This window comes from Nocardia sp. NPDC049707 (assembly GCF_040674855.1).
Taxonomy (GTDB): Bacteria; Actinomycetota; Actinomycetes; order Mycobacteriales; family Mycobacteriaceae; genus Nocardia.
Map to the genome: position 1 here is coordinate 1 of NZ_JBFANN010000058.1, position 41,050 is coordinate 41,050.

General features: G+C 65.4%; 22 protein-coding genes, 1 tRNA gene and 1 pseudogene. 17 read left to right on the top strand and 7 right to left on the bottom strand.

The genetic code is table 11. The features are described 5' to 3' along the window. Together AB0J29_RS33110 and AB0J29_RS33115 are read left to right on the top strand one after the other, a co-directional pair. Positions 1 to 178, top strand: a pseudogene (locus AB0J29_RS33110) (pirin family protein); the annotation flags it as partial. Positions 179 to 502: 324 nt separating this feature from the next. Then, complete coding sequence (locus AB0J29_RS33115; protein WP_364794554.1) at positions 503 to 1,360, top strand: bile acid:sodium symporter; 858 nt, start codon at positions 503 to 505, stop codon at positions 1,358 to 1,360. A gap of 242 nt (positions 1,361 to 1,602) precedes the next feature. On the opposite strand, the gene AB0J29_RS33120 is transcribed toward AB0J29_RS33115, so the two are convergent. Then, entirely contained in the window at positions 1,603 to 1,977 is a 375-nt protein-coding gene (locus AB0J29_RS33120; protein ID WP_364794556.1) for a cupin domain-containing protein, read from the bottom strand. Positions 1,978 to 2,053: 76 nt separating this feature from the next. On the opposite strand from AB0J29_RS33120, the gene AB0J29_RS33125 reads away from it, so the two are divergent. The 3 genes from AB0J29_RS33125 to AB0J29_RS33135 all read left to right on the top strand — a co-directional run bounded on the left by AB0J29_RS33125 (position 2,054) and on the right by AB0J29_RS33135 (position 4,122). Beyond that, positions 2,054 to 2,524 (top strand): MarR family winged helix-turn-helix transcriptional regulator, encoded by a 471-nt coding sequence (locus AB0J29_RS33125; protein ID WP_364794558.1) that lies wholly within the window; start codon positions 2,054 to 2,056, stop codon positions 2,522 to 2,524. Positions 2,525 to 3,062: 538 nt separating this feature from the next. Next, complete coding sequence (locus AB0J29_RS33130) at positions 3,063 to 3,716, top strand: transglycosylase SLT domain-containing protein (RefSeq protein WP_364794559.1); 654 nt, start codon at positions 3,063 to 3,065, stop codon at positions 3,714 to 3,716. Positions 3,717 to 3,810: 94 nt separating this feature from the next. Beyond that, a complete protein-coding gene (locus AB0J29_RS33135) occupies positions 3,811 to 4,122 on the top strand; it encodes a hypothetical protein (RefSeq protein WP_364794561.1) in 312 nt (103 codons plus the stop codon). A 1-nt stretch (position 4,123) separates the two neighbouring features. Here AB0J29_RS33135 and AB0J29_RS33140 read toward each other — a convergent pair whose 3' ends face one another. Then, entirely contained in the window at positions 4,124 to 4,588 is a 465-nt protein-coding gene (locus AB0J29_RS33140) for a MarR family transcriptional regulator (RefSeq protein WP_364794563.1), read from the bottom strand. 58 nt (positions 4,589 to 4,646) lie between these two features. Here AB0J29_RS33140 and AB0J29_RS33145 point away from each other — a divergent pair, with 58 nt between their 5' ends. Continuing rightward, positions 4,647 to 5,624 carry a pirin family protein gene (locus AB0J29_RS33145; RefSeq protein ID WP_364794565.1) on the top strand — a complete coding sequence of 326 codons (978 nt, stop codon included), beginning with the start codon at positions 4,647 to 4,649 and terminating at the stop codon, positions 5,622 to 5,624. Between the two features lie 134 nt (positions 5,625 to 5,758). Further along, positions 5,759 to 6,052: an excalibur calcium-binding domain-containing protein gene (locus AB0J29_RS33150; protein WP_364794567.1), complete on the top strand. Its 294-nt coding sequence runs from the start codon at positions 5,759 to 5,761 to the stop codon at positions 6,050 to 6,052. A gap of 63 nt (positions 6,053 to 6,115) precedes the next feature. Here the strand turns inward: AB0J29_RS33150 and AB0J29_RS33155 are convergent, their stop codons facing one another. Continuing rightward, a complete protein-coding gene (locus tag AB0J29_RS33155; protein WP_364794569.1) occupies positions 6,116 to 6,337 on the bottom strand; it encodes a DUF3618 domain-containing protein in 222 nt (73 codons plus the stop codon). 187 nt (positions 6,338 to 6,524) lie between these two features. Between AB0J29_RS33155 and bcp the strand changes: the two genes are divergently transcribed. Further along, complete coding sequence (bcp, locus tag AB0J29_RS33160; protein ID WP_364794571.1) at positions 6,525 to 6,998, top strand: thioredoxin-dependent thiol peroxidase; 474 nt, start codon at positions 6,525 to 6,527, stop codon at positions 6,996 to 6,998. Positions 6,999 to 7,148: 150 nt separating this feature from the next. On the opposite strand, the gene AB0J29_RS33165 is transcribed toward bcp, so the two are convergent. Further along, the gene (locus tag AB0J29_RS33165) at positions 7,149 to 8,423 is read right to left on the bottom strand and encodes a hypothetical protein (protein ID WP_364794573.1); all 1,275 of its coding nucleotides are present in this window, start codon (positions 8,421 to 8,423) and stop codon (positions 7,149 to 7,151) included. A 272-nt stretch (positions 8,424 to 8,695) separates the two neighbouring features. On the opposite strand from AB0J29_RS33165, the gene AB0J29_RS33170 reads away from it, so the two are divergent. Further along, entirely contained in the window at positions 8,696 to 9,340 is a 645-nt protein-coding gene (locus AB0J29_RS33170; RefSeq protein WP_364507220.1) for a TetR/AcrR family transcriptional regulator, read from the top strand. 75 nt (positions 9,341 to 9,415) lie between these two features. Here AB0J29_RS33170 and AB0J29_RS33175 read toward each other — a convergent pair whose 3' ends face one another. Next, entirely contained in the window at positions 9,416 to 9,850 is a 435-nt protein-coding gene (locus AB0J29_RS33175) for a holo-ACP synthase (RefSeq protein WP_364794574.1), read from the bottom strand. A 104-nt stretch (positions 9,851 to 9,954) separates the two neighbouring features. Then, the gene (locus AB0J29_RS33180; RefSeq protein WP_364794576.1) at positions 9,955 to 19,308 is read right to left on the bottom strand and encodes a fatty acid synthase subunit beta domain-containing protein; all 9,354 of its coding nucleotides are present in this window, start codon (positions 19,306 to 19,308) and stop codon (positions 9,955 to 9,957) included. 385 nt (positions 19,309 to 19,693) lie between these two features. Between AB0J29_RS33180 and AB0J29_RS33185 the strand changes: the two genes are divergently transcribed. The 6 genes from AB0J29_RS33185 (at position 19,694) to AB0J29_RS33210 (ending at position 38,951) form a co-directional block, all read left to right on the top strand. Next, a tRNA-Leu gene (locus tag AB0J29_RS33185) sits at positions 19,694 to 19,775 on the top strand. A gap of 367 nt (positions 19,776 to 20,142) precedes the next feature. After that, the gene (locus AB0J29_RS33190) at positions 20,143 to 21,273 is read left to right on the top strand and encodes a serine/threonine-protein kinase (protein WP_364794578.1); all 1,131 of its coding nucleotides are present in this window, start codon (positions 20,143 to 20,145) and stop codon (positions 21,271 to 21,273) included. A gap of 65 nt (positions 21,274 to 21,338) precedes the next feature. Further along, positions 21,339 to 24,374: a DEAD/DEAH box helicase gene (locus AB0J29_RS33195; RefSeq protein ID WP_364794579.1), complete on the top strand. Its 3,036-nt coding sequence runs from the start codon at positions 21,339 to 21,341 to the stop codon at positions 24,372 to 24,374. After that, the gene (locus AB0J29_RS33200) at positions 24,371 to 29,875 is read left to right on the top strand and encodes a hypothetical protein (protein WP_364794580.1); all 5,505 of its coding nucleotides are present in this window, start codon (positions 24,371 to 24,373) and stop codon (positions 29,873 to 29,875) included. Before AB0J29_RS33195 ends, AB0J29_RS33200 begins: the two co-directional genes overlap by 4 nt. Further along, complete coding sequence (locus AB0J29_RS33205) at positions 29,872 to 36,648, top strand: DEAD/DEAH box helicase (protein ID WP_364794581.1); 6,777 nt, start codon at positions 29,872 to 29,874, stop codon at positions 36,646 to 36,648. Before AB0J29_RS33200 ends, AB0J29_RS33205 begins: the two co-directional genes overlap by 4 nt. Further along, a complete protein-coding gene (locus AB0J29_RS33210; RefSeq protein WP_364794583.1) occupies positions 36,645 to 38,951 on the top strand; it encodes a UvrD-helicase domain-containing protein in 2,307 nt (768 codons plus the stop codon). Before AB0J29_RS33205 ends, AB0J29_RS33210 begins: the two co-directional genes overlap by 4 nt. 33 nt (positions 38,952 to 38,984) lie before the next feature. Here AB0J29_RS33210 and AB0J29_RS33215 read toward each other — a convergent pair whose 3' ends face one another. After that, positions 38,985 to 40,064 carry a restriction endonuclease gene (locus AB0J29_RS33215; RefSeq protein ID WP_364794585.1) on the bottom strand — a complete coding sequence of 360 codons (1,080 nt, stop codon included), beginning with the start codon at positions 40,062 to 40,064 and terminating at the stop codon, positions 38,985 to 38,987. 403 nt (positions 40,065 to 40,467) lie between these two features. Here AB0J29_RS33215 and AB0J29_RS33220 point away from each other — a divergent pair, with 403 nt between their 5' ends. Continuing rightward, complete coding sequence (locus tag AB0J29_RS33220) at positions 40,468 to 40,806, top strand: ESX-1 secretion-associated protein (protein WP_364794586.1); 339 nt, start codon at positions 40,468 to 40,470, stop codon at positions 40,804 to 40,806. Then, on the top strand, positions 40,803 to 41,050 hold a 248-nt coding region (locus tag AB0J29_RS33225), incomplete at its 3' end, for a WXG100 family type VII secretion target (RefSeq protein WP_364794588.1). The genes AB0J29_RS33220 and AB0J29_RS33225, both read left to right, overlap by 4 nt.

A 41,050-nucleotide genomic window follows, 5' to 3' on the forward strand; every position in this document is an offset into this window, starting at 1 on the left:
GCCCGACGCGCCGTTCCTGCACCTGTTCGTGGCCCGCGGCGCGGTGACACTGGAGGGCGCCGGCCCGCTGCACACCGGCGACGCGGTGCGCTTCACCGCTACCGGCGGCCAGCAGGTCACCGCGAGCGAGCCCGCCGAGATCCTGGTCTGGGAAATGCACGCCAGCGTCCAGTTCTGACCCTCGGTGCCCATCCACCGTCAGGGGACCGTTCCGCGCACTACACCATCGGAGCCCGAGACGACAGACTCATCTACCGACGCAACCGCTGCCACCGCAGCTCCGCCAGGCCTACCTCCGCCTCACCGGGCCAGCGTCAGCGGGTGGTTGCCCTGCCCGTCGAGCGGCCAATCGGTTTTGCCGTCGAGTCGATCGTGGCTGGCCAGATATGCGCCGAGATAGTTTGGTCGCAGGCGGTATTCCGCCCTCGTCGCTGTAGCGGTCGCGCACGTCGAGATCGCGGGCGAAGCACCCGATCGGCCCGACGGAAGCGAGGTCAGTGCCATGATGGCAGTACTGCAACACGCCGTCCCGATCGCCACCCTGATCTTCGTGGTGTCGAGCATGGTAGCGATGGGCCTGGGGCTCACGATCAGCGAGATCACCGCCCCGCTGCGTAATCTGCGCTTGGTGGCGATGTCGCTCCTCGCCAATTTCGTATTGATGCCCGCCGCGGCGGTGCTGCTGGCCAAGATCCTGGACCTCGATGAACCCTTCGGCGTGGGCCTGCTGCTGCTCGGCGCCGCCGCCGGTGCGCCCTTCTTGCCCAAGCTGGCTCAGATCGCCAAGGGAGATCTCGCGTTCGCGGTGGCGTTGATGGTCGTGCTGATGGTCATCACCGTGGGCTACCTACCGCTGGTGCTGCCCCTGCTGCTGCCGGGGGTCTCGGTCGACCCGGGCCAGATCGCCCGCTCCCTGGTCGTGCTGATGCTCGTCCCGCTGGGCATCGCACTCGCGGTCAATGCCAAACTGCCCCGTGCTGCCGCGGCCGTCAAGCCTTGGTGTGACCGGCTGTCCAGTCTCAGCCTCGTGGCCGTGATGCTGCTGTTGGTGGTGGTCAACTTCCACAACGTGCTGTCGGTGTTCGGAACCCGCGCCATCTTGGCCGGACTGCTGTTCATCGCGATCGGCTATGGGTTGGGTTGGGTCCTGGGCGGCCCCGCTACAGGCACTCGGCCGGTGCTCGGTTTAGGCACCGCCCAGCGCAACATTGCTGCAGCGCTGGTGGTCGGCGGCCAAAGCTTCACCGATCCCAGCGTGGCAGTCATGGTGGTCGTGGTGGCCATCGTCAGCCTGCTGATTCTGCTGCCGCTGTCGCGGCGACTGGCCCGCACCACCGCCGACGGCGGTGACACGGGCTAGGAGGGCAATCCGACAACACGCGCCACTGTGCCCACATTTCCTCCCGAGCAGCCATGGGAATTCCGGCCGGGTTGTCCGGGGCCTGCAGCATGAACGGCGACGGCGAGAAGACCAGTGCGCTGGCGACCGGTCCCGAACCGTATCGTGCGGGGTAACGCACCTCGACGATCAGGACGTCGCCGGGCTGCAACTCCCCAGGGCGATCCGCAAGCATCGAACGACTCACCCTGGGTAATGCGGCTTCAGTTGACCCAGGGCGGGTTGATGACGGTGCCGTCCGACAGCTCACCGCGGAATCCGACCGGGACCGTCACAACGAGCACGGCCGGCTCGGCGGCCGAATTCGTCAGGGCGATCATCGAATTCGCGGGCGCCACGGCGGCGTCACCGGCCATCAGCGCCTCCGCTCGGCCATCGATCGTGATCGTCACCGCCCCCTGGATGACCATGAACGCCTCCTCCCGTAGCACCTTGTGCGGCACACCTTCCGTTCCGGCCGCCACCTGGATCTGCCAGACGCACAGTTCGGCGCTGCCGGTGCCGGGGCGGATGTAGGAGGTGAATCGGGTGCCGTGCATTTCGTGGACTTCAGCATCGGCGGCGCGGGTTACCGGCATGTCTTACTCCTTCATTTGGTCAAGTTGCTTGACTATATAGTCAAGCAACTTGCCTATCTGTGTCAAGATGTCAGTCATGTCGGATTCGAAACCCGCTTCGCCAGTGCGGCCCGGCCAGGATCTCGCGCTGTTGTTGCTGGCAGCGGGGGCGGCCGCCACGGATGCCATTCACGCCGGGGTGGTCGCCGCCGGGTTCGCCGACGTAAGGCCGACGCACGGGTTCGCGTTTGTGCGGCTGGCGCCGAACGGAGCAACGGTCGGCGAATTGGCCGAGCACCTGGGTGTGACCAAACAAGCCGCCAGTCAACTGGTGGACGAAATCGTGCACAAGGGCTACGCCGAACGCAACACACATCCCGACGATGCCCGCGCGCGACTGATCACCCTCACCGATAAGGGGTGGGCCTGCACGCGCGCGGCGGATGCCGCGGCGGCGAACTTCGCCGCCCAGTGGGCGTCCATTTTGGGCGATTCTGCGGTGACCGAATTGCGTAACGCTTTGGTTCGCGTAGCGGCCCCCGGACGCGTCCGTCCCGCCTCATGGTGACCGAATTGAGACAAAGTGACCTGCATTACCGGGATTTTTAAGTGACCTACATCACATGACGTTTAGGGGCAAACTCCCCGCATAGACAGCGTTTCAGGAAGTGCGACCAGGGCTTTCCAAGATCGGCAACCCCGTCCATTAACTATTCGTTCACCCCGCATTAACCCCTCGTGACCAAGCTGAGACCAGGTCAGGAAACAGACCTGCAGTTTGGTTACACCGAGGAGCAATCCACACACAGTCGGAAAACGACCGCAAACGGCAGATGGGTTTCACCCGCCGCGGTCGCCGGAGATATCAGCGGCACCACAGTCCGCGACCGCATTCTCCCCCGCTCGACAGCGGCACCCGCAGGGAACCGACCCCGGGTGGCTCATACCGCGTCGTGCGCCAGGGCTCGCCTGGCCTTCACAACAAAACCGAAAACAGCATACGAACCGATTCAGGCGGGCTTCCCACCGGGTGCCCGTCGGAGATCCGCGCTGCTCGAACCGGGCCGGATCGCCTCTCTGGACACGATCAAGGAACTGATTTCGAAATGCTCGACAAACGCCTCTCCTCTTTCCGCCGCCTGTCGCTGCGTGACAGTGTCACCCTCGCAGTGGCCGCGGCCGGTGTCATCGCCGTCGGCACCTCCTCCATCATCGCGCTGGCCGACGACAGCGTTCCGTCGCGCATTGCCATGGTCTCCGACCAGCAGTCCGCCCCCGCTCCCGCGGCCGAACCGGTGGCCGAACCCGTGGCCGCGGCCGCGCCGGTCGATGCCCCGATCATTCCCGCTCTGCCCGCGCTGCCGGAACTGCCGCCGATTCCGGCCCCGACCCCGGCGCCGGCCCACGTCGCAGCCCCGATCGCGGCCGCGGTCTACTACGAGGACAACCTCGACGGCTGGATCCGCCAGGCCCTGGACATCATGGCCGCGCACGGCATCCCGGGTAGCTACGATGGCATCCACCGCAACATCATGCGCGAATCCAGCGGCAATCCCCGGGCCATCAACCTCTGGGACTCCAACGCCGCCGCCGGCATCCCGTCCAAGGGCCTGCTCCAGGTGATCGATCCGACCTTCAACGCCTACCACGTCGACGGCACCTCCTGGGACATCTGGGATCCGGTAGCCAACATCACCGCCGCCTGCAACTACGCGGCGCACCGCTACGGCTCGATGGACAACGTCAGCTCGGCGTACTGATCCGCGACGTCTCGACAACGCCTCCCCGCCCAACCGCGGGGAGGCGTTGTCGTAGGGTCATCGCAGACCAACCACCATCGATGTGGACTGCGCCATGACCGATTACGCCCACTCCGACCACGCGTCGAAGAGTCGCGCCGAGAAGGCGCGCCGCCTCGCGGCCTATATCTGGGATCGCGGCATCACCGGGGCCGAACTGCTGGACATGCCCGCGGCGACCCTGCGGAAGCTGGCGCGCGCCGCCGCGACGAATCCGCCGAGCACCGGCGAGACCTGGACGAATGTGGCCCAGCTGCTCGACGAGAAGGACACCTGGGCCGCTCGTCATCCGAATCATCCTGCGGCACAACGCAATCACGCCGATGAGAAGCTGTTGTGGGTGAAGCCGCCGATCACACCGTGGTGATTCAGTAGCCGAGCTCCGTGCCGCTTTCCGCCTCGGCGACCACCTTGTCGGCCAGCGACCGCAGTGCCCGCGCCTCCGCGGGTGTCATGGGATCGACGAAGATCCGGCGCACCAGTTCGACATGGTTCGGGGCCGCCGTCTCGAGCACCTTGCGCCCCTCTGCGGTGAGTTCGACCAGAATCCCCCTGGCGTCATCCTCGGCCGGGCGGCGGTCGACGAGTCCACGAGAAGCCATGCGCGCCAGGTGTTTCGAGAGCCTGCTCTTCTCCCAGCAGACCTCGGCGGCCAATTCCTTGGCGCGCAGGCAACCGCCGGGGGCCGTCGACAGCGGCACCAGCAGTTCATAGTCGGCGGCGGAGAGGCCGTCTCGGGTCAGCCCCGCCGAGAGCGCCGCGTCCAGCCGCTGGCGCAGCCGGATAAAGGCCTGCCAGGTCTCCTGCTCGTCATCGTTCAGCCATCGGACCACGGGAATGATCCTAGCCACTGTTTGGTTGACATGGACACCAACCATTGAGGAGGTGCCCATGCCAGCCATCACTGTCGCCGACATCATGGTGCTGCCGCGACTGCCCCGCCCTACCGACGCCACGCGCGAGCGGAAGGTCGGCAGTATCACCACGGCGCACAAGCAGCGCGAAGGCGCGGGCTTCGAGGTGAGCCGCCCGTTCCCGAGCATGGATCTGCGCTCGGCCGATCCGTTCATCCTGCTGGACCAGATGGGCCCGGTCGCCTATGAGCCGTATGAGGCCAAGGGCGCGCCGTGGCATCCGCATCGCGGCTTCGAGACCGTCACCTACGTCATGGACGGCACCATGGTGCACCACGATTCCAACGGCGGCGGTGGCGTCATCAGCGAGGGCGACACTCAATGGATGACGGCCGGTTCCGGCATTCTGCACGATGAACTGCCCGCCGAGGAATTGGTCATCGCGGGCGGCTGGTTTCACGGCATCCAACTGTGGGTCAATCTGCCGCGCGCGCAGAAGATGGCCGCGCCGCGCTATCAGGATCTGCGCGGCAGTGAATTGACGCTGGTCAGTTCGCACGACGGTGGCGCACTGGTGCGCATTATCGCGGGCGAGATGGGCGGCTTCGCGGGTCCGGGTTCGACCTACACCCCGATCGCCTACGCGCACGCCTCCATCACCCCGGGCGGTCAACTGGAAACCCCATGGCCGCAACGGTTTACCGCGATGGCATACGTACTGTCCGGCAGCGGAACCGTGGGTGCCGAGCGCCAACCGATCAGTGCAGGCCAACTCGCGGTATTCGGCCCCGGCGACTCGATCACCCTCGCCGCGGATGCCTTGCAACACAACAGAACCGGCGATCTGGAGGTGCTGCTGCTCGGCGGCTTGCCGATCAAAGAGCCTATGGTGCAATATGGCCCGTTCGTCATGAACACCCAAGCCGAAATCATCCAGGCGATGGACGATTACCAGGCCGGACGCATGGGCAATATCCCGGCCGAACATCTGACGGGTAGGCGGTTGGGCGAATAACGGAGGACGGGGCGTTGGCGCCTAATGCCCCCAATTGTTTCCTGCGCGGTTGACAAGTACGCGGCCCGTCACAACAGTGGATGCGGCGTCTCCCCTGGACGCTACTTCACCGCAGCACACAAACAGAGGAATATATGAACGTTCGCCGGCTCACCGTCAGTATTGCCGCCGCGGGACTGTCCTTCCTAGCGGCACCCGCAGCCCTAGCCATGCCCACCGGTTCTTCGGGAACGGGCTCATCCGCCGTCGATACCGGATCGGCCGCGACCGGTTCGGCGGGCCTATCCCAGACCGGGTCGGCTGGTGGCGCATTCGCCAACTGCGATGAGGCCCGTGCGGCCGGTCGGGCACCGCTGTTCCGCGGGGAACCGGGCTACGCCCCGCATTTGGATCCGGACGGCGACGGCTTCGCCTGCCCCACGGTCTGATATATCCCTGAAACGTAGAACACCCGGTGTGGCCGATCACACCGGGTGTTCTACGTTTTCGGCTCAGCGGAAGATCTTGACCAGTGCCAACCCGACGACCACCGCGGCCGCGCCGATCAGGCTGTACTTCACCTTCGGCTGGTTCAGCTTCGCCAGCACCATGTGCTTGGTGTCATCGGCAATGCGCTGTGGATCGGCCCGTACGGCGATTTCGTCGAGCGTGCTCGCGAGCCGTGTCCGCGCGACCTCGATCTCCCGCTCGATTCGCTCGGTATCCCTAGCCACGTATATCCTCCTGTGTTCAATTTGCGGTACTCGCGGGTCTGTCCGTGGTTATGCAGCTGCCGCCTGGCGAGCCCGTCGCTCACACCACCAGTTCATTGTGCCGCGAAGCGCGCTCGCCGACGAGTCTAGCCAGCCGAGTTGTGTCGGTGCGGCCGTGTTGTCGAGGCGTTCGATTACCGTGCAAGACGTGACCGACAACCAACGACTCTCCCCCGGCGATCCCGCCCCCGATTTCACCCTGCCCGATGCGGACGGCAAGAACGTATCGCTGTCCGATTACCGCGACCGCAAGGTGATCGTCTACTTCTACCCCGCCGCGAGCACCCCCGGCTGCACCAAACAGGCCTGCGATTTCCGCGATAACCTCGCCGACCTCGCGGGCGCGGGCATCGAAGTCATCGGCATCTCACCCGATAAACCGGCCAAATTGGCCAAATTCCGCGACAACGAAAAGCTCACCTTCCCGCTGCTCTCGGATCCGGACAAATCCGTCCTCACCGCATGGGGTGCGTTCGGCGAGAAGACCATGTACGGCAAGACCGTCACCGGTGTTATCCGCTCCACATTCCTGGTCGACGAAAAAGGCAAAATCGAAGTGGCGCAGTACAACGTCCGTGCGACCGGCCACGTCGCAAAACTTCGTCGCGACCTGTCGGTGTAGGCCTGCTGCTCGAACCAGCGCACGACCGGTTCGCAGCCGATCCGGACCAAACCAGATCGATTTGCGCCCAACGGGTTTCGTCCAAGTCGAATGCGCATAAAACGAAAGGTCCGGAGCCGCGGGGGCACCGGACCTCTCGAAGGTTTTCGCCTAAGTGGGCTGCAACTGCTGAGCCGCCCACTGCATGAGCATGCGGAAGTGGTTGTCCCACCAGTGGTAGAACTCGGGACTGAAGGCCGGCGGCGGCGGAGCCTCACCCGGGAAGAGCATGGCGGCGTTCGGAGCACCAACCTTGGTGGTCGGCCCCGGGATTCCGGTGCCGGGGAACTGCTGAGGCGATCCGGCCGCGTCATTTCCGTGCTCGAGTGCATCCGGAGCGAACAATACGGGTGGCAGCGCACCCCAGTGTTCGTTGTACTGGGGAAGGTTGTCCAGATCGAGGTCGGCCACCGACCAGTCGGAGGTGGATCCAGCAGGCGTGGGCTGTCGTGCCTCCGGACGATCGAACGGGTTGATATCCGGATGTACCGAGGAGCCCGCGGTGGAGCCACTCGCCGATCCGGTGCCACCGTCGACCACGCGGGTATCCGCGGTGACCCGCGCGTCCGCGATGACCGCGCCTGTACCCCGCACCGTCACGTATGTGCCACCAGCGACCAGTCCGCCCGCCAATACGCTGGCCGCGGCGAACAGCGCCGTGTGGCCGCGCGTGCTCCGCACCCGCTCGACCGGCTCGCGTACACCCGTCACATCGCTCATGGCGAACAGCGCGGCACCGACCGCCGAGGCGAAGGTGGCGATCTTGCACGGCAGCACCGGCGCGCCGAAGCCATCCATCGCCGTGGCCACCACCGGGCCGCCCGCGGCCGAGCCGATCAGTACCACCGCATCCGGCCGGACCATGGCCGCCTCGAATTGATCCCAGGCCTTCGACACCGCCTCGTCGAGTGCCTCGGCGGTCGCGACGCCGGTCTGGCTCGTCGCAGCCAGCACCCGGCTGCGCTTGCCGTCGATCAGGGTGAACGCCTGATGCCCCGCGACGACCTCGCAGATGAGCAGGTCGTCGAATTCATCGAGCCAGGTCATGCCCCCTGCCACACTCAGATGTGCCGCCTTGGCCGACACCAGCGAGGCGGTATGCCACGGACCGGATGCCAATTTGGTGACGATGGCGCGCCGCTCGGCGGCATCGCGGTAGGTAACCGCCGCGCCCACGATCTCCCGCTTCGACTCCAACTCCGCGGCCAGTGTGTCCATCGCCGTCTGGACCGCGACCGCCAGGTCTGCCTTCGAGTCACCACGAGCTTTTACCACCCGCTGCAGCAGCACCCGCTCAGGTAGCTTCTCGCCGTCGGCGAGGGCCACCGCGTGAACGGCGCCGCGTTCGGTGGAAACGCCAAGTGTTACCGCAGATCGAGCTCCCACTGATCACGCCTTCCCAGTGCAATTGCCGTGCTCACGAGCTTGCCGAAACCCCTGAGCCCCTTGGATTCCCCGGCTCGAAACGTGCGCCGAGATGCACGCACGCTCGGTTATGTGTTCGGTGCCGATTCCGCCTTGGATGGGTGATGAAATGTGACCGTTCTTAACACGCAGATACCGTGCGCGTATCGCACCTGTGCTGATACCGCTAGCCTTGATACGTGGATGTACGCACGGAGGCCAGGTCGAAGCGACGACCGGACCCTGCGTTGGACATGCAGGACGACCCGCAGGAGCTCATGCCGCGGCGCAGGCCCACTCAGGAACGCAGTAAACGCAAGTTCGATGCCCTCTTGCAGGCGTCCCGGGAATTGCTCGTCGAGGTCGGGTTCGAATCGTTCACCTGTGAAGAGGTGGCGACACGGGCCGAGGTGCCGATCGGCACGCTGTATCAGTTCTTCGCCAATAAATACGTCATCGTCTGCGAGCTGAATCGCCAAGACCTGGTTGCGGTTTCCCAGGAACTCGCCGATTTCCACGGTGAAATCCCGTCATTGGACTGGTTGCGGCATATGAACCAGTTCGTCGACCACCTGGCGAATCTGTGGATGACCGATCCGTCCCGGCGCGAAGTATGGCTGGCGATGCAGTCGACCCCGTCCACCCGAGCCACCGGCGCGATCCATGAAAAGGAATTCGCCGAGCTCGTCTCGCAAATGCTGCGCCCGCTAACTCCCCGCACCCCTCGCGCGCGCCGCACCATGATGGCCGAAGTTCTGGTGCACGTCGTCTACTCGATGCTGAATTTCTCCGTCCAAGACGACCAGTCCAACACCGAAGCCGTCTCCGAACTCAAGCGCCTGATGGTCGCGTACCTCATGGTCGCCGAAAAGGAATCCCGAACCGCCAGCCAGCGCTAACCCTCGGCAACCCGTATTCGAGCCGGGCACCCTGTGTCCGAGGTGCCCGCCTCGAATAGAGGATGCCCGGTTCGGCTACTGCGCTTCGCGACCTTCGATCAGGTCGGCGAGTTCACCCGGATCCTCGAGGACGACCATGGCGGCGGCGGTGTCGCCGTCATGGGTCAGAGACAGGTGAACCCTTACGCGGGGCAGGAATTCGGCCGCGAGGCCGTGCAATTTGATGCTCGGGCGGCCCCAGGCGTCGTTGACCACCTCGATGAGGGGGTACGGGTTGTCGCCGATCTGCGGGCGGCGCGCGAAACGCGAAGACGCCCAGGCCTTCAGCACCGCCTCTTTGGCCGCCCAGCGCGCCGCGTAACTGCGGGCAGGGTCGGTGCCCTTGCTCTGGCAGTACCGCCGCTCACCGGCGGTGAAACTCTCCCGGAGCATGGTGGTTCCGGACCGTTGCAACTGTTCGGCGAACTCGGAGATGGTCACCAAGTCCAAGCCGATACCCAGGATGGTCAATGCGTCGCCGCTCCTCAGCCTTCGAGCCCAATGAAACTCCCGAACAAAAAGTGAGAGTGCGGCCGCCGCAGCGACCGCACTCTGCACGGTAGTGGCCGAAGCCGCTATGCCATAGAGCCACCGGCGTCGAGTCGCCCGAGAATCACTGCCCCGGTGCCGCAACCCGCGCCGTCGGCCCGGTAGGTGCCGTTACCGGACAAGCGAGCCTCCGTCGAGAGCAGCACGTCGGCCTCCAGCTGCCGCTTCTGCTCCGACGGCGTGCCATCGGCGCCCAGGCGCCGATCCGCGGGCCGCTCGTACAGCGGGGCACCGCCGCACATGGCCTCGGTGAACCGCTGCCGTCCGGCGAGCTGACGCTCCTGCGCCCGGCGCTGGTACTCCTCGCGCCGTCCCGGCTCGATCGCCTGGATGAACGCCTCCGAATGCACCACCGCGAGCAGACCCGAGACGTGGCCGAAGCCCAGCGAGGTCAGCAGACCAGCCTTGAGCGGGAACCGCTCACCGAAACGCAGCGGTTCGCGCGCCCAGACCAGATGCGGGTAGGCCTGCATCTTGTCGTCGACGCAGTCCAGACTCCGATTCGGCGGCACGACACCGTTTTCCAGCACCTGGCACAGACCGATGAGCTGGAAGGCGGCCGCACCGCCCTTGGCATGTCCGGTCAGGCTCTTCTGCGAAACCACGAACAGCGGGGCGCCTTCGGAGCGTCCGATGGCCGTTGCCAACCGTTCGTGCAGTTCGGACTCGTTCGGATCATTGGCCGCGGTCGAGGTGTCGTGCTTGGAGATGACCGCGATATCGTCCGGCGCCACACCGAGTTTGCTCAGTTCGGCGACGAACTTGGATTCGCGACCGCCTCGGCCCGCACCGAGCGCGCCGAGGCCGGGCGCCGGGATGGAGGTGTGCACGCCGTCGGCGAAGGACTGCGCGAAGGCGACCACACCGAGCACCGGCAGGCCCATCTCCACCGCCACGTCGCCCCGGGCGAGCAGTACGGTGCCGCCACCCTGCGATTCCACGAAGCCGCCGCGACGGCGGTCGTTGGCGCGGGAGAAGTAGCGGTCGCTGATGCCCTTGGCGCTCATGGCCGCCGAATCCGCGGTGGCCGACATATCACCGAAGCCGACGATGCCCTCGATACCGAGATCGTCGAAGCCACCGGCGACCACCAATTCGGCCTTGCCCAAACGGATCTTGTCGACCCCCTCCTCGACCGACACCGCGGCCGTCGCACAGGCCGCCACCGGATGCACCATCGCGCCGTAGCTGCCGACGTAGGACTGCACCACATGCGCGAGCGCGACGTTCGGCAGCGCCTCCTGCAGGATGTCGTTCGGGCGCGACTCGCCGAGCAGGTTGTCGATGTAGAGCGAGCGCATCGCGGACATACCGCCCATACCGGTGCCCTGGGTGTTGGCGACCAGACTCGGGTGCACCCAGCTCATCAGCTCGGCCGGGCTGAACCCGGAGCTGATGAACGCGTCGACGGTGCAGACGATATTCCACAGCGCGACCCGGTCCACCGAGGCCACCATATCGGCGGAGATGCCCCAGATGGTGGGATCCCAGCCGGTCGGGATCTGACCGCCGACGATGCGCGACAGCTTGGCCTTGCGCGGCACCCGGATCTCGGTGCCCGCCTTGCGGATCACCTGCCAGTCACCGGAATCGGCGACCGGCATGATCACCGTGTGCTCCGGATCCGAGGCGTAGAAGGCACGCGCCTCCGCCTCGCCGCCGACCGTGAAGGTCAGATCCTGGTCCAGGAAGACCGAGGTCATCAGCGGTGCGGCATTGTCGATCATGGCGCCGTCGTCCTCGTAGCGGCGCACACCGCAGCGCGCGACGACCGCGTCATGGTACTTCTCGGCCAGCTCGTGTTCGGGGACGTAGTCACCGGATTCGCTGTCATACCAGCCGGGCTTGGGATCGTTCTCCCAGGCCACCATGCCGGTGGTCCAGGCGAGTTCGAGCACGCCAGCGGCCGAGAGTTCGTCGGAGACCTCCATCTCGAACCGGGTGCGCGCCGAACCGTACGGGCCGAGCTCGCCGGCACCGACAATGACGACCATGTCGGCGAGATCGGCGGTGACCGAACCCCATTCGGGCACCGGCAGTACCGAGCTCATGGTCGGCGGTGCGGGCAGGGCCGAAATCGTCGCCACCGCAACGGGTTCCTCGGTCTCGGGCGACGCCTCCTCCTGAGCCTGCTTGGCCAGTGCGGGCAGATCTAGCTTGACCCTGGCGAGTCCGCCGGTCAGGTCGATCTGCTGCGGTCCGGTCGCGGTCACCTGACGGGCCCGCGAGGTGCACCACTTGAGCAGCTCATCGGCCATCTCGGCGGTGGACCAGGTGTGCACACCGGCCTTCTCGACCGCACTCACCATCGGATCGTTGTGGCCCATGAGCCCGGTGCCGCGCACCCAGCCGATCAAGGCGTGTACCAGGGTGACCCGACTAGACCACGACTTCTCGGCCCGCCATTTGCCGACCACCGCGTCGAGTGCGGCCTTGGACTCACCGTAGGCGCCGTCGCCGCCGAACATGCCGCGGTTGGGCGAACCCGGAAGCACCACATGCAGTTTCGCGTCGACATCATGATCGGCGCCGATCCTGGACAGCCCGCCGATGAGCCGCTCGACCGACCAGAGCAGCACCCGCATCTCCATTTCGGCACGGGCGCCGGCGTCGGCGAGATCACCGGCGACCCGCGGCGCCGCGAACGGCAGCAGCAGGGTCGGGGTCATCGCGTCCTTGATCTTGACCTTGGCACCGCCCGCATTGTCGACCTGCTCGCTGCCAACCCAGTCGATCAGCGCGTCGACATCCTGATAGGACGCCATATTCGCGGACACGACCCAGAGCGCGGCGCCGTGGCGCGCGTTCTCGCGGTAGAGCTTGCGGTAGAAGCCGAGCCGCTCGTCGTTGAGGCTCGACGTGGTGACCACGACCGTGGCACCGCCGCCGAGCAGACGACCGGCGGCCGCCGCCGCGATGGAACCCTTACTGGCACCGGTGATCACGGCGATATCCGAGGACCACAGGCCGATCTCTTCGGTGTCGAGCGCCGCATCGGCGATGCGCTCGTACCGTCCGGCGAGCACCGAGCGGGCCTCGTGCTTGGCCTTCTCGCGCCACCAGTTGGCCTGTGCCGCAACGGCCGCACCGGCACCGCGGAAGCCCTCCACCGACTCCTCGTCGGAGCCGATGTCATCGAGCAGCCAGAGCTTGGCCAGATCCTCGCGTGCGGTCGCCCAGCGGTCGTCGATCAGCACCGCCTTGCGGGCATCGAAGGCGGGCGCGACCAAACGCGGCCAGTCCGAACCCAATTCGGTCGAGACCAGATCGACCAGGCTGTCGTCGGTGGCCTCCGGCGCGGAGGCCTGCTCGGTCAGGCCGAGTTGTTCGAGCACCACACGGGCGGCCGTGGCGAGCACGCCGTCGCGACCGGTGATCTGTTCGGTGAACTCACCCAGCGCCGCGGCGTCCACGGTGGCACCACCACCGCCGCCCGTGCTCGGCAGCGATACCGCGATACCGCGACGGGCCGCGACGGCCTGCACGGCTGCGTCGATGGCCGCATCGACCGACGCGGCGTCGCTCACACCGGCGACCAGCCCGCCGAGGTCGCCACCGCGCACGCTGACGCCTTCGCGGGTGCCGAGCGAAACCTCGGCGGTGACGTGGTGGGCCCAGCCGTCGCCCAGCTCCCAGACCTTCTTGACCCGCTCCGCGATCGCGGCGGGCCGCTTACCGGACGGGCCGAAGACCTTGCGCAGGTGATCGCCGATGGCATCGGAGAGCACCGAACCAAAAGGCTTGTAGGTGCGGGCAAGTCGCTCGACCGTGGCCGAGAGCGCACCCATATCGGCGTCGGCCGCACCGTCGATCGCGCCGAGCGACAGCTCGGCGCCGAGGTCGACGAGCAGCTGATTGCGCCGCGACGAGACACCGTCGCAGAGTCCCTCGATGGTGTCGACCGGGCCGATCTGATCCAGCCGCAGCTTGGTCCACAGCGCGATGAGTACCCGGGTGGCGTCGGCGGCGGTGAACGCGATGTCCTCCGGGCGCGGACCACCCGAGCTCGCGACCGGGGCCGCTACTGGCGTCGCCGCTACCGGCGTCGCCGCCGAAGCGGTTTCGACCGGCTCGTCGGCGGGTTCGTCGACCGGCGCGGGATCGGTATCGGTCGAGTAGACGATGGCGGCCTCGCGCTCGATATTCAGCACCTCGACGGTGACCGTGCCGAAGGCGGGCAGCTTCAGCGTCTGGCTGGCCATATTCGCCACGGTCGGCGTCACACCCAAACCGATTTCGACGAAACGCTCCACCCCGAGTCCGCCGTTGGCGGCATCGGTGAACAGCAGGTCCTGGGTCTCGATCCAGCGCACCGGGCTGGCGAACTGCCAGGCCAGCAGCTCGATCAGCACCACACGGCACAGCTCGGCCGGGCGTGCGGTCCAGTCGTCGAAGTCAGCGAGCACGGCGGCCAGCGGCTCCGAGGGCACCAGATCGGCGATCTCCTGGATGAAGGCGCGCTCCAGCGAGAACGGCTTGGGCACCAAGTTCGGGATGTAGCGTCCGAGCAGGATTTCCGGGTGCAGGTCCACTGGCAGCAGCTGTTCGAGCTTGCCCCGGAACTCCGGCACACCCGCGCGCAGCACGGTGGAGTGGAACGGCACATCGATGCCGGGGACCAGGATGAACGCCCGCTTACCGCCGAATTCCGAACGGCGGCGGTCGATTTCGGTCTCCAGCGCCTCGAGGCCCTTGACCGTGCCCGCGATCGCGTACTGCGAACCGCGCAGGTTCAGGTTGACGACCTCGAGGAATTCCCCGACGCTCGCGCCGACACCGGAGACGAAGTCGATGACCTCGTCATCGGGCAGCCCGATCTGCGACGGCCGGATGGCGGCCATCCGATAATCGCTGCGGCCCTCCGCATCCCGGGGCACCAGCTCGTGCATGGCGGAGCCGCGCTGGAAGACGACCTCCAGCACCGCCTCCAGCGGCAGCACACCGGCAACAGCCGCGAGCGCGTTGTATTCACCGACCGAATGTCCGGCCAGCATGGCGCCCTCGACGTAAGCACCGGCCTCGCGCAGCTCGGCGACCTGGGCCACACCGAGCACCGCCATGGCGACCTGGGTGAACTGGGTCAGGTGCAGCACACCGTCCGGGTGCCGGTGTTCGACACCGCGCGCCTTGAGGTAGGTCGGGTTGTCCCGGACCACGGCCAGGATCGAAAAGCCCAGGGCCGCACGAGTGTGCTTATCGGCGCGCTCCCAGATCTCCTTGGCCGCCTTGGAGCGGGCGCGGGCGTCCAGACCCATACCCTTGCGCTGAATGCCCTGGCCCGGGAACGCGTAGACGGTCTTCGGGGCGGCGGTACGACCGGTCGCGGTCATCACCAGATCCCCGTCGGTGCGGCAGGAGACCTCCACGATCTCGCTGCCCGCGTCGACCGCGATCCGCTCGACGCGCACGTCGATCTGCGCACCCGGACGAACCATGCCCAGGAAGCGGGTCGTCCAGGCCGTCAAAGTCCGCGCCGGAGCGGAGCTTTCGGGATCCACCGCGGACACCGCGTGCTGCGCGGCGGCCGAAAGCCACATGCCGTGCACGATCGGGCTGCCGAGTCCGGCCAACTTGGCGGCCGAATCGCTGGTGTGGATGGGGTTGTAGTCGCCGGATACCGCGGCGAAGGCACGCATGGTGCGCGGCGCCAGGATGGTGACATCACGACGGCGCCGACGCGGGGTGTCGGTGGCCGCATCGGAGACCACACCGGCCGCGCGCGGCGGATCGGTCAGCTCACCCGCGCCGTTGCGGCCGCGGATGGCGAAGCGTTCGGTCAGCGTCGCCAGCGGGACAACGTCGAGCCCCTGATCGCGCATCTCACCGACGGTCACCCGCACCTCGACCACGCGTCCGAGGTCGGTGTCGACAACCTCACCCGATTCGGCGCGGACCACGAGAATGCTGGTGTCCTGCGGCAGATCGCGCTCGAGCGCGATCTGGTGATCGAGATGGACCAGATCCAGCATGCCCTCGATGACACTGTCGCCATCGGCGCTGCGCGCGGCGCCGAGCACCGCGAAGACGGCGGGCCAGCACGCGCCGACCAGCACATCGGGCACGGTGCGCCCGAGCGTGCTCAGGGAACCGGGCAGGCCCGAACCGGTGACGCCCGCGTGGTCGGCGATGAGGTCCGGGGTCCAGGCGAGGTTGAGGTGTGCGACGGTGCCCTTCACCTCCGGCAGCGCCTGGCCCGCGGCGACCGCGAGCAGTGCGGACATGGCGGTGTCGGCATCGGTTTCGGTGATGACCGGCGCGCCGCCGTTGTACAGGGAGGTCGGCACGGTGATGCGCAAGCGGATGCGCACTGCGTCACCGCCGAACAGCGGCACCGTGAGCTCGACGTAGGCGTGATCGGTGTCCGGGCCGGTGGTTTCGGTGATCGTCGCACCGGTCGGCGGATGTACGGCACCCTTGTCGTCGACGGTCCATTCGGCGACGTCGCCGAGGCGGTGGATCGGGTTGACCGTGGTGCGGCCGGACCATTCGACATCCGGCGCGGCCAGCACCGTATCGATCGGTCCCTCGGTGACACCGGCGCCGCGGCGCGCGTCGACCGCGACCGGTGCCACGCCGGCTCGGACGAGCGAGTGGGCCGTGTCCTGTTCGAAGCGATCGAGCAATTCGCCGACCGGCTCGTCGACGCGGGTGATACCGGCGACCGCGACCGTTCCTGGAATGATGCAGACCTGATCGGCCGAGTAGCGCGGATCATGCGCCTGCCACAGCGAATCCGAACGCCACCAGCGGCGTACATCGCCGTCCACCACGGGCACGAAGTTGACCGGCTTACCCGGGGTCTTGCACAGGCTGACGAAGAATGGCACATCCGCCGGGTGCAGCAGGGTCTGCTCGGCCGCGGGGTACTGCCGCTTCAGCGTGCACAGCGCGTCGACCGGGTTCTCGAAGGCTTCGTCGGATTCGAACAGCGTCGGGATCTCGCCGCGGTCGGCCGGATGCAGCCGAGATTCGGTACGGCGCATCATCTCCGCGAACCGCTCACGCCAAGTGATGTCGAGCCAGACCGAGCGGGTGGCATCCAGGATGGCGTCGCCGAGGTCGCTGCCGCAGTCGAAGTCCTTGCGGCGGTCCAAGCCGACGGCCAGCTCGACATAGCGTTCCAGCCACTCGAGGTAGGTCATGGTGGCGACATCGCCGAAATACGGCTTGGCCGTGATATTCAGCGCAGCGATGATCTCGTCGCGCCGCTCGGCGACCGCGCCGGCGTCACCGGCGACCTCGTCGAGCAGACGGCCGGTGCGCGAGGCCGCATTGTCGATCTCGTGGATATCGGCACCCAATTGGCTACGGCCGGAAGCCATTCCGCCGGTCGCGGTGCCCGCACCGACCCAGTCCGGAGTGCCAGGGGTGTCGACGAGCAGCTGTTTGACCTCGGGTGCGGTGGTGGCCTCGAGTGTCGCCATGGCGGCGGTGCCGACCAGCACGCCATCCAACGGCATCACCGGATAGCCGTGCGGCACAGCCCATTCACCGGTCAAGTATTCGGTCGCGCGCTCCGGGGTGCCGATGCCGCCGCCGACGCAGACCACCACATTGGCGCGGTTGCGCAGCTCGGCGTAGGTCTCCAGCAGCAGGTCGTCCAGGTCCTCCCAGGAGTGGTGCCCACCGGCCCGGCCGCCCTCGATATGCATGATCACCGGGTAGTTCGGCACCTCGTCGGCGATACGCAGCACCGCGCGGATCTGGGCGACGGTACCCGGCTTGAACGCCACATGTGTGATGCCGACCTCGGTCAGCTCCGCGATCAGCGCGACGGCCTCTTCCAGCTCCGGGATGCCCGCGGTGACGACGACACCGTCGAACGGCGCGCCCGCCACACGGGCCTTCTGCACCAGACGCTTACCGCCGAGTTGCAGCTTCCACAGGTACGGATCGAGGAACAGCGAGTTGAACTGCACCGCGCGGCCCGGATGCAGCAGCGTCTTCAGCTCGGCCACCCGGTCGGCGAAGATCTGCTCGGTAACCTGACCACCACCGGCCAGCTCCGCCCAGTGGCCCGCATTTGCCGCCGCGGCAACGATCTTCGCGTCGACGGTGGTCGGGGTCATCCCGGCAAGCAGGATCGGCGAGCGCCCCGTGAGCTTGGTGAACGCGGTCTCGACCACGACGCGTCCGCTCGGCAGGCGCACCGGGCGCGGCGCGAAGGCCGACCACGGCTTGGCCACCTCGGGCGCGGCACCTGGGGTCAGCAGGCTGCGCTGGCCCGCACGGGTCGCGGCCGCCAGGATGCCGACGCCGGTGCCCTTGAGCGAGCCGCTGGTGAGCCGGCTGAGCAGATCGCCCGGGCCCAGATCGAGAATCCACTGCGCGCCGGCGGCGACGACGCCGTCGACCTCCTCCACCCAGTCGATCGGGTCGACGAGGATCTCCTTCGCCAGCGAACCCGCAAGCTCCGCATCCAGACCGCACTGGGACGCCCAACCGCTGACGATGTCGACCGTGTCGGCGAGCGCGGGGTGATGGAAGGCGACATCGACGGCCAGATCCTCGAAGACCGGCGCGAACACCGCACCACCGCGCGACTTCGCATCGCGCTCGCGGGTCTGCGCGTCATGGATCTGGGCGCAACGCTGACGCACCCGCTCCAGCTGGGTCGGCGTGCCGGAAAGCACCACGCGCCGACGACCGTTGCGAATCGAAACCACCGCGGCCGCGGCCGGGTCGACGCCCGCGGACACCTCGGCCACCACCGTGCGCAGCTGCTCGGGGTCGATGTTGGACACCGCAACCATCGACGAATGCTCGCCCACCGGCATCAGACCGCGTCGGCGGGCGACCAAACCGGCTGCGGCACCGATCATTTGGGCGATGGCGAGCAATTCGGCGTCGCGCTGTCCACCGGCCTGCACCGAGGTCGCGGCGAGGCGACCCTGCGAATGCCCGACGACCGCGACCGGCGCGTGCTCGTTCGCGTCCAGACCCTGCAACCGCAGTGCGCGCACGGCGGCCACCTGCGTCAGGAATACGCCGGGCATCGAGACCGCGGCCGACCGGAGCACCTGCTCCGACGGCGCTGCGGAAACCTCTGCCTCGTCACCGTCGGCGAGTTCGTTCTCGAGCATCCAGCCGATCGGGTCGAAGCCGACCGGGCGCACGACAAGCAGTTGTGCCGCAACAGGTTCCAGCAGTGTCGCCGCTTCATTGACCAATGCGGTCAGCTCGGGCTCCAGCGCGGCATCGCGCCCGATCTCCTCCAACTCACCGAGCCAACGCGCACCCTGCCCACCGAAGGCCAGCGCGTAGGGCGTTTCGCCCAGCAGTCGATCCAGCAGCGGCGCCCTCGAATCCCCCTGCTGTGGCGCCCCAACCACTTTCGGGCTCTGTCCGGTTCCGGCCGCAGTGCTCTCATTGATCGTCAAGACGCTTCGACTTCCTTCTCCTGGCGACATGCCGTCGAGACACGCCGCTCCCTCGGTGCGCAGGTGTTCCTCACCAATGAGCCCTGATGACCGCAAGGATTCCAGAAAATCATGAGGAAATCCTCACGTTTGCTCCCCCACCGTCGGCTTACCGCCGAGTATTTCCGTACATCCGTACCAGAATGCTCAGAAACATGACTCGCCCTCATGTTTAAACCCGCTGGTCTGCCGGGTTACCAATGCGTACGAAACATGAGAACTCCTCATGTTGACCGTTATATAATTGTTATAATCCCAGGTGGGGTTACCGGTGAGTACGACATGCCCGGGGTGCGCTTCGCGATCTCGGTCAGGCCCGGTAGAGTTTGGACGGTCGTACCATCAAGCGCGAGTGGCGAAATTGGCAGACGCGCCAGATTTAGGTTCTGGTGTCCACGGACGTAGGGGTTCAAGTCCCCTCTCGCGCACTACTCGAGCACGTATTTGCATCAAATTTGATGCAAATACGTGCTCGATCACCTCCTCGCACACGTTCCTCCTCTCTCGAGCCGTCGGACCTGGCCCAGATGCGACAGCAACGCCGCTCGCGGCACACAGTTCCGTCACCGGTGACTCATCTGCGTGCGCGAGTAGAAGTTCGCTCGCCCCTCCGACACACGGCAACGGCACAACTGAGACGGACGCGTGTGCGAGCGATCCCTCGCACACCCGGCGGGACACGTGTCTTCGAGGGATTGACAGTCCGTTTGGCGACTACGCTTGTTGAGCGCCTGTTCGTCTCGGCCGGCGCCGCAGAGACGTGTCGCAGGAGGGTTGGGGCGTTAGATGACGGGGATGCCCGCAAAGATCGACCGATACACCGTGGACCGGGAACTGGGGTCGGGAGGGATGGGCGAGGTCTATCTCGCGCATTCACCGGGCGGTGATCAGGTGGCGGTGAAACTGATTCGCAGCGACAAACACGACCCCGAGACCCGCGCGCGTTTCGAGCGCGAGGCCCTGATCGCGCGGACGGTGATCGGCACCGGCAGGGTCGCGCGGTTCTTGAACGCGGATCCTTTCGCGGAGCGCCCGTGGATGGCCATGGAATACGTTCCCGGTCGGACGCTGCTGACATGTATCGATGCCGATGGTGTGCTGCCCTCGCTGTTCGTCGCGAGTCTCGGTGTGTTGCTCGCCGAAGGTTTGGAGGCTGTGCACGCGGCCAAGTTGCTGCATCGCGATCTGAAACCACAGAACGTGATCATGGGCCGGGACGGCCCCATGATCATCGATTTCGGGCTGGGAGCGTTTCTGGACGGGGACTCCGAATCGTTGTCACGCAGCGGAATGGTGGTCGGCACGATTCGCTGTATGCCACCGGAGCAGGCCCGCGGCAGCTCCGAGCTGACGACTGCCGCTGACGTGTATGCACTGGGCGCGGTGCTGTTATATGCGGCGGCCCGGAAGTTCCCCTACGACGGAATCGGGTGGAACGCTGTTCTCGCGCAGGTCACCAATCCCGATATCGGACCGGACCTGCACGGCGTCCCCGAAGACCTGGTTCCGTTGATCGCTTCCATGCTCGCCTTCGAGCCGCGGGATCGGCCGACGCTCAACGATATCGCGGGCAGCTGTATCTCTCTGATGGAATCCGCAGGCCGGACTCCGGTCGGCATGCGGCACGCGTTGATTGCCAGGACCACCTCGGGCGGGACATCGGAAGCCGCTGAGGAGCCGCCACCGGCGCTGATCGAAAGCCGGGACGAGATCGGGAACCACGAGCGCTCACCACTGGACGAAGGACCGGAGGATGCCGAATCCGATGAGTCGGCACCGGCCGAGTTGCCGACCCCGGACACCGGCAAGAAAGAGCGCCGTGAGGTCACTGGACCGCGAGGCCAACGGCCGGCCTCCAGCATCTCCGAGGCGAAGCTGGTAGCGGACGAACTACGTGCGCAATACGCGATGAGCGCGGTGCTGTAGGACAGTGGATGGTTGGCGTGCTGCCCTCGAACCCGGGTAGGCGCCCGATTGGGTCAGGATCTGGTGTGGCGGACGGAGAGTCGGAGCAGATGGTGGGCGTCGAAGCGGGAGCGGCGGATGGGCAGCGTGCAGTCGTCGAGAGTAGAGCCGCTGCCGGAGTCCCGAGTCAGGAAGCCCTTCAGGGTGGTTATGCTCCGGGCGCTCAGGTCTTGATTCGCGATGAGCTGTGGCTGGTCCGCAAGTGCACCGCCACCGCCCACGATGGCTGGATGCTGGAAGTCAGCGGTATGTCCCCGTTCGTTCGTGACACCGATGCGATCTTCTACGACGGCATCGACACAGTGCGGAAGCTGGACCCCCGGAAAACCGAACTGGTAGCCGATGATTCCCCGAATCACCGCCGGGGCCGGTTGTTCCTGGAGGCCATACTACGCAAAACGCATCTGCCGCAAACCGAGCACGGGCTCGCGCTGGTCGGGAACTTCCTGATGGACGATCAGGTTCATCAGCTGCGTCCGGCCGAGCTGGCGTTGTCGATGAAGAATCCGCAGCCGCGCCTGCTGATTGCCGATGTGGTGGGTCTGGGTAAGACGCTCGAGATCGGTGTGCTGCTCGGGGAGCTGATCCGGCGGGGCCGGGGTGAGCGGATCCTGGTGGTCACCCCGCAGCATGTGCTCGAACAGTTCCAGCGGGAGCTGTGGACGCGGTTCGGGATTCCGTTGGTGCGCCTGGATTCGACCGGTATTCAGCGAGTGCAGCAGGAGATTCCGGCCGGCCGAAATCCGTTCGCCTACTTCAAGCGCGTGATCATCTCCGTGGACACCCTAAAAAGCGATGTCTACGTGCATCATCTGGAACACACCGACTGGGATGCGGTTGTCATCGACGAATCGCATAATCTGATGAACCGGGGCACAAAGAACAATGCGCTGGCCCGCCTGTTGTCCCGCCGAACCGATGCCCTGATCCTGGCGTCGGCCACCCCGCACAACGGTGACATGGCGTCATTCGCGGAGCTGGTCCGGATGCTGGACGAAGCGGCAATCGCCGACCCGAACCACTACGACGTAGCCGATCTCACGCACCTGTATATCCGGCGCACGAAAACTTCCCGCGAGGTGCGCGAATCCATCAAGGACGAGAAGTGGCGCGACCGTGGCCCATCGAAACCGATCGAGGCGGGGGCCACCGAGAAAGAGCTGGCGGTATTCGCCGAGCTGGCCACCTGTTGGATTCCCGCGGATCCGGACACGCCCTCGGTCAGCCGGCATCAGCTTGTTCCGTGGCGATTGTTCAAGTCGTTCTTGTCCTCGCACAAGGCATTGCTTGCAACGATCAAGACCAGGCTCGACACTCTCGGCAAGTCCGCAAGTGATGACCCGGCCGCTGGTATGCGAAGGCAGACCGAGCGAACAGCGCTACTGGCGATGCAGCAGTTGGCCGCGCAGATCGAAGACCCGGACTCGGCCAAACTGCAGGCGCTCATCGGCGAATTGCGCACGATGGGCATCGGTCCCGGCTCGGAGGCCCGTGTGGTGGTGTTCTCCGAAAGCGTCCCTACCTTGACCTGGCTCGCCGACACCGTCCCGGCCGCACTCGGTTTCCACAGCGGTGCGATCCATGACGAGAAGAAGCCATGGCTGCGTTTCGGCGGCGCGGTGCAGGTCATGCACGGCGAAGCCAACACCGATGAAGAACAACGCAAACTGGTCGAACAGTTCGGGCTACGCGACGACCCGGTACGGATCCTGTTCACCGGGGACGTGGCCTCCGAGGGCGTGAACCTGCACCAGCAGTGTCACCTGCTGATCCACTACGACCTGCCCTGGTCGCTGATTCGCATCGAACAGCGCAACGGCCGGATCGACCGATACGGACAACAGGAACCACCCGAATTCCGCGCGCTGATCCTCACCAGCGACATACCGTGGCGAACCGACCCGGAAACCGGGCAGCCCCGCACCCTCGACGACCGGCTCGTCGGCGAGAAAGTCCTCGCCCGTGAGGCCGAAGCCCACAAACTCGAAGGCTCCGCCGAGGCGGTGACCGGCCTATATCGCGCCAAGGACGAGGAAGAACGGCTCACCAAGGACCTGATCGCGGGCCGCACCGTCGAGCAGTCTTTCGAACAATCCCGCAGCAGCGGATCCGATTTCCTTGCCGACCTGCTGGGCCAGGTCGGCACGGTTGCTGAACATTCGGACGTGGCGCGCGCGGATGTGCCAGCCCTGTTTCCCTCCACCGCAGACTATTTCGACGAGGCGCTGCGTCAGGTCTGTCACCCGAATCCCGAGGACCAGCTGTCCCTGCGCCGCGAAGAGGACGGCACCATCGCCTTCGAACCACCCCGGGACCTGTTGTACCGGCTGAAAGCACTGCCGAAATCGTATCTGGACGAGCAGCGGATCATGCCGCGCAAGGACGAACCGGCGCGGATGCGGATCACCTTCGCCAAGCAGCTCGCCGACAAACGGCTGCAGGTCGCGCGGGAAACCCGGAAAAGCCAGTGGCCCAATGTTTCCTATGCGACCGATATTCACCCGGTGCTGGATTGGGTCACCGATAAAGTGCTGGTCGAGATCGGCAGGCACAAGGCGCCCGTACTCGCCGCGAGCGTCGACAGCCCGACCTTTCTGGTCCAGGGTGTTTACTCCAACGCCCTGGGCAAACCCACCATCGTCGAATGGATGGCGGTATCCGGCCTGGCCGGCGATCCCGCGGTCGAGAAACTGACCACCGAATTCCTGGAACGTGCCGGTGTCGGACCAGGGATGCCCGGCCGCGCGGCACCCCATGATCAGCAGGCACTCAGCGAGCTGGTACCGGCCGCGATCGATGCTGCCGAACACCACCTGATCGGCCTGGAAGCCGAGTACCGCAAGCAGATCGAGGCGACTCTCGCTCCCTACCGGCAGCGCGTCACCGGATGGCGTCAGCTGGCTTTGTTCGCCAGCGCACGCCCCCGGGAAGCCGAACTCGACCGCACCGCCGACCGGCTGCTGCGCCTGGCCGCCGCCCTGGAAACCGCCAGCGCGCCGATGCTGCGGCTGCTGGCCGTCCTCGAACCGCAGACCGCCGCCGAAAGAGATACCACGCGATGAGCACGGATTTCGATTCCTTTACCAACCGCGGCGAATACTTCTCGGCCCACTACTTCGCCGAACAACTCGGCCCTGACCTCAAAAAGCAGGTGTTCAACTCCTGGGCGATACAGGAAGGCGACGAACTCGACCCGCGGAATACCCCCCGCGAACGGGTCCGCACCCTGCGCGCCCAGTACCTCGGCGAGGAACGTCGCGGCTACTTCGCAGCGGCCGCGCACGCCGACAGCGACAGCGAATCGCGCATCAACACCTACGGCAATCCCGAATGGGTCAAGAAGCTCGCCGAATGGCATCAGCTGATCCTGCGCGCTCTCGGATACGGGGACAAAGACACCACCGCGGACCTGACCGCTCACCGAGCCGGGCGCGACCATCGCGTGTCCGTCGCCTACCACGACGCCGGCATTATCGCCGTGGACTGCGGCTGGTCAACCGACACTGATGCCGCGCTCAACACCGACGGCGCCGGCCGACTGCTCACTGCCTTCCATATCGGCGCGAGCGAGACGTACGAGACCGGCCCGGCTCTGGCATCCTGGCTTTTCCAGAGCGAACTGGACGGAGCGGGCGGACCGCGACCCCGTTTCATCCTCCTGCTGTGCGGCGGTGTACTCGTCCTGGCAGACCGGCACACCTGGAACGAAGGCCGCTATCTGTCTGTAAGTCTCGATACCGCACTCGAACGCAACGACCGGACCCAGCAGGGCGAGCTGGCCACCATCGCCGCCCTGCTCTGCCAGGACACACTCCACCCTGGCGACAACCAGACCGGCTCGGTCCTCGACACCCTGCTCGAAGCATCCGCCACCAACGCCGCCGGTGTCTCCACCGATCTGCGCTACGGCCTGCAGCGTTCCGTCGAGATCATCGCCAACGAAGTACTGCGCCGGATGGCCGAACCCGGCAACAACGTCACCCCCGCCGACATCGAAAGCCCCGCTATCCCGTTCGCCCGCGAACTAACGCGGGAAACCCTCCGATACCTGTACCGAATCCTGTTCCTGCTGTACGCCGAAGCCCGGCCCGAACTCGGTATCCTGCCCGCCGATGACGGCTCCTACGAGGCCGGGTATTCGATGTCCCGGCTGCGTGAACTCGTCGCCCGCAGCGAAGAACTCGTCGAAGAGGAAGCCAAGAACAGCTTCCACCTCTACAAATCCCTCGACATCCTGTTCACCAAGGTCAATAAAGGGCACCGCGAATACGGCACCGAACCCGATGACGACCAGCCGGGCGACGACCCCGAAACCCGCAAGGAGAAACAAGCCCGGCGCAGCGAAGACCGTGGCCTGCGCTTCGAACCGCTGCGCAGCGAACTGTTCGAACCCGGAGCCATCCGGCTCATCGGCCGCACCGTTCCCGACCCGCGCTGCGACGACGACCTCGAACCCCGCCACCTCGACCTCCGGCTCCGCAACGAAGCCCTGCACGAAGTACTGCGGCTGCTCACCATGAAAAAGGGCAAACGCGGTGAGCGCGGCGGCTTCATCTCCTACCGCAACCTCGGCATCAACCAGCTCGGCGCCGTCTACGAAGGATTGATGTCATACACCGGCATCGTCGCCGTTGAAGAATTGTGCGAGGTCGCCAAGAGCGGCGACTCAGAACAGGGATCGTGGCTCATCCCGGCGCACAACCAGAAGGAGTATCCCGACAGCACCCTCGTCCACTACAAAGACGACGACGCCCGAAAAGGGCTGCGGGGTGTGAAGAAATACCGGAAGGGCGAATTCGTCTACCGGCTTGCCGGCCGCGACCGGCAGACCTCGGCCTCCTATTACACACCCGAATCGCTGACCAAGGTCACCGTCGAACTCGCCCTGCGCTACCGCCTCGATCAGGAGAAGGACGACGACGGCACCACCATCAAAACCCGAGCCGCCGAACTGCTGAAGTTCAAGATCTGCGAACCGGCACTCGGGTCCGGCGCCTTCCTCAACGAAGCCATAAACCAGCTGGCCGACGAATACCTGCGGCGCCGCCAGGAAGAGCTCGGCACCAGCATCCCCACCGCCGACGCACTCACCGAGAAGCAGAAGGCGAAGGCGTATATCGCCCTGCACAACGCCTACGGTGTCGACCTGAATGCCACGGGTGTCGAACTGGCCGAAGTGTCGTTGTGGCTCAACACCATGCACCCCGGAATGCGGGCGCCTTGGTTCGGTCTCCACCTGCGTCGCGGCAACTCGCTCATCGGCGCCCGGCGTGCGGTGTTCGCCGGAGACGATGTGTCGAGCCCGGCCAAGGAATGGCTGAAGGCCAAGGGGGCGCTCGCTCCGGAAACCCTGCCGTTCGTGAAAGACGGGCAGCATCAAGAACTTCCGCATGAAGCCATCCACCAGTTCCTGCTGCCCGCCCCGGGTTGGGCGGCGGTCACCGGTGCCACGGAAGCCAAACAGCTCGCCGCCACCGAGATCGCACAATTGGCAGCCTGGAAACGGGGAATCCTGCAGCGGCCGAAACGCAGCACCGCGCATCTCGACAGGGACGGCACACCGAAAATCGATACGAAAACCGGTGACCCCAAAGCTGAAGCCCGCTCACAGTTCACCCGGCTCCGGGACCTCGCCCGCCGTGCTGAATTCCTCTGGTCCTCGGTGGTCAAACGCATGGAGATCTCCGAACGAGAGATCGCGCGCCGTATCGACGTCTGGCAAGCCGACCCGACCGACCCGGAATTCGCGTTCCTCCAGGACCCGGAACACCCGGCGCCGAAAGAGAAGGTCCTCGAAGACCTGTTCAACGCCGTCGATACACCCTATTGGCGACTGAAGACCGTGATGGATGCCTGGTGCGCCCTCTGGTTATGGCCCGCCGACAAAACCGGTCTGCTCGATGGAACCGATGGCGAATACACCGCTACGACCGCAATCCAAGACGTGGAAGACCTGCACGAGGTGCTCAACGGGCTTCCTGCAGCCGGAGAACCATCCGCACCGGAGCCCGTTACCGCAGAGACGAAGACTGCGAAGGAAGCGAAACCGCGATTCGTCGACATGCTCACCTTGTTCGCGGTCGACGGCGAACAGACATCCTTCGATGACTTCGATCCCGACGCCGACGGCGAACCATCTGTCATCCGCAAGCAGATCAGCCCAGCGAAATCCCAGAAGGCTCCGGCAAAACGGCCACAGCCCCAGCGCCGCCCGATCGTTCCCTTGACAGACCTCGACGACTGGATCGACTTCCTCGAGGCCATGCTCGGCCGGTCGGATGTACCCGAGGAAACACTGCTCGATACCTTCCAGACGCTGGATGAGCTGAAGGACTTCGAGACCACCCTCACCGGGTATATGCAGATGGACACCGGCAACCCCGAGGACCGGTTCCCGTGGCTGCGGCAAGTACGGGATATTGCGAAGGAGAAGGGGTTCCTGCACTGGGAGCTGGAATTCGCGCTCATCTTCGCCCGGAACGGCGGGTTCGACATTCAGGTGGGTAATCCGCCGTGGGTACGGCCGCGGTGGGACGAGTCGGCGGTGTTGGCAGAGTATGAGCCGTGGTTCAAGCTTCAGGACAATGCATCCGAACCGGAGAAAGAGCGCCGTCGAGCTGAGCTCCTGGAGGGTGTAGAAGTACGTAGATACACGCTGGCGGAATCGACCGATATCAGTGGGCAGGTGGCGATCTTCGGCTCGCCACAGATGTACCCATTACTGACCGGTACGCAACCGGATCTGTATCGGGCATTCATGATACAGGTGTGGGCGCATTCGGCGGGTGATGGCACAGCTGGAATGGTGCATCCGGACAGTCACTTTGCCGGTAAGAACGAGGCCGGACTACGAGAAGAATCGTACCGCCGCCTGCGAATCCACGGAGATTTCTTCAATGCCTACCACCGCTTCTTTCAGAAGCCGGTCGGCGAATGGACCCACTTCGGAGTGCACATCTACGGTGCCGCACGAGACGAAATCGAGTTCGACCACCTGTCCTGGCTGGTCTCGACGGATGCCCTGCGCCTGTCGTCGGAACACGATGGCTCCGGGGTGGGCCCGGGAATCCGGTACAAGGGCGGGGCATACGACGAACGTCCCCACCGTGCACGCGTTGTTCGGGTCGATAGGGAACAGTTGTTGGTATGGCAGCGGTTGCTCGACGACTCCGGTCAACCGGTCGAACAGACGCGACTTCTGTTCCCGGTCAGCATTGACGAGGCGGCAGCCATCCGAGCCCTCGCGGATTATCCGGTTCGTCTGGTGACGTTCTCCCCACGGATCACACGTGGCTATGATGAGAGTGGCGCCAAGAAGGATAGATTTATCCAATATAATGGAGCCGGTTTTCAGCCCCAGGTCTGGCGTCAAGTAATACTCAAGGGTATTCAGCTCGGGGTCGCTACCCCCATATTCAAGAGTTATGACGCCAATCCCAACGATCCATATGGCGTGGACCTTATTCCGCTTCCGGAGGAGTCTTTCCCGGATACGGAGTATGTTAGAGTTCCCGGTCGTACCATCGAATATTTGCACGAGCAGGATCGCTGGGTCGACTATCGGGCGCTGGAACGACTGCGGCACGATGATAAGGCGATATCCCGTGCCCGCATGGAAATCGCCAAGGTCGAGCGGTGCTCGGAAGCAGAGGTTTCACCGAACAAAATTGATGGAGAGTTGACTCTTCGAGCGCGAAGGCGATGCACTTCCTTCTATCGTCTCGCCTGGCGAGAGATGATTGCTTCGAATACGGAACGCTGCCTGTACCCCGCATTGATACCGCCAGGAACAGCACATATTCACAATATTCGCAGTTGCGCTATGTCATCGAATCGCGAAACCTGTGTTGTGGCGGGGTTCTGGAGCGCGATCCCGATTGACTATCTACTGAGAATAATTGGGGTGGGCCATCTCGATGTTGCGCTTGCACGGAGATTTCCTGCACCGCAACCCGGACATCCTCTCGAGTCGGCGCTCCTTCTCCGTACCCTCCGCCTGAATTGTCTCACACGCGCGTATACAGCCTTGTGGTCGGAAATGTACGACCCCACCTGGACCGAGCGCGAGCGGTGGGCTTGCGAATGGCCAGGACTCCCACGACTGGAGGACGTGACTCCCTACTGGCACAGCGATACCCCGCTGCGCACCGAACGAGCACGCCGCGCCGCTCTTGTCGAGATCGATGCGCTGGTGGCGGTATGGCTAGGCATGGATGCCGATGCATTGATCGCGGCATATCGTGGACGGTTCTTCGTACTGCAGAAATTCGAGGCCGTGACCTGGTTCGACGCCAACGGCTGGAAGCTCGCCGGCGATGCCCGCACCTACGGCCAGCGGCAGACCAAGGATTCCTGGAAACAGTCCGAGTCGTACCGCGTTGCGGTAGAACAAGATCGAGACCCGAGTGGCCTCCCGGTCCCGGACGGCTACACCGCTCCGCTCTATCAGGCAGACCGTGAAGCGGAGATGCGGGCAGCGCACGCGGTGTTCCAGCGCCGCCTCGACGAGGCGGTGGCTCGCGGCGAGTGGGATCCGGCGACACAGGAGGTGCCGAAGCCGTGAGGCCGACACTGCAGGCGCAGGGGCTCAAGGAGAGTCTGCTGCAGTACCTGTCTACGACCTACGCGCTGAGCGACGAGGGCGCCCGGGAGGCACTGCACCGGTTCCTCGGCGATGAAACCTCCGGAATGTTCCGGGGCCCGTATCTGCGGATCCGCACCCCGTTCACCACCGCCGAGGACGGCTGGGACGAGCATTTGGATTGGTGCCCTGCGGGATTCACCCCGTATGCGCATCAGGCGGCGGCGTTTGCGCGGTTGACCTCCGCTCGCGGTCACCTCCCGGAACCGACGCTGGTTACCACGGGCACGGGTTCCGGTAAGACGGAAGCTTTCCTGTACCCGGTGCTCGACCACTGCCGCCGGGAGCGGGAAGCCGGCCGGACCGGGATCAAAGCGGTATTCCTGTATCCGATGAACGCTCTGGCCACCGATCAGGCGCAGCGTATCGATGCACTGCTCAGAAAACACAAGGAATTGGGCCGGTTGCGGGCCGGTCTCTATATCGGTGACCGGGCCGCGACCCGATACGAGAAGGTGGACACCCGGCGTTCGGACATGCAATTGTCCCCGCCGGACATCCTGTTCACGAACTACAAGATGCTGGACCTGCTGTTGCAGCGGGACGAGGATGCCCCGCTGTGGCGGGAGTCGGATATCCGCTACATCGTGGTGGACGAATTCCACACCTACGACGGCGCCCAGGGCACCGATGTGGCAATGCTGCTGCGCCGCTTGGCCGCTGTTGTCGGGGCATCGGAGCCGGGACGGCCGCTGGGCGATATCTGTCCGGTGGCGACCTCGGCGACCTTGGGCTCGGAGACCGGCGAGGACGGTGCACAGCGGCTGCTGCAAGTGGCGACCGCGGTATTCGGGACCGAGTTCACCAAGAAATCGATTATCGGCGAGAACCGCCTGCCGGTGGAGGATTTCATTCCGCTCACCAGGGTAGCGATGCAACGCCTGCCCACTCCCGACGAACTGCTCGCCCTCCCCGACCCGGCTGCCGGGGCGGAAGCGCTCCTCGACCATATCGAGGCGGTGACCGGGGAACGTGAACCGGATCGAGACTGGCTGGACAAGCACCCGTTCAACCGGAACGAGCCGTCCGACGCGGATATAGCACTGCGCGCCTGGCTGGGCGATAGGTTGCGGCAGCATCTGTTCACCCGGGCGGTGCTGCAGGCGCTGGACGGGAAAGTGAAAACCAGCGCCGAGGTGCTGGATGTGATGTGGCGGGCCGGTGCGGCGGGGTGGGCCGAGGCGGTGGCGCGGCAGCCGGAGAAGGCTGCCGAGGCCTTGGCCCGGTACGTGGCGCTGCTGTCGTATGCGCGGGATCCGAATTCGACACCGGACCGCATATTGCCGTTTGTGCAGGTCGAAGTGCATCAATGGGCGCGGTCGGTGTCCCGGCTGCTGCGTGGAGTGCTGCCGTGGCCGCGGGCGGAGTTCCGGTGGGATGTGTCCGGGGCGGTGGAGTCGGATACCGACGGGCGGGGTGCTCCGGTGACCACGGCGACATCGGCGCAGAGCGCGAATCTGTTTCTGCCTGCGGTGTATTGCCGGGATTGTGGGCGGTCGGGGTGGGCGGTGTTCTCCCCGGAGAGCGACGACTACGAGATCGAGTTCGATACGTTCAAGATCCGGCGGGCTTCGCTCGGGCAGGACAAGGTTCGGGTGCGGAACCTGATCGCCGCGACCACCCAGGAAGCACAGGAGGGATCGGGGGCGGCGGCGATGCCCGCGGCCGGTGCGGCGGGGCAGGGCGCCGGCGGCATGCTGATGGTGCTGGACGGGCCGCGCAGCCGGTTGCGGCTGCCCGATCCAAAATCCGACTACGACGCGGAAACCAAAGAGCCGCGGTTGGCGGCACAGGATTCGGCGTTCGTGCTCGTGCATTTCGCCGGTCCGGCCAATACGGCCGCGCGGGAGGACTGGTGCCCCGCCTGCGGGGAACGCAACGCCATCCGCTACCTCGGTACCGGGGCGGCGGCTCTGGCTGCGGCCTCGATCACCCAGTTGTTCACCGGAGGTGAACTGGACAAGAAGCTGGGTGAAGACCGGACGCTGATGTTCAACGATTCGGTGCAGGACGCCGCGCACCGGGCCGGGTTCGTCGCCAGCCGGTCCTACACCTTTTCCTTGCGTGCGCTGCTGGCCGAACATCTGAACCATGAGCAGCCCACCGCGCTGAACGATCTGATCGCCGATATGGTCGAGGCGACGACCGACCCGGAGATCCTCGCCGCAGTGGCGCCGCCGGATCTGCATCGGTACCCGGGTGTGCAGCGACTATTGTCCGGCCAGCTACTCCCGGGCAAGAGAAGCCGGCAGGTGCGGCGGCTGATCGGGCAGCGGCTGGCCTTCGAAACCTTCATGGAGTTCGGGTTCCGTTCCCGCAACGGCCGCACCCTGGAGCTGACGCGCACCGCGGCCGCGCATGTGCACATCAACGACCCGGACGCTGTCGTAGCGGCGGCCCGGCGGATCCACGAGGAGAGCACCGGCGACAAAGTTCCGTTGATCGCCCAGGACGACGCCCGATATCTGGCCTTCGTCCGAGTGCTGCTGGAACGGGTGCGGACCCGTGGTGCGGTCGCGCATCAATGGCTGGACCGGTATGTCGATGAGGCCGGGACCAACCGCTATCCGATCTGGGGTGGCCGAGCGCCCGGGATGCGGGCCTTTCCCCGGCGGATTGCGGCGCCGACTTTCCTGTTGGGGACGCCGAAGAGCAATAGCGAGTTCGACTTCGCAACCGGTCGGCTGTCCTGGTACGAGCGGTGGGCCGGCCGCTGCCTGGAACTGCCCCGGGAACGATCCCCGGAGTTCTGGACCCAGCTACTACCCGAGCTGAACCGGCTCGGGCTGCTGGCGGCGCGCATCCCGAACGACAGTTCCCTGCGGGCGTATGGCCTCAACGCCGGGCATATCGCCGCCCAACTGGTGGACGACGCACAGGTGTCGTCGGCGTTCGTGCGCTGCCGGGTGTGTTTCTGGGAGCAGACCGTGCACCCGGCACTGCTGGATCAGTGGCACGGCCAGCCCTGTCCCTCGTATCGGTGCCGGACCGGTCGCCTGGTGGCCGGTGACCGGCGGGAAGAACTCGGTGTGCACCACCGCGACCGGGACTTCACCCGCGACTATTACCGACGCCTGTACCGCGAGGCCGGCACCTACCAGGTGGTCACCGCCGAACACACCGGCATGCTCACCCGGCCACAGCGGGAAGAAGTCGAAGCGGCGTTCAAACATCGGAAAGGGTTCAACAGCCCCAACGTTCTCTCCTGCACGCCGACCCTGGAGATGGGTATCGACATCGGGGAACTGTCCGCGGTGGTGCTGGCCGCGCTACCGCGGCGGCCCGCGTCCTACGCCCAGCAGGTCGGCCGGGCCGGGCGCCGGAGCGGGAACGCCTTCCTACTCACCATCGCCGACCGCCGCCGTCGCGATCTGTACTTCCTGGAGCGCCCCACCGATCTCATCGCCGGCACCATCGTGCCGCCCGGCTGCTACCTGTCGGCGATCGAAATCCTGCGCCGCCAATACCTGGCACACCTGCTGGACCTGGCCGCCGCCGGGAAACTCGTGCGCTCCGACGGCATCGTCCTGCGCGCCATTCCACACAAGGCGCCCCGGTTGTTCGGACCGTCCGGTTATCTCGCCGATCTGGTGGAGTTGGCGCTGACGCGGGGTGATGAGCTCGTCGCCGGATTCCTCGCCCTCTTCCCGGTACCGGAGGATGAGCGGGCGAAGTGGGAGCAGACCACTGCCGAACTCCGCGACTACGCCACGCATGGGTTGCGGTCGGCGATCGAAGCGGCCGAACGGGAATGGTTCCTGCAACAGCAATCGCTGCGCGACCGGCTGCGCGAAATCGATGAAGCCCGTGCGGAACTGCACGACTCCGATCCCGACCAGGCCGAGCAGAAGGACGAACTCGATGCCGAACGCCGTGGTGTCGGGCGGGCGCTGATGCTGCGCGGTGACACCCCCGCTCAGAACGCGTTGTGCGATCTGGGGCTGCTACCCAACTACGCTCTGGTCGACTCGACCACCACCCTGGCGGCCACCGTATACGGCACCGATCCGGCCAACCCCAAGAAATTTACCTCCGACACCTTCGAATACGAACGGCCGCGGCGGCTCGCACTCGAGGAACTGGCGCCCGGAAACACCTTTTACGTCAATGGATTCCAACATCGCGTTAGCGGAATCCAGGTCGCCATCGGAGGACGGCAGGAATGGCGCACCTGGCGGGTGTGCCCGGGTTGCGGGTATATCCGCTCCGAGAACGCGCACGCGGACCGGTCGCCGTGCCCGCGCTGCGCCACCGACCAGATCGCCGACGACGGCTCCTGCCTGTTCAAAGTCGTCGAACCCGCCACGGTCACCGCCCGGGACAAACGTGAGGATGCCCGGATCCGAGACGACAAGGACGACCGTGATCGCCGTGCCTACCAGGTGATCGACGCGGTCGATATTCCGCAGGATGAGCTGGAACCCGGTTCGTGGCGGCATGCACGTCAGACGTTCGGTGTCGACTACTGCCGTCGTGCCGTGATCCGGCGGATCAACGTCGGACCGGCCCGATTCGACGCCCCCGGCCGTGACGATTTCGCCGGAATGCGAGTACGGCTCAACCCGTTCTACGTCTGCACTGCCTGTGGTGCCGCCAGCGCCGACGGCCAGCCGGTCTTCGACCCGCATATCGACGAACTCGATTCAGCCGCCGCCCGCAGTGGCCGTCTCAAACACCACCGACCGTGGTGTCCACTGCGCCGCGGCAAGAAAACCGAGGCCGGTGAGGAACCAGTACTCCTGGCGCACCAACTGAAGACCGAGGCGCTCCGGATCTTGCTTCCTGCCGCCGCCGCGAATGTTGACGCGCGCGTGTATTCGTTCCAGGCCGCCCTACGACTCGGAGTGGACCTGTACTACGGCGGAGATCCGCAACATCTGGACACCACTGTGACGTCCATGCCGGACCGAAACAGTGGGGAACGCCGCTGGTTTCTCGTGCTGTTCGATTCCCTGCCCGGCGGTACCGGTTACCTCGACCGACTCACCTATCCGAACGAATTCCGGAAAACCCTCAAAGCCGCACACACGCTGCTCGAGACCTGTTCGTGTGCTGAGGAACAGCGCCGAGCCTGCCACCGCTGCCTGTACCGCTACACCCCGGAACGCTTCCAGGACATCGTGTCTCGTCAGGCCGCACTGACTATGCTCGAATCCCTGCTGTTCACCGAGGACGGCACGGACGGCTGGGAAACCACCGGAGTCGAGCACACCGGGCTGGTCGGGCTGGACGCACAGGTGGAATCCGATCTGGAAGCACGGTTCCTGTCGGCCATGCGCGACTGGGTGAAGGTGACCGACGATGTCTCCCTGGACGAGGACAGTCACGCGAGCGGGCACCTGCGGTTCGTCGACACGGCCGCCACCGGCGATGTCACCCACTGGCGGCTGACCGCGCAACAGCGACTGCAGGACACGATCACCGACTTCACCTTCACCCGGGTCGACGGCCCCGCCCAGACGGTCAAGGTCTACCTGGAAGGTTTCCGGTTCCACGCCACCCGCGACCACAACCGGATTGCCGACGACGCCGCCAAACGAACCCGCCTCCGCGCCGAGGGCGCCATCGTGTTCCAGATCACCTGGGCCGATATCGACCTGTTCGAACAGGCCACCACCCGAACCCGGCCGGTGTGGCCGCCGTACCAGGCGTCCGCGCAGGAACAAGCCAAACGCGCGTACGAACAATACGGCGGGCAACGGGCCCGGTTCGCCACCACGGTTTTCGCCAATCCAATCGACACCCTCATCGCCTACCTACGGTGCCCGGACCCCGAAGTATGGGGCCGGCGAGCCCGCGCCTTGGTCACTGGGCTCACCCGCCAGCCCGGCACCACTCCGGTCGTGGCGACCGGTAGTCGCCGGGAACTGGTCGCGGCTGTGCAGGATGAGCTGGCCGCCCTGGCCGGCATCGAACAGCGTGATCGGCAGCGAGCGGTGGACACGGCTGCCGTCGGCCCGGCCCATATCTTCCGCACGCAGGACGACTCCGGGCTGCCGACCGTGCTCGTACTGGACGCCGGCTATCCAGAAAGCCTGAAGTGGACCGCCCTCACCGTTCTGGACGATCGTGACGCGGTCCTGGACAGCGCCGAGCACAAGGACCGCTGGCGGTCCTGGCTGTACTGGACCAACCTCACGCAATTCCTGTCCCTGGCAGGCGGTGACGGCGTGCAGCTGGCGAGCAGCCGGGTCGGTGACTTCGAGGCCGAAGTACTCGCCGCCTGCGGCGGGGTCGGTGAACTCGATTCCCTCCTCGGCGTTCCCGCACAACCGGCGGCAACTTCGATATCGGAACGGCCGCAACGACAGACCTCGGAGACCGTCCTCACTCAGATGCTGCGGGACAAGGTTTGGGACACCGACATCCTGGACATCTTGCGCGACGAACCCGAGGAATCGCCAGATCTGCTGCGACTGGCAGAACTGCTCGCCGACCGCGGGAAAAGAGCACCGGTATTCGGCTACGAACTCGGCGCCACCAGCCGATGGCCGGCCGACTTCGGCTGGCCCGGATCGGATATCAAAGTGGCGGTGGTGCCGCCACCGCGCAATGCGGACGACGAGGAAGCCCGGCGCCGCGACGCCGCCTACACCGCGGACGGCTGGATCGTGCGCACCGCTGCCGAATGGCTCGATCACCTGGACGACCTCCTGGCAAGGCTTCAGGATATGGAAGGAGGAATGGCCCGATGACCGCCCGGCTCAACCTGTACCGGAAGGCCGAAGAGGAGCTGTACAAGCTCGACCGCTCGGTCAAAGCCAAGTTCTACGACTTCAGCCACAACTTCCGCGAAAACCCCGACCTGCCGGGATTGCGCAAGAAACCACTCAAAGGCGACTCCCGAATCTGGTCCTTTCGCATCGACCAAAGCTATCGGGCGCTCATGGTGCCAACCGGCCGCGATCCGGACGGAGTCGAAAGCTGGCTCGTCATCGCCGTACGGCACCGCAAAGACGTCTATGAAGAACTCCAGGTCGCGATCAACCGCATCACCGGGGAAATCGAGTTCGTCGATATCGCCGTCGTCGGTGACAGCGCCCTCCGCCGCGCCGGCATCACCCTCACCCCGGCCGAACCCGAGCCCGAACAGGCTGCCCTCGAGCCCGCCCGACCTGCGCTGGAGACCGAGAACTCGGATACGGAATCACCGTTACTTGCCGGATACACCGCCGAGCAACTCCGTGAACTGGGTGTCGCCGAGCAGGTACTCGACCTGGCGCTGACGGTCACCACCAGCTCTGAACTCGACGAACTTGTCGCCACCGCCCCACTGCTGTCGAAAGATGTGCTGTACGGCCTGGCCGCCGGGATGGATATCGACGAAGTACGCCGGGAAATCACCACACCGGCCAAAATCGAAGCCACCCCAGATCCGGACGACCTGGCCGCAGCTCTGGCCCGCACCAAGGTCCGAACGGTAGACGACGACGTGCGCTCGGCCATCGAAGAAGGCGACTTCCGCGCCTGGAAAGTCTTCCTGCACCCCACCCAGGAACGCATCGTCCATCGTCACTATAACGGCCCAGCCCGGGTCTCAGGCGGTCCAGGCACCGGCAAAACTATCGTCGCCCTGCACCGCGTAAAACACCTCGTCGAACAGCTACCGCCCGGCGATGACCGACCGATCCTGCTGACCACATTCACCAAGAATCTGACCACCGACCTACGCAACCGGCTGGCCTCCCTCATCGACCCCCGCATGCTGAGCCGGGTCGATATCGTGCACATCGATCAGCTTGCTGCCCGCGTCATCGGCGAGAACACCGTGTCCGGCCGCGGCAAACAGCGTGTTTTCGACACCATCGCCCGCACCGAACTACGCCAGCTACAGACCGAACTCGACGACCACCGCTTCACCTCCGAATTCGTCTTCGACGAATGGGAACAGGTCATCCTCGGCCAGTCCATCCCTACCCGCAGCCAGTACTTCCAGGCCCGCCGGGCAGGCCGCGGACAAGCACTCACCCGCCCCGAACGCGCCCATATCTGGAAACTGGTCGAGCAGTTCACCGCGCGACTGGACAAACTCGGCATCGAAACCTGGGGGCAGGCCGCCGAACGCGCGGCTCGATTCGAGATCGAACGCGCCACAAAGATCGCCGAACGCCGCAACCGAGACAACGATCCGGACAGCCTGGACAGCAGCTCGGGCGTGCGATATCGCAACCACCGCTACCGGCACATCGTGGTCGACGAAGCCCAAGACCTGCGACCGGCACACTGGAAAATGCTGCGCGCCATGACCGACCCCGGACGACCTAATGACATGTTCATCGCGGGCGACACCCACCAGCGCATCTACGACCACCAGATCGCGCTCGGCGCCCTCGGCATCAATATCCGCGGTCGTGCGTCTCGCCTGACCCTCAGCTACCGCACCACCAAGGAAATCCTCGCCCAGGCCCTCCACATCATCGACCCCGCGAGCGAGCCGATCACCTACGACGACCTCGACGACGGCACCGATACCCTCGCCGGATATCGGTCCGTTCTCCACGGGAACCCACCCGAGTTCACCGGATACGACACCTGGAACGACGAACTATCCGCCCTGACCGAGGTGTTGCTACGGTGGCGGGCAGAACTCTCCACCGATGCATCCGGTGCACCGGTCGACCCCGGCGGCCGAATCGCGGTCTGCGTCGCCGACCGCGACCTGGTCGGCCGCACCGCCCATCACCTGTCCACCACCGGAATCACCTGCGCCGAGCTCACCAAAGACGGCCTCGACGCTGACGGCGAAATCCACATCGGCACCATGCACCGATTCAAAGGTCTCGAATACCAACGCCTCGCCATCGTCGGAGCCGGCGACGGCACCATCCCCCGCAGCACCATCGAGCGCTACCGGACCGACGACCCACCGCGTTATGACCGCGAACACCGAAAAGCTCGGTCACTGCTATTCGTCGCCGCCACTCGGGCCAGGGACGTTCTGCGGGTGAGTTGGCACGGCAAACCCAGTCCCTACCTACCCGTTGGGAACGGCTGTTGATCCGCTGTCGAACAGCGGATCAGCACCGAGTGTTCACGCATCCCCGCACATCCGGGACAGCGAACCCGGCTCGTAGCGCAACTGGTAGACGCGGAGGCTCGCACCGTTCATCCGATACAGCGTGATCTCCGACAGAAACTGCTTTTTGACCTTCACCGCACGGGAGATCTCCTCGTCGGCGACTTCGCCGATCCAGTCCTCGATCTGCTCGGGAAGTTTGAACGTCAGCTCATAAGCATCCGGCGCCTCGGCGGGCGAGAGCTTCCATTCCGCCCGGACACCCGTACCGTCACGCCGGATCCGCACTTTGTGGTCCGGCTGCTCGGCCCCGAATTCAATGAACTTCTCGTAGTTCTCGGTGGCCAACGGCAGGATGAAGGGCGCCGCCGGAAACCCCAGCAGCAATTCCGAACCGCTTCTCCGCACCAGGGTCTCGGCGAACTCCGCCAGAGCTCTACCGGCCTTCTGGTCGAATTCCCCTCCAGGAGAACCTGGCTGTGGCAGCAGGTTCGACGGAGCAGTTCCCAGATGCCGCCGCAGCATCGCTCGCATCCAGTTCACCGGAAAGACCTTTTTCCTCGAACTGCCGGTTTCCGGGAGGTGCTTTTGAGCCGCGTCTAGGGTGTTGCCGGTGGTGCCGATGATGCCGCGTAGCAAGTCGAAAGTGGGACCGGAAAGGTCGACAAGCGAAATATGGTGGGCCAGAGCATATTTCTGCGCATCTGCGGTGAAACCACTCGCAGAGAACAACACATACGAATACTTGTACCGCTGCCGCGGACGTGTCCCTGATCCGGTCATGTAGTTTTCGTTGACGTCGTGCACCACCCCGTGCGCGTTCCGCACCATCGGCAAATCGCAGCTTTCCTTGCGGTATTTGGCCTCCACGAACAACCGAACCGGCATCGAGAACGCGGGCGTGAACGTGAACTCACCGAGCACGTCGGCTTGATGGAGCGCGCCGCGCCCCCGTACGCGGAGATCGCCACCCTGGTCCACGAGCTCGACCGGATCCTGATCTGCATGAACCAGCAACCGATACCCGCTGGACCGCAGCAGCCAGGCTAGGGCCTCCTCGAGCAGGTAACCCTGCAGCGCGGAATGGCTGACCACCCATAACCCCCTTCATCAACGGCAACTCTGGGACTTCATCGAAAGCAACCCGAGCCAGCAAGCGATGTTACCGACTTCGGCTGTGCTGCACGCGGTTTGGCGTGAGGTTCCGGTTGGTCGGAAAGCGTGAAGTTCTCATGGTCTTCCGGACACCCGATGGTGAGGCGAGATACTGGCCTCCGGAAGGAGTTTGGATGCCTGGAGGCCACTTGCCGTCACGCTTGGTGCTCGACTGGTTCATCAGTGAGATCGACCAGGCACGCTGGGCTGCCGTGACAGTCCGACCCGTTGCGGGACAAGATCATTGACGTCGGTCCGGGAATCGGCATCTCAGAACTTTGGTCGCGCCAGCGCTTACGACCTGTCCATGCCCACTCTGATAGGAATCGGTAGGATTGGCGCCATGAGTGATGGGGGGACACCAGCCTCTGGCCGGAACCTCTCGGTGGTGCCCGAGAAGGTACGCGAGGTCGGCAAGTACGTCTACGAGTTGGCCGAGGCGCTGCGCACGGCGTTGGATTCCGCCGCGAAGGACGTCGCTTCGCTGACCGATGGCAGCTGGACCGGGGACGCGGCCAACGAATTCTGCGAGGGCTGGACCGAAGTGCATGACGGCGGTGTCCAGATCATGACCGCCCTGACCGGCATGGCGGAGAAGCTGGGCGTCACCGCCGACACCTATCAGGCGCGTGATGAGAGCAACGCTGCGTCTTTGAACACCTCAAGTGTGGATCTGCCATGAACTCTCAGTTCTCGGTCGATCTCGACCATCTCGATGAGATCGTGGTCCGTCTGTCGGGTCTGGCCGGGTTCATCGGCGAGCATCTCGATGAGATCGACGACCGGGTCGCCACCCTGGCCGGCAGTGGGTGGGAAGGCGTTGCCGCCCAAGCCTATGCCGATGCCCATGCTCAATGGGTCACTGGCGCTAGGGAATTCGTTGAGGGTGTGAAGGATGTGAGCGACGCGGCGAAGGCGGCCCACGC

Excerpts from the sequence above, each read along its gene's own strand:
- AB0J29_RS33190 (WP_364794578.1), top strand. The coding sequence starts at position 20,143 with ATGCCCGCAAAGATCGACCGATACACCGTGGACCGGGAACTGGGGTCG.
- AB0J29_RS33125 (WP_364794558.1), top strand. The coding sequence starts at position 2,054 with ATGTCGGATTCGAAACCCGCTTCGCCAGTGCGGCCCGGCCAGGATCTC.
- AB0J29_RS33120 (WP_364794556.1), bottom strand. The coding sequence starts at position 1,977 with ATGCCGGTAACCCGCGCCGCCGATGCTGAAGTCCACGAAATGCACGGC.
- AB0J29_RS33135 (WP_364794561.1), top strand. The coding sequence starts at position 3,811 with ATGACCGATTACGCCCACTCCGACCACGCGTCGAAGAGTCGCGCCGAG.
- AB0J29_RS33200 (WP_364794580.1), top strand. The coding sequence starts at position 24,371 with ATGAGCACGGATTTCGATTCCTTTACCAACCGCGGCGAATACTTCTCG.
- AB0J29_RS33145 (WP_364794565.1), top strand. The coding sequence starts at position 4,647 with ATGCCAGCCATCACTGTCGCCGACATCATGGTGCTGCCGCGACTGCCC.
- AB0J29_RS33220 (WP_364794586.1), top strand. The coding sequence starts at position 40,468 with ATGAGTGATGGGGGGACACCAGCCTCTGGCCGGAACCTCTCGGTGGTG.
- AB0J29_RS33130 (WP_364794559.1), top strand. The coding sequence starts at position 3,063 with ATGCTCGACAAACGCCTCTCCTCTTTCCGCCGCCTGTCGCTGCGTGAC.
- AB0J29_RS33115 (WP_364794554.1), top strand. The coding sequence starts at position 503 with ATGATGGCAGTACTGCAACACGCCGTCCCGATCGCCACCCTGATCTTC.
- AB0J29_RS33150 (WP_364794567.1), top strand. The coding sequence starts at position 5,759 with ATGAACGTTCGCCGGCTCACCGTCAGTATTGCCGCCGCGGGACTGTCC.
- AB0J29_RS33170 (WP_364507220.1), top strand. The coding sequence starts at position 8,696 with ATGCAGGACGACCCGCAGGAGCTCATGCCGCGGCGCAGGCCCACTCAG.
- AB0J29_RS33210 (WP_364794583.1), top strand. The coding sequence starts at position 36,645 with ATGACCGCCCGGCTCAACCTGTACCGGAAGGCCGAAGAGGAGCTGTAC.